Origin of the sequence: Streptomyces sp. NPDC056628, assembly GCF_042792555.1 — a bacterium.
Classification (GTDB): Bacteria; Actinomycetota; Actinomycetes; order Streptomycetales; family Streptomycetaceae; genus Streptomyces.
Map to the genome: position 1 here is coordinate 1 of NZ_JBHTWG010000040.1, position 55797 is coordinate 55797.

Consider the following 55797-nt stretch of genomic DNA (forward strand, 5'->3'; position numbering starts at 1 on the left):
CCATGAGACCGCCCCCGCACGATCGAAGTCCCGCTACACTCCCGCCACCCGGCGGAAAGACCTGGTCAGGCAGCGAAATCCTGCTGGAGTACTAGCCGGTACGTACAGAGGGCCGGCCGGGGACTGATCGGAAGGATCCGCGTCTTCGTCGTAGAGGCCGTCTGCTATGGAGTGCCTCCGGGTGTGTCCGACGTAGGTCGGTCGAGGTCGCATGATGCCCCGGAAGCGGGAAGGCGGTCCGGGGCTTGCAACGGACGCTATGCCCGGTGCTCCCCGGTTCGGATGGCTCATGACGCGACGCTGACGCCGATCGGTCCGATGCCGACGGGATGTTGACACGTCACCCCGCAGCGCGCGGCAAAGCCGTCAAGGGCGCGCCAAGAAGAGCCGTCGAAGCTGGCCGACGGCCGGCTCCAGGTCCTGCACGCGGCGCTGCGGCGCGCGTCCACGACCCGCCCGGCGTCCTCGACCTCTACACCTTCCGTCTCTCCAGCCGCGTCCTGGGCGAACTCCACGACAGTGACCCTTTGCGGCTCCGGCTGCATGGGCCAGACAACCCGTCCCGCACCCCGGTCTTCTACTATGCGACAGTGACCGCACGCAGCCCGTCCCCAAGCCGCCCCACCGGGCGGCTTCGCGTGCTGCTGGTGCTGACGGTGCTCGCTGGGGTGTTGGGCATGCACGCCCTGCCGTCCAGCGCTTCACCCGCACTCCACGCCGACCGCGGCCCCACCATGGTCATGGCCCACGCACAGAGCGCATCCGCTGCCCAGCAGTGCGCGCACCTGTCCGGCGGGGCGGGCCATCTCGATCACGCCGACCAGGCCTGCGCGGCCACCGGCGTCGGCTCCCCCTATACCCCGCCGGCCCTCAGCGGCGCGTTCACCGACGGCCCCGCAGTCCACCTGGGCGCCCGGGCCCCTGAGGCAACCATAGGCAGCCGGGCGCCACCCGACCTTTCCCAGCTGCAGCTCCTGCGGATATAGAGCGGCCCGCACGGCACCCCCTTGTCCCGGCCCTGCCGGTGACCGGTGCCGCGCTTTCGCACGCCCTCACTTCCACCACGACCGCGCCCCAATCCGGGGCAGCGTCAAGGAGTTGCACCACGATGAACATCACGCGTTCCCTCATCCGCCGCGCCACCGTCCTGGCCGCCGTCGGCGCCGCCTCTGTGCTGCTGGCCGCCTGCGGCTCGGGCAGCGACGGCTCGGCCGGCCACGACGGCCACAGCTCCGCGTCGGCATCGGCCTCGCAGAGCCAGCACAATGCGGCCGACGTCGCGTTCGCGCAAGGAATGATCCCTCACCACCGCCAGGCCGTCGAGATGGCCGACCTCGCAGCCAGCCGCGCCAAGTTGAGCCAGGTGAAGAAGCTGGCCTCGGACATCAAGAAGGCTCAGGATCCCGAGATCAAGACGCTCTCAGGCTGGCTGACCTCCTGGGGTGAGAGCGTGCCCTCCCAGGACGCCATGGACCACTCCACGCACGGCATGCACGGCATGGACGGCATGATGACCAGCCAGGAGATGGACGAGCTGGAGAAGGCGTCGGGTGCGGCGTTCGACACAGCTTTCCTCCGAATGATGATCAAGCACCACGAGGGGGCGGTGGAGATGGCCAAGACTGAGAAGGCCAACGGCGCCTACGCTCCGACCACGAAGATGGCCGACCAGATCATCTCCTCGCAGAGCGAAGAGGTCGACACCATGAAGCAGCTCCTAGGCAAGAGCTAATCCTTGCGGCACCACAGGGGTCCGTGCTCGCCGGCCGGTGGGCACGGACCCCTGTCTCCACCCACAGCTGCAGTACCGCCTGGGGGGAGAAGACTCTGTGGCGGGCACGGCAGGGGGTGAACAGACACCGGTGCCGCTGGATGGACATGGGTAAGACGGTCGTGGACCACAGCGCACGCCCGATTGACGACGTGCGGCGGACGCGTCCAATGAACTGGTGCAATCCCGGGCTTCGAGGCGGCCCGAATTTCAATCAGATCCGTTGGTGATCGCTGCAGGCTGCTTCGACGACAGGCAGGGTCCGATCCTTCGTACGGAAGGGGCCCTCGGTGGCGAACCCGGTCTACAAGCGCGTCCCGACCGACCAGCAGTCCACAGCAGGGCAGAACCTCGTCCTTCACGAGGCCGCCATCGAGGACCCGATTGTCTTCGAGCAGAATTCCTAATGGAATGATCTTTCGGGTCAGGAGTCGATCTCCCAGTGGAGGGCGCCGGCCTGGGCAAGTGGTTCCAATGCCTCGACGAAGGGTGCCTCATCCGAGCCGGGCGGGAGGTTCACGGCAAGGTAGGTGCCTTGGAGCCACTCATGGGGCAGGCCGGTGTCGACCGCCTTGCCGTGCAGGAGCTCGTGTACCTGGTCTCGGTCTGCGTGTTCCACCACGAGTGCGACACGAAGAGTCCGGTGACCGGACTTGCTTACGACCCTGGTCACCAGGTGGTTGCTGTCGATTGTCACGACGTCGCGGTAGCAGATTCCGTAGGTGAAGAAGGGCAGGCAGGCCACCTCGAACGTCTCCTCGGTGAGCTGACGGGTCCACAGTTGATCGCGCCAGCCGTCCTGCCGGTCCGACAGATCGGCGTGAATGATGTAGTTCGTGGGACCCCGGCCGATCGGATCCTCGTGCGTGATGATGGTGATGGAGTGCCTCCGGGAGCTGGGTTCTGACGCCCAGATCCTGCAACAGCTGCCTCGTCCTCGCCGCAGCGGGGCGCGTTCAGACGTCGCCAACGGATCAGGATGCATCCGAGAGTGAGGAAAACCCCGTGGATGTCCTCGCGTATCTCCCAGCGGATCCGCAGGCGGCTGAACCCGTGCAGGTGAGCTAACGCGCGCTCGACGACCCAGCGTTGAGTGCCGTATCCGTAACCGTGGCCGACGCCCCGTCGGGCGACCAGCGGTTTCACCCCGAGCCCCCGGACCAGACGGCGGTACTTGTCGTGGTCCTACCCGCGGTCAGCGAGAACGACATCGGGGCACCGCCGTGGACGGCCGCGCTCCCCTCCCACGGGCGGAACGGGTCCCAGGAGCGGGATGACCCCGGGCGGGCTTCCGCTATCGCGGTGCGATGGTTTTGAGCCAGTCCTCGACCGCGAGGACATCTGCCCACTGCGGGAACAGCATTTCAGTGAGCATCCGGTGCACCTCGGGGTCGGTGTCGAGGCAGGCATCCGCCAGGACGGTGAGGCCGAAGTCCAGGTCGATGGCGTGCCACAGCGTGGACAGCACTACAGCGCTGGTGGCGATACCGGTGAGAACAAGGCTGTCGATATCGCGAGCCCTGAGTACCAAGTCGAGGTCGCTGCCCGAGAACGCGCTCCCCCGCCTCTTGGTGACCACGACGTCGCCCTGCTGGGGCGCGACGTCGTCATGAATCTCAGTGCCAGGGGCTCCCTCGGTGAACAAGCCGGCCCGCACGGCGTTTGTCATCACCTTGTTGCGGGGGCTGACTTCTGGATCGCCCGACCGTAACCCGAGCACCACGTAGATCACGGTGATACCTGCAGCCCGAGCACCGTCGATCGCCCTTCGCAAGCGCGGTAGATATCCGGAACCGTCATCGGCGATGGCCACGACGTCCCGTTGGACGTCCATCACCAGAAGTGCGCTGTTTGCCACGCTTGCCGTCCCATCTCCGTTGGGACAAGTCTGGTGGATCAACCGAGCCGCGGTGGAGGTTTCGGAGATCTTCACAGCGTCGCGCCTCAGTGCCCCACGACCGGTGCCAGTTCTCATCGACATTTTCTTGCCCTGCGACCACCAAGTGCTGCCCGAACTCGCTGACAAACGGTTTCGCACGTCAGTTACGAAGCCAGCACCACCACCGACTGGCCCCCACCAGGGTCATTCTCGGCCTCCCGGCCGCCGATGTCGCACCCTTCGCCCCGGACGGAATCGTCGAGGAACTCGGATCCCGTCACCGCCGGCTCATCCCCGGCTCCCGGTCGTGGACCGGACTCGCCGCCACCATCGGCCGCTTCGACACCGAAATCGAAGTCATCGGCCCACCCCAACTGGCCGCCACCTGCGGGGACCTAGGAGCGTGTGCCGGTAATCAACGCTGGCCCGTCATCGGAGGGCCGTTCCACTTGTCCGAAACGCGATGCCGTATTTCCGCCAGCGTCGGTGGGTTCGCTCACGAGAGAGTCAGCGACGGTTCGTGTTCCGGATCGCGAGCCCGTCCGTCTCACACTCCGCGAAAGGCGCAGCGCATGCACGTCGTCCCCGGACTCAAGGTCCTGTACTTCGGAACTCCGGTGGTGCTGATCAGCTCGCTCAACGAGGACGGCACGTCGAACTTGATGCCGATGTCGTCGGCGTGGTGGCTGGGCCAGTCCTGCATGCTCGGTCTCGGCAACAACGCCCAGACCACAGCGAACCTGTTGCGGGAGGGCGAGTGCGTGCTCAACCTGCCCTCATCAGCGATGGTCGATGCCGTCGACCGGATCGCGCTCACCACGGGGAAGCCGGCCGTGCCGGATGACAAGGCGAAGCAGGGCTACCGGCACGAGCCGGACAAGTTCTCGACCGCACAGCTGACCGAACAGGCATCGGACCTGGTCCGGGCCCCCCGGGTTGCGGAGTGCCCGGTCCAGCTGGAATGCAGGGTCGACGCGTTCCATCCCTTCGGCGGCCGCGAACCGCATGCCACTGCCTTCGAGGTCGAGGTCCTTCGCGCCCATGTCGAGGAAGACCTGGTCATCCCGGGGACGCACTATGTGGACCCGCTCGGCTGGGACCCGCTGATCATGAAGTTCTGCGAGTTCTTCGGCGGGGGACGCAACGTTCACCCATCGAGGCTCGCCGAGGGCTGGAACATGCCGCACCAACTCCGGTCGACGACTGTCTGAGCAGGCATCCCGCGTCCACCCGCCCCGCAGCTCGTGACCAGTCGTGCGAGACGATCACGGCATGCGCGACGGGATGAGCCCGTTCGAGGTCGAGCCGGTCGAGAAGAAGCGGTCCCAGACGCGTGCGGCGGCGGTGGACAAGCGATTCAAGGCGTTCGACCCGAATCAGGTTCTACCACTGCCGCCGTCGCTGTATGACTGGCTGCCCGGGGCCCAGGCACCTGGCCCAGTTCGTCGCTGACCTGGTCGACGAAGTACTCGACCTCTCCCCGGTCCTGGCCAACTACACCGAGAAGCGCGGCTATCCGCCCCACGACCCCTGGCTGATGGTGCGCCTGCTGTTCTACGGCTACACCACCGTCTGACCAGCCCGGTCGCCCCGGCCACGTCACGAGCCCTGCCGACCGGACACTCGGTGGGCAGACCCCCACCGCAACCCCACGGGCCGCGACAGGGCCGCCCCGACCAATCACCCGGCCGCAGGAAGCCGAGCTGCTTGCTCGTTACTGACCCACGCTCCTAGCCACCTGCTACGCCCAGGCCACCATCGTGCTGCTGCGTGCGGAAGGGCTGCACAGCTGCACCCACATGGCGTAGGAGAGGTACCCCGGCACCGTCGCCGAGATCCTGAAGCCCCCGGGCAAACGGCTCCACTTCTGCGACATGTCGATCAGATCCGAGGACACCGCGACGCAGTACCCCCGCACCAGCCAGCCCCGCTCGCCGAAACCCCCACCTTCCTCGACGACCGAGACAGCAGACCGCCCCTCAGCGACGGTACGGACTCGGTGCACGACCGGTAGGCCAGCGCTCTGCCACAGGCACGCCCCCGGACTGCGGCACGTCACCGGGACCGGGGCGGGGTGATGTCACACGGTGGGCCGGGGGCCGGCGGCACGACGCAGCCGGTTGGCGATCGCCAGACCCAGCCCCTCCTCCGGCGGCAGTGACACGACGATCAGGTCGCACCCCTTCTGGTCGAGTTCGCGCAGGAACCCGTACAGCCCGCGCGCGTAGGCGGCCGACGAACGGGGCACCGGCACCACCGCATGCGCCTTGACCTCAGCGTCGGCGAAGGAGGCGGGCAGAAAGACGCCCACCCGGTGCCCCAGCTCCTGCGCCGCCTCCGCCTCGTCGACGATCTTCTCGGGCTCGACCAGGACGACCCGCGCACTCGGCGCGTAGTGGGACGGATGCTGGCCCGGCACCCGGACCCGGCTCACAGCAGGCACGGTGAGTGGATATCCCAGCACCGCTTCCAGGTCCTCACGCGTCACCCCGCCGGGCCGCAGGATGGTCGGCATCTCACCCGTGACGTCGACGATGGTCGACTCGACACCGACCTCGCACGAGCCGCCGTCCAGCACGAAATCGACGCCGTCGCCGAGCTCGGCACGGACGTCGCTCGCGGTCGTGGGGCTGACCTGACCGAAACGGTTGGCGGACGGAGCCGTGACACCGCCGCCGAACGCCGACAGCAGCGCGAGGGCGACGGGGTGATCGGGCACCCGCACGGCAACCGTCTCCAGTCCACCTGTCGCTTCAAGAGGCACCCGCGGCCCGCGGTGCAACACCAGTGTGAGGGGCCCCGGCCAGAAGTGCCGGGCCAGGAGACGAGCCGAGGCGGGTACGTCCCGGACCCATTCGTCCAGCTGCTCCGCACTCCCGATGTGGACGATCAGCGGGTGCGAAGAGGGCCGCCCCTTGACCTGGAAAATACGCGAGACGGCCACGGGGTTCTCGGCGTCGGCGCCCAGTCCGTAGACGGTCTCGGTCGGTACACCCACCAAGCCGCCGGCACGAAGCACTTCGGCGGCCTTCTCGATCTCACTGGCACTTGCTGTCACCGTCCCCATCTTAAAGGGACCAAGAAGGTGCGCGTGCGCCGTAGCCGTAGCCGTAGCCGGTCCCACGCTGTCACGGCTCCTGGACCGCAGCGATCACGGAGTCGACCACCTCGGTCACCGGCTTGCACCCGTCGATGATCGTCGCGCCACGGCTCTTGTAGAGCGGCCGCATACGAGGATTCCACTGCAGGGCCGCCGCGAGCTCTTCGGGATGTCGACCGAACGGGTTCGTCGTGCGGGTCGCGAGCCGTTGGCGGAGAGTCTCGTCATCGATCACCAGGCACACGATGACGTCGAAGAGGTCGAGGATGTCCGCCTCGTTCTCGGCCGACCCGCACAGGAAAGCGATGCGGGAACGGGATTCCTCGACGAGGGTTTCCACCCGCTCGCGGACGATCTCCCACCCGAATCGGTCGAGCCAGCCTTCGGGTACCGGATACGGCGGATCCGTCACGACCTCGCCGTCAGCCCGGTCGAACCAGCGACAGAAGCCGTCCTCGTCGGCGTCGACCGCGACGAAGCCACGCGCTCGCAGCACCCCGCACACCGTGGACTTGCCCGTCCCTGAATTGCCCGTCACCCACACCAATGTCACGCCGCCAGCGTAGACATGAGCACACGCGACCATGCGGTGCTGTTCGGTGCGCAGAGCCGTGGCCGTAGCCGGACTGGCCGCCACAGCCGGCCGCAATCAGCGCGCCCAGCACGGCGATGACGGCCCCGCCCAGCCCCAGCAGCAGCGGTTGGTCAGGCTCGTAGGCGTCGAAGGCCCGCGAGGGCACGCCGGGCGCAGCGCGTGCCGCCCCCGTCGGTGACGACCGGTCCCCATGCCCCGGCACACCTCGCGGCCCGCGGCCCGTTCCGGGGCGGCCGTGGGGGGCTGGACGCGTGGCCGGCTCCGTGAACCGTCCAGCGCCGCCCTTCCCGGGCTGATCGGCGCGACCCCGGTGGGTTCCCCTTCACGTATACGGGGCGCCTCCCACCGGGGCACATCACGCCCGGGTCTGTTATGGCCAGGGCGGTCAGGACTCGGCGGGCACCGCGGCGTCGATGCCGCGGGAGGCGACGAGCTGGGCGCTGCCGTCGGCCAGCCGGTAGGACAACCCCACCACGCCGAGGCGGCCGGCTGTCACCCGCTCGGCCAGGACGCGGGAGCGCTCCAGCAGCAGGTCCACGGTGTTCTCGATGTGCCCGGCCAGAATCTCGTCGGCCGTCTCGCGTCCGGAGGCCCGGGCAGCCAGCACGCTCGGGGTCACCCGTTCGACGACGTCACGGACGAAGCCGCCGGGCACATGGCCGCCGTCGGCTGTGGCACGGGCGGCTGCGATGGCCCCGCACGAGTCGTGGCCGAGTACGACGACGAGCGGGGCGTCGAGCACGCTCACGCCGTACTCGATGGAACCGAGGACTTCCGCCCCGGCAACATGCCCCGCGGTGCGCACCACGAACAGGTCGCCCAGGCCCCGGTCGAAGATGATCTCGGCGGCCAGGCGGGAGTCGGAGCATCCGAACAGCACGGCGAAGGGCTGCTGGGAGGGTGCGATTTGGGTGCGGCGGATGGCGTCCTGGTTCGGGTGCTCGGGGATGCCGGAGATGAAGCGCTGGTTACCGGCCATGAGCAGTTCGAAGGCGTCGCGGGGCGTCGGGTTGTGGATCTCGGTCATGGCTGCAGCCTACGAGCGGGCACCAGCCGTCGCACCGCCTGGTCCCGTCAGAGGCCGTGGGCCCGGGCCGCGCCGGCGGCCTTGACGTCACCCCCAGGCGGCGGGCGAGGGCGTCCTCGGTGAGGAACCTCAGCGCGCTACGGTGCTGCCCCTCTTCGTACGGTGACCGGTCCCGGTCCGTGCGTTCGTCGTCCATATCCGCACAACGAGCCAAGTGCCGCCCGCGCTGTCCGCCGAACGAGGGCGGTACGCCCGGAACCACTCACCGCCCTGCCACGCCGTGCCTGCGTCGGGAGCGCCACCACGACACATCGGCCGGTGTGTTGCTCACCGTGCGGTGGGAGACCACCGCACGCGTCGCGGCCTGTCGCTCGGCGGGCAGGGGCGGGGCTTCCACGGGCGTCGGTGCCGTGTCCTTGCCGCCTTCGGCCCGGGGCTGGTCGACGGTGAGGGGGTGTCTGAGGGTCGGACAGGCAAGAGGCCTCCCGGAGGGTGTTCGCTGTCCTCGTCCGGCTTTGTGCCGTTCAGTCGTGCGGGATCACCGCCACAGGAGCGACGGCATGAGGGAGCAGCGCCTGGGTCACCGGACCGATATGAGTGCCGACCGTCGCCCGACGGGTCCGCCTGCCCACCACCACGAGGGCGGCGTCGTAGGAGGCATCGACCAGGTGGCGTGCGGCACCTCCCACTGTGGCTCGGTCAACCGGGCCAGGTCCCGGTGGCGGAGGGACCGAAGACGCCCGGGAAGCCTTCGGTCCACCATGCGCGGTCGCCGGAGGTGACGGCGAAGGCCTCGACACCGGGGAGGGAGTCGATCCATTCACGGGCGCTCGAACCCATGGCGAAGGCAGCGGTCGCCCAGGCGTCGACGTCGGTGAGATGGCGGCCCACCAGGGTGATCGACAGCAGGTCTGATCCCGCCGGACGGCCGGTACGCGGGTCGAGTATGTGGGGGCCGCGTTCGGCCGTGCCGGAGGTCGCCACGGCGAGATCCCGGCCGGACACGACGGTACTGAGCTGACCGGGCAGTGAGGGGTGGGCGACGCCGACGCGCCAGGGCACGCCGGGGGCGCACTCGCCGCGTAGCTGGATGTCGCCGCCGCCGTTGACACAGGTGTTGCGCGCCCCGGCCCGCGCCAGGATCTCGGACGCCCGCTCGATGGCCCAGCCTTTGACCAAGCCGGTCGGGTCGAGACGGCCACCGGGGGTGGGACTGAACCAGCCGTCGGTGAGGCGTTGTGCGCTCTCGCAGAGCCGGAGCACCTCGGTGACGTCCTGCTCGCAGTCGGCGAGGGTGACCTCGCCGCGGGCCAGCCGGCTGATCTGGCTGCCGGGGCGGTAGGTGGAGAACACCTCGTCCACCCGGTGCAGCCATGTCACGGTTCGGTCGAGTGCGTGCCGTATGGCAGGCGTGGGAGTGTCGCGCAGGTCGAAGGAGAAGACCGTGCCCATGACGTGCTCCACGTGGCGCAGCCCTGGGGTGCGTCGGGCGCCCGGGCTGTCAGGCACCGGCCTTGTCCAAGGCGCTCTGGAGGGACAGCATGTAGCCCTCGCTCGTGTAGGAGGCGCCGGAGACGGCCTGGATGTCGGCGCTCTGCGCACCCAGGGCTTCCCTGGTCAATCTGGGCACGGCGTAGTCGGCGATGGCCCGGCTGCGCGCTTCCCCGCCCGGGGTCTGCAGGGCCCGGACCTCGGCCAGCTTGCCGTGGGAGAGGGTGACGGCGACTTGCACCGGGCCGTAGGGGGTCTGCTCGACGGCACCGGTGAAGGTTCCGGTGGCCCCGGCCCCGTCACCGCCGCCGCTCGATGTGGTCGAGTGACCGGCCCGTCCGGAGCCGGGAGTCGGCGAGGACGTCGCCGCACCCGGGCCGGTACCGGCCAGTGCGGGCAGGGTGGTGTGGTGCGGTTTGAGGGACAGCAGCAGGACCAGGCCCGCAACGCTGGACGTGGCCATGAGGGCGGCGCGGCGCATTGCCATGAGGCTGCTCCTTTCAGGGGTGCGGGTGAGGTCAGAGAGCGAAGGACTCGTGGTGGATGCGGCTGCGCGCCACTTTGGCCCGTCGCAGAGCCGGGATCGCTGCGGATGTCATTCCTGGGGGGCCGCACAGGTAGACGTCGCGCTCGGCGATGTCCGGCACGAGGGTGATCAGTGCGTCGGCGGTGAGGGGCGAGGCGTGCACGGCAGGTTCGTCCACCACGTAGTGCACGGTCGCACCGCGACGGACGGCTATGGCGTCGATCTCACGCCGCAGCACCAGGTCCTGCGGCCGGCGTGCCCGGTACAGCAGGGTGACATCGCCGGGCAGCGTCTCGAACAGGGCAAGCAGCGGGGTGATTCCCACACCGCCGGCCAGCAGCAGCGCCTTCGAGGAGGTGCGTCGTGCCGCGGTGAGGGCGCCGTAGGGCCCTTCTGCCCACACCCGGGTACCTGGCCGCAGTCGCGCCAGGGCCTCGCTGTGGCGTCCGACAGCCTTCACGGTGATGCGCAGCAGACCCCGGCCGGACGGTGCGGACAGTGAGTACGGGTTCGCCGTCCACCACATCCCGGGGGCGAGGAAGCGCCAGCGGAAGAACTGACCGGGCTGCGCGCCCAGATCGTCGAGGTGCAGACCGGCCATGAAGACGGACACCACTCCGGGCGCTTCGGGCCGCACCTCGGTCACGATCAGCCGGTGCCGCAGTGCCCGCCGTAGCGGAGTGAGGAACCGATACCACACCAGCAGGGCGGCCACACCGATGTACAGGGCGTACCAGGCGAGCTGGGCGGGGCGGTGCGTGACGAAGTCGGCGCCGCTGGACAGCTGGTGGGAGAAGGCCAGGAAGATGGCGAGGTACGTGGCGAAGTGCAGGTAGTGCCATGTCTCGTAGCTCAGCCGACGGCGTGCGGCGCGGGCCGAGATGACGCCGGTGGCGAGCAGGAGCCCCAGGCCGGCCGTGGCGGAGAGCATGTCGGGATAGCCGAGGACGAGCGTGGTGGCCTGCTCGACGACGCCCGCGTGGGCACTCGCCGCGTAGCCGAGGGTGATCAGCACGGCGTGGGCGAGCGTCAGCGAAACGGTGTACCGGCCGCCCAGTGCGTGCCAACGAGCCAGGCGGTCCGAGCCGACGGCCCGCTCCAGCACGGGCAGGCGGGACATCAACGCGAGCAGCACCGCGCAGGCGTACCCGGCCAGCAGGCCGGTCACCCGGCCGGCGTCGGTCAGCCACCCGGAGAGTCCGACCACGGAAGTGGTGTCGGACCACCACAGGCCGATCACGGCCGCGGCACCGGTGAAGATCAGCAGCTGGGCGACAGCTCCGAGGACGCGGGGTGTGGTCGGGCCGGGCCGAGGGGGCCGCGCCCTGGCATGGCGGCTGCTCGCAGTGGTGGTGGCCATGGGACTCCTAGGTGAACCGGTCTGTGCCGGCCACCTTGCCGGGGCAACTTCTCGAAAGCCTCTGAGAGCACCCCGCTCCCGCCCGCTCACAGGGAACTCAGAGCAGCGCGCCGCACGTGGGCGTCATCCACGTGAGAGCGGCCCGTCCTCGTGGGAAGCCGATGTCCCGGCGGCCGTTGCTGCCAGGGGCAGCCGTAGACGGAACGAGGTGCTGCCGGGACTGCTGTCGACACGGATCGTGCCGTGATGCGCGGCGACGACGGCGTCCACGATCGCCAGCCCCAGACCCGTGCCGCCCGTCCGGCGAGAGCGGCCGGGATCGCTCCGGGTGAAGCGGTGGAAGATCTCTGCCTGGAGAGCTTCGGGAATACCCGGGCCGTCGTCGGCGACGGTGATGCCGACGTGGTCCGGGCCCGAGGTGAGGGACAGGGTCACCCTCGTGCCGGGCGGGGTGTGGATCCGGGCGTTGGAGAGCAGGTTGGTGAGGACTTGGTGGAGGCGGTGTTCGTCGCCCTCGACGACGACGGGTTCCTCGGGCAGTTCCAGCCGCCAGAGGTGGTCCGAGGACAGGGCCCGCGCGTCGTCCGCGGCGTCCAGGGCCAGGCGTGTGAGGTCCACGGGTTCGCGGGCCAGGGGGCGGCCCGCGTCCAGACGTGCGAGAAGGAGCAGGTCGTCGACCAGACCGCTCATCCGCTGCGACGTCGCGGCGATGCGCTCCAGGCCGTGCCGTACCTCGTCGGGCAGCGGGCCCGGGTGGCGCAAGGCCAGGTCGGTGTGCGCCCGGATGGTGGCGATCGGGGTGCGGAGTTCGTGGCTGGCGTCGGCGGCGAAGTGGCGAAGGCGCTCCTCGCTGGCGTGGCGTCGGGCGAGAGCGTCGCCCACATGGCCCAGCATGAGGTTGAGCGCGGTGGCGACCCGGCCGACTTCGGTGTGCGTGTCGCTGTGCGGGACCGGGGCGGGCATGGCGACCTCCCCGCTGGTCAGGGGCAGACGCGTGACCTCGGTGGCGGTGGTGGCCACGCGCTCCAGAGGCCGCAGGGACAGACGCACCCAGACCGCGCCCGCGGCCGCGGTGGCCACGAGGGCGGCACTGAAGACGGCGGTTTCCACGGCCACCAGCCGATGCACGGTGTCCTCCACGGGACGAAGCGGCAGTCCCGTCACGAGGACATCACCGTCGTCGCCTCGCACGGCGGCCAGGCGGTAGCGGCCGTTCAGCGCGGACAAGTGGGTGCTGTGACCTTTGCCGTCCGGTGGCAACCCCGCCAGGACACGGCGATCGGCCCGCGACAGGTGCACAGCTGCGTGGGTGTCGTCCTGAACCACGGCGGCCTGGGTGCTACGAGAGGCCAGCAGACGGGCTCCGAAGGTTCCGTCGGCCTGCCCGCGCGTGTCGGGGGCGTTGTCGTAGTCGGGACGCTCCTCGTGCTCGAGGCTGGCGGCGAACCGGCCACCCGTCATGGCCAGTTGCTGATCGACCCGGCCGATGAGGAAGCTCTCCAGAGCGACGGTGGTCGCCACACCGACGACCGCGCACGCCACGGCCAGCAGCACGACGAGACCGGTGGTCAGACGCAGACGCAGCGAAGCCGGCCGGGCGCGCCCGGCTCTGCGACGCATCGCGGCGGGTACGCGCGGCCTGCGCATGGTCATGTCCGGCTCTGCTTGAGGACGTACCCCACACCGCGCACCGTGTGGATCAGTGGAGCGTGCCCCGCGTCGATCTTCTTGCGCAGGTAGCTGATGTAGAGCTCGACCACGTGGGCTCGACCGCCGAAGTCGTAGGACCACACGCGGTCGAGGATCTGTTCCTTGGACAGCACGCGGCGCGGATTGCGCATCAGGAATCGCAGCAGCTCGAATTCGGTACGGGACAGCTCGACGACCCGGCCGGACCGGGTGACCTCCCGGGCCTCCTCGTCCATCACCAGGTCCGCGACGACGAGACGCGGTGCGTCGTCCTCGCGCGACATGCCTGCCCGGCGCGTGAGCCCGCGCAATCGCGCCAGCACCTCCTCCAAGGCGAAGGGCTTGGTGACGTAGTCGTCGCCCCCGGCGGTGATGCCCGCTATCCGGTCTTCGACGGCGTCCCGCGCGGTCAGGAAGAGCACGCAGACCTGCGGGAGCCTCTGGCGCAGGCCGTGCAGGACGGACAGTCCGTCGGTGTCGGGCAGCATCCAGTCCAGGACGACGACGTCGGGCTGGAATCCGGTGGCTGCCTCCAGCGCGCTCGCCCCGTCGTCGGCGATGCGCACTTCCCAGCCGTCGGAGCGCAGCGCGGCACCCAGGACGTCTGTCAGGTCGGGTTCGTCGTCCACCACGAGGACTCGGACGGCACCGCCGTCGTGCCTGCGCAGCGGAGGAGGACTGGTGTGGTTCGGCGTGGTGCTCATGTTGCTCCAAGCATCGCGCCTCCTGGGCGGGCCCCTACGGCCGGAAGCTTCTGAGTTTCTTCTGAACTTCGCAAGAGAAAGCCGCCCCGCAGCCGCCGGTCGAGGGATCCGATCGGCGCGGAGGCCGGGCGTGCCTGCTTGGCCTCCAGGGTGATCACCTCCGTATCGGAGCCGCTCCTTTTGCTCCCACCTTGCGCGCCGGCGTACGGCCGAGCCGGTGCCGAACGGCCCATCCGCTGCACTCAGGGCGCCAAGGAGAAGTAGCTCTCCTCCTCCTGCGTGAAGTGCAGGCGCAGCACGGTGTTCAGGCCGTAGAGGCAGGAGCGGAGGTCGTCGAGCTGCTCGGGGGCCAGGCCACCGGCGACGTGGGCGAGGTGCAGATGGGTGGCGACACGACGGGAGAGACGCTCGATCTCCGTGTGGGCACGGCTCATGGTGGCAGTGGCCTCGGGGCCGCCGAGCGCGGGAGCCAGGGCGGGGTAGAGCCGGTGTTCCTCGGCGTCCTCGTGCGGCAGCAGCCGCTCTGTGAGCAGCCGGTGTGCTTCCTCGACCGTCGCGAGGGCCTGAGGGCCCGGAGCGTCGGACAGCCGGTCGGCGGCGGCGCGGACGGCTTCGAGGACGTCCTGCAGATCGTCGTGTTCGGCGGCGAAGCGGTGGATCAGCGCCTCCGTGTCCGGGGTGAGGGCGGGACGCATGGCCCGGTCCACGCGCAGGGCGCGCAGCGCGTTGAGGATGACGGCGGCGTCGATGCCCTCCTGGAGCAGCGCACCGGCGGCCGGTGGGAGCAGCCCGGCCGCCGCCGCGGCCATCGCGGCGAGGGACAGCAGCATGCCGCCGAGGGCGCTCTGCACAGCGATGCGCCGGGCGCGTACGGCGATGGAGACGGCGTCGGCCAGGCGGTCGACGCGGTCGGTGGTGAGGACGATGTCGGCCGCTTCGGAGGTGGCGGTGGAACCACGGGCGCCCATGGCCACGCCGACATCGGCGGCGGCGAGGGCCGGGGCGTCGTTCACGCCGTCGCCGACCATCACGGTCACCGCACGGTCCCGCTCGGCACGCACAGCAGCGACCTTCTCCGCCGGGCCGAGCTCGGCGCGTACGTCGTCCAGGCCCAGGACGGCGGCGACCTCGCGAGCGGGTTCGGCGCGGTCCCCGGTGAGCATCAGGACCCGGTCGATGCCCGCCGAACGCAGGTGGCGCAGGGTACGGGGGGCGTCATGGCGCAGCAGGTCGCGAAGCAGGACGGCGCCGGCCGGGTTCCCGTCGACGGTGAGCCAGGCGACGGCCGCACCGTCGAGAAGGGCACGGTTGTCGACCGCCCCGGCCCAGGGCGGCCGGGCCTCGTCGAAGTCGGTGCGGCCGATGGCGACGCGGTGCCCGTCCACCGTTCCGGTGGCGCCCCGGCCGGGTTCCTCGGTGACGTCGGCGGGGACCGATGGATCCAGCCCGCGTTCCCGTGCGGTGGCCGCGATCGCCCGGGCGAGCACGTGGGGCGAGTACTGGTCGACCGATGCGGCCAGGCGGAGCACTTCCGATGGTGTCCAGCCGGGTGCTGCGACGACGTCGACGACTCGGGGACGGCCGCGGGTGAGGCTGCCGGTCTTGTCCAGCAGCAGCGTGCGGGCCCGGCCGAGACTCTCCAGCGCGCCACCGTCCCTGATGACCACGCCCAGGCGTGAGGCACGAGAGAGGCCGGAGACGATGGCGACCGGTGCGGCGAGCAGCAGCGGACAAGGAGTGGCGACGACCAGGACCGCCACCGCACGGACCGCGGAACCACTGATCAGCCAGGCCAGTCCCGCGACGGCGAGGGACAGCGGCAGGAACCAGGCCGCGTAGCGGTCGGCCAACCGCACCACGGGCGCATTCTCCGCGCCCGCCTGCTGGGCCAGCCGCACGATCCCGGCGTAGGTGCTGTCCTGTTCGGTGGCGGTCGCCCGCAGTTCGAAGGCGCCCCCCGCATTCACCACGCCGCTGCGCACCCCGGCGCCTCGGGGCCGCTCCACTTGCAGGGGCTCACCGGTGAGCACGGACTCGTCCAGGACGGCGGACGAGCTCTCCACGGTGCCGTCGACGGGGACGACCTCGCCGGGGCCGACCACGAGCAGGTCGCCGACGGCGATCTCACCAAGTGGCACGGAGCTCACGCCGTCCGCCGTGCGGCGGCGTGCCGTGCGCGGGGCATGTTCCAGCAGGGCACGCAGGTCGTGGGAGGCGCGCCTCCGGGCGGCTGTCTCCAGGGTGCGGCCGGTGGCGAGCATCAGCCCGATCAGGGCACCGGCCAGGTACTCGCCGACGGCCAGGGTGCCCCCGAGAGCCAGCACGGCGATCACGTCCACGCCGGCATGCCCGCGGCGCAGCGCCGACAACACCCATCCCACCGCGGGCACGATCGCGGACACGGTGCCCAGGCCCCACAGGAGGTCGGCGAGACCGCCGGCACCGACGAGCCATGCGATGCCCCCGGCGGTCACCGCCGCCGTCGTGACGACGAGGAGTGCCGGTTCCAGCGAGGCCGCCGACGCCGGGCGGCCCCGCCGAGTTCTGCGGATGGAGGGATTCATGGCTCACCTCGGTCCGTCCGAAGCGGCGACCGTCGCGTAGATCCCCCACCATGACATCGCGGTTCGTGGTGCCGGCGGCAGGGGACGAACGGCCCTACTCGAGAGCCGCCCGGCCGTTGGCCATCCGTCGATCGTCCGGATCGACTTGCTCCTGACCCTGGCCGACACCGGCTTCGACTTGCTCCTGACCCTGGCCGACACCGGCTTCGCGGTCGCCGGCAGCCTCGGCCGGATCCCGGCCGGCCGGACGCGTCCCCGCCCACGTCCTCTCCCGGCTCTGCGCTTGATTCGTGCTGGCCATGGGCACATCCGCCCTGCTCCAGCCCCCCCGGCCGGGGCAGTGGCATGCAGTGCCATCGGGGAATGCCCCGCCCCGTTCCGGCGTTCGGTACCCCAGGGGGTATCAAGCCCCACCATTCCGATGAAACGGAAGGAACCGTTCCATGAGTACCGTCGCCCTCACCGCCGCAGATTTCGAGTCCGCCGTCACCGACAACGACATCGTCCTGATCGACTTCTGGGCTGCCTGGTGCGGACCCTGCCGGATGTTCGCCCCCGTCTACGAGAAGGCATCCGAGACCCACTCCGACATCCTTTTCGGCAAGGTGGACACCGAGGCCGAACAGGCCCTCGCCGCCGCTGCTGACATCACCTCGATCCCGACCCTGATGGCCTTCCGCGAAGGCATCATGGTCTTCTCCCAGGCCGGCGCCCTGCCGCCGCAGGCCCTGGAGCAGCTGATCACGGCCGTCCGCGGGCTCGACATGGACGACGTCCGCGCCTCCCTCGCGACCCAGAGTCCCGGCCAGTGACGGCGGCCGGTCTCCGGACCGGCCCGGCGAAAGGAAGAACCCATGGTCCAGCTCCCCGCCGATCAAGTGCGTTCGGCGACGAACCGGCTCAAGCGCGCCCAGGGCCAGCTCGCCGGCGTCGTGCGCATGCTGGAGGAGGGACGTGACTGCGAAGAGGTCATCACCCAGCTCGCCGCGGTCAATCGCGCGCTGGACCGGGCCGGCTTCGCCATCGTCGCCAGCGGCCTCAAGGAGTGCCTGAGCCAGGAGGGCGGCGTCGACAGCCTCGACACCCAGAAGATGGAGAAGCTCTTCCTCTCCCTCTCCTGATGCTCCCGCCGGGCGGGTCGGCCGGCGGCGGCCCTCACCGCGCTCAGGATGCTCCGGCCACTCCGCCCCGGCCGACCAGGTCCGGACCGGTGCAGCGTGACAGGGCCGCCACAGCGGGGGTGGGACTGAGTGCGCCTGCCTGACTACGATCTCTACGGTGAAGGCGGCCGGACAGGCGTGCCCCGAGCGTGACCAACCGCACCGCTCCTCGGCGAGAACGGAGTAAGTCTCCAGGCCCAGCAGAACGGCGTTGGCGAGACTCACGGCGAAAACCGTGAGGGCGAACCAGCGGGCCTCGGTGACACCCCAGCAGTACAGCGCTACTCGTCGACGCTCGGACAGGGGCGCGTGTAGCGGTGACTCTGCGGAAGTCGAGTCGTTCCGCGGAGGGCGGTCCCGGCGGGCGCGTTATAGGCGACGATCCCGGGGTCCGATCCGGGGACGGTGAGAATGTCGCAGTCGAGGGAGATATCCAGGAAGTCGTTTGGTCTCGTAAGCGAGAGCCAGCAACGTTTGTGAACGGCTTCGGGCAGTAGCAAAGCCGGCGTGCTGGCGTCATTGGGTGCTCAGTCGTCCCAGGTCCCAGGCACCGTGATCACCGGGCACTCGGCCCGGTGCAGCAGGCCATGAGGCACCGAACCCAACCGCATGCCGGCATACCCGCCGCGCCCGTGCCTGCCGACGATGACCGCCGCGGCGTCGACGGACGCGAGGGCCAGCACCTCCACGGGGTGGCCGCGCACCACGTCCTTGGACACCTGAACGTCCGGTTGCCGCTCGGCCAGTCCCGCGAGGGTCTCGGACAGCAGTCGGCGCCGCTCCTCGAGCCCGGCCTCCTCGTCGGTGAACGACACGACCGGCCGACGCCACACCCACAGGACGCGCAGTATGGCGCCGCGCAGCGCGGCCTCCTCCACGGCGTACGCGGCAGCGGCCCGGGAGGCCACGCTGCCGTCGACGCCCACGACGAGTCGTGGAGGCCGCACATCTGTGGCTTCCGGCTCCCTCACCACGACAACCGGGCAGTCCGCGCGGGCGCTGACCGGAACGGACACCGAGCCTGCCCTGAAGGCCTCCTCCGCCCGGCTCAGGCGGCGCGAACCGAGCACGACCATCCGGGCCCGCGTCGCCTGCCCGCACAGCGCCGCCGACGGGACGCCGTCGAGCAGCTCCGTCGTCACCGGCACGTCCGCGCGCAGTGCCCGCACCGCTGCCACCGCCTCGTCGAGTACGCTCTCGCCCCGGGCCCGGAACATCGTGCGCCGGTAGGGTGCGTCGACGTGCTGCCCGCCTGGCATCGGCGGCACCCCCATGACCAGCCGCAGCGACAGGCCCCGGCGCACGGCCTCGTCGACGGCCCAGGCGAGCGCCGGAACCGACTGCTCACCGGGGTCGATCCCGACGACGATCTCATTGCGTACGGCGGTGTCCGTCATGGTTCCTCCTGCCGTCCGGCCGTCATCACGGAACGTTCCTGTCGCGTGAGGAACGTTCCGCGAGGCGCGGGGCGGACTCGTCCATGCCGGGTCCCGCGCTGCCCTCCCATTCTGTCGTCGGGGGCGCGAGTTCGCCCGAGCTCGCTCCGGCGCGGACCGGCGGCGCCGTGCCCCGAGTGGCAGTCGTCTCGTCAGTGACCCGACGACGGGACAGCGGGGCCACCGCCGGTCGATCCGCCCTCCAGCACGAACTCGCTGCCCGTCGAGCAGGTGGCGTCGGTGGCGATGAGAACAGGACCCTGCGAGCGACTTCCTCCGGTTCCCCGAATCGGCGGATCGGCTGACCGGAGACAAAGGAGTCGTCGATGTGCCGGCGGCTGTCCCGAGGGCCGTCCGTGCTACGTGGGTGGGCCGTGCGGCCCTGGCACGGGGCGACCGGGGCTCACATGCTGGAAGCGACGGCTCCGTACCGAGCGCGGGAGGCACATCATGAGCGCACCCACGACCGGCATGCCGGGTGCCCTGCTGTGGCGGCCCTCCCGGATGGCTCGACCGCTCTCACAGGACCTCACCCGTCCCCGCACCCGAGGTGCACCATGACCGGACCTGTCGTCGTCGGACTGGACGCTTCACCCGCGAGCATGACGGCGGCGTGGTGGGCCGCACGCGAGGCGGCGGAACGACAGCTGCCCGTCCTGCTGCTCCACTCCTGGACCACGCAGCCGTTGAACGTCCCCGTCCCGCAGGAAGCCCTCAGCAAACCGCGGTACGGCGGCCAGGTGCTGCAACGTGCTCAGGCGGAGCTGCTCCACCGGCACGCCGGTCTGACAGTGACCACGGATCTCACATCGGAGCACGCCAGGCAGGCGCTGCTGGACCTGAGCGAGACCGCCTCCATGCTCGTGCTGGGCTCGCGGGGCCACGGCGCGCCGGCGCGATTCATGCTGGGTTCGGTCAGCATGCACGTGCTGGGGCTCACCCGGTGCCCGGCTGTGACCGTCCGCGCCGGTGGCCCTGCCGTCGAGGAGGGCTGGGGCCGTCCGGTGGCGCACGGCCGGGACGAGGTCCTGGTCGGTGTGCGGGGGGACGGACCGGTCGCCGCCCCGCTGCTGGAGTTCGCCTTCGCCGCGGCGCAGGTGCGGGGAAAGCGCGTGCGGGTCGTACGGGCCTTGTCGCCGGCCTCCGTGGCCGCTCATCCGCACACCGCGTTCGAGCGCTCGGTGACCGAGGAACGTGCCCGGCTCGCCGAGCAACTGGCGCCGTGGCGGGAGAAGTTCCCCGACGTCGCGGTGGTGGAGCGGGTCGAGAAGGGTTCCCCGGCCCACGCGCTGCTGTCCGAGGCCGAGCACAGCCGGCTCACCGTCGTGGGACGTCGACGTCACGCGTCCGCCCTCACGTGGAAGCTTGGGCCTGTCGCACACGCGGCCCTGCACCACATGCCGTGCCCGGTCGCCGTCGTCCCCCACCACTGACCCGGCACCACCGCCTGGTATGCCGGGGCCGAGCACGAGCACAGCACGCGTGCGCGGGCGGTGGGGGGTGTGGCCTTCCCTTGCGTCAAGGCTCGGATGCGGACCGCGGTGGGCGTCGGGCTCGGGGACGAGCTCGTCGCCGGGGTACTCACCGGCGACCTCCTCGCGGGTCGCGCCCCAGGTCAGCAGACGCGGACGAATCCACCGCGCGTAGCGCACTCGCGCGGCGGACGTCGCCGCGAACAGAAGTAGCCGACTCCCCGGCGGCGGGCGGTACAGGTGCTGCTTGTGCATCGCTTCCTCCACGGCACCGGGCCCGGCGCCGTGGAGCCTCGTACCTGTCCGCAGAGTGTCGCCCCCCGGGGGGGGCGATCCGAGGGCCGGGACATCTCCACGCGGGCCGACCGGATCGTGGGCGCCCGCCCTGACGGTCCACGACCGCGGGAAGCACGCCCCGTCGGACGAGCTCGTGCGCTTCTCGGCTCGGCGGGAAGCGGGGACACGCGGTGGGTGTCACACCCGGTGGGGGACGACTGCGACCGGGCACGCGGAGTGGTGCAGCAGGGTGTGGGCGGCCCTGCCGAGTTGCAGGCCGAAGTGGCCGTGCCGGCGTTCGGCTCCGACGATCACCAGGTCCGCGTCCACCGCCGCGTCGAGCAGGACGCGGTGAGCCGGGCCCTCCACGATGCGGCTTTCCACGGACAGGCCGGGATGTTCGCGTCCGATGACGCGCAGCGCCTCCTCCAACTCGGCGGAGGTCCGCGCGTCGGCGGCCTGAGGAGTGTCCTCCGCGACGAGGGGCTGGTCGCCGTGCTCACGGGCGGGGCGGCGCCACGCCCGTACGGCTGTCAGGACAGAGCCTCGGGCCTGTGCCTCCCGGGCGGCGAACCGGAGAGCGGCGGTGCGCTCGGCCGTTTCGCCGACGCCGACCACGCACCTCCCGAAGGACCCGCGGATGTTGGGCTCGGCGCCTCGGACCACGATCACGGGGCACACCGCGCGCGCGGCCACGGCCAGGCTGACCGATCCGAGCAGCAGCCCTGCCACCTCCCCTCGCCCGCGTTCCCCGACGACCAGGGCGTACGCGTCCGGTGCCGCGCGCAGCAGTGCGGAGACAGCGTCGTCGGGCACGACCTCCTCGGACACCTTCACCTGCGGTTGCCGGACGTGGACGCGTTGCGCGCAGGAGGCGACGATGTTCTGCGCCATCACCTCTCCGGCGGGCCGGCCGGTGGTGAACGGCGGCAGCGTCCGTTCGTAGCGCTCCCAACGGAAGGCGTGGACCAGCCGCAGCGGCAGTCCGTGGCGGGCCGCCTCATCCGCGGCCCAGTCGACCGCCACCTGGCTGGAGTCCGATCCGTCGACGCCCACGACCAGCGGGAGTTCCATCGCCGCCACCGCCTTCCCGTCCAGCTGCCGAAAGGCCCCCTGAATACCGTCGCACCGCCCGCGAGCCACCGCGACATCGGCTCGGGTCCGCCCGGGTGGGGCTCCCGGGCAGGCCCTCATGGCCGGTGCGCGAACCGCCGCTCGTCCGGGCCGCCGTACGCCGGGTCCGCGGCGCGGCGGGCGAGGACGCGACGAGGCCGGGCCGACCCCACTCGCACCGGGAGAGGGGATCGGTGCCGCAGGTCACCACGTCATGGCTCGATGTCGAGAATCTGCGGGACCGGGCGGCGCGGAGCGCCGGGGCCTGTGGGGCCGTACCCCACACGCAGCACGATCTGGGTGAAACCGGTCCCGGTCGACGGATCACGCAGGGGCCAGCGCAGGTCCGTCCACTCCAGCGGCTGGGTGGCGAAGGAGGCGGACAGCCCACGAAGAGTCGCCAGCAGCAGGACGCGCTCCATGGCCTGACCGGCGCGGAGCCAGTCCTCAGGACGGTCATGGACCGTACCGACGAGGGCCAGCTGCGGGTTCCGTTCGAAATCGGCGGCGTCTCGTTCCGTCACCCGGCCCCCGTGCCCGAAGTCCCGCATGGGGGCCTTTCCCCCGCGTTTCCGTGGACCGTAGGCGTAGGCCGGGACTCCCTCGCCGGTGGCCTCCACGGACGCGCTGTCACCGGTCCACCGGGCCAGGTCCTGGCCACTGCCCGGGTCCGTGAGGTTGCGTGCCTCCGCCTCCTGGAAGAGTTCCAGGATCTCCTGCAGATGCCAGGAGTCGGGGAACGTGAGGGTCGCCCCCTCGGCGTGTGCGGCCGCGCCCAGTTCCTCTCGCAGGGGCTCGGGAATCCGCCTGTCCTCGAACGGATCTCGGCTGCTGTGCCGCTGATGGATCGCCGGGTACAGCTGGGCGAGTTCGTGCTCGCCTTGGGCGAGGCCGGCCAGCCGTACGCTCGCGAGGTGGGTTCGGTCGGCAGGGTCCGGCAGCAGGGTGGTCTCCGGGTACCAGCCCTCGTGGACGGTCGCCACCCTCAGGTTCAGCACGGCGGCGCCGCAGCCGAGATGGAGGGCGCGGGCGTGGGGGTCGGAATGCGGCATGGCGCGCTCGAAGTCGGCAAGCACGTCGAACGTACGGGCACGCCGCAGATAGCGGAAGTGCCAGGGCTGTGCGTTGTGCATCGACGGAGCGGCGACGGCGTCGTGGACCAACGCCGCCGCCTCCTCGTCGGACGGTGCTGTGGGATTCACTGGGGCTCCCTCTTCACTGGGGCTCCCTCGCGAGTCGCCGGGGTCGGCTCGCGTGCCAGCTGTTCGTCGTGCGGATGGTGCTGCGCCTCGCGGGGAACGGGGGCCCAGCCCGTGATCTGGATGCCCTGGTCCGTCCCTTCTCGGTCCGGGGACTCCGACCGTGAAGACGCCGTGGCGTTCGGCGGCAGCGTCGCGCGGTAGTGGACTGGCCGACGCCGGTGTCCGGCACCCGGTGTGCCTTCGTCGTTCCGTCGCCGCCCTCGAAGAGGTGGAGACGCAGCTTTTCTTCCACCGTATGCGGCTTCCGTGTCCTCCTCATGCCGACGCCGGCCGCCGTGACGGGGACCGCTCCTCTATGCGGTGCCGGACGCGGGCGGTGAGCGCGTCCAGCCGCTCCGAGGCCGTGGCACGGGGGGCGACCGGGGCCCGTATCCGGCGGGCCGCGGCGGGCAGGCGGCTCAGGTCCGCCGTGCACCGCGCCCGGCACTCGTCGAGCGTGGGCCGTTCGGCGGTGCGCCGGCCGTTCTCCATCACCGTCTCCAGCAGCGGGGCCCCGCTGTCCGGCGGCCGCTCGTCGGCGAGAGCGATCACGTCCGCACAGCCGGGGCGACGGAACACCTGTTTGGGACCGGGTGCGGTGACCTTCGCCGACGACAGCTTCATCACCGGACGGCCGCCGTATTCCACCATCTTGTACGCGGAGTCCAGATACGGTGCGTCGGCGGAGACCCCCACCCGTGTGCCGACGGCGTACGTGTCCACGGGTGTCCCGGAGCGCACCATGTCGTCCACGGCGTATTCGTCGAGACCACCGCTGGCCACGATCCGCACCCCCGGCAGGCCGGCCGCGTCGAGGATCGACCGTGCGCGGACGGCGAGGGCTGCGAGGTCTCCGCTGTCCAGGCGTACGGCACTCCCTGGGACGCGGTCCAAGTCCCGCAGAACGCGTGCCGCGACAAGGACGCCCTCCTCGGTGTCGTAGGTGTCCACCAGCAGGGTCACCGGGCCGGGGTGGCAGCGGGCGAAGGCCCGGAACGCGTCCTCCTCGGACGCGAACGCCTCCACGTAGGAGTGGGCCATGGTGCCGACGGCTGGTATGCCCAAGGCGGTGGCCGCGCCCACATGGCTGGTGCCGGCGAAACCTGTCAGTGCGCCGAGACGAGCGGACTGGAATCCGGCCTGCGGGCCGTGCGTGCGCCGCAGCGAGAAGCCCACGACGGGGTGCCCGGCCGCGGCGAGCACACAGCGCGCGGCCTTCGAGGCGATCGCGGTCTGGTGGCTGATCACGTTGAGCACGTACGTCTCCACCAGCTGTGCCTCTGGGAGAGGGGCCGTCACCTCCAGCAGCGGCTCACCCGCGAGGACGACCCGGCCTTCCGGCACGGCGCGCGCCCCTCCGGTGAACTCCAGGCCGAGGAGTGGTTCCAGGTCGCGCGAGGGACGGTGCAGCGCGGAGGCGAAGGCGTCGACGTCGTCGGGGCCGACGCGGAAGCCGGACAGGTGGTCCAGGGCGGACTCGAGCCCGGCCGCGACCAGGAAGCCGCGCCCGGGCGGAAGGTCCCGTACGAACAGGCTGAAGGTCGCCGGGGCGGTCATCCCCTCCCGCAGGTAGGACATCGCCATCGTGACTTCGTACAGATCGGTGGTCGTGGCGTCCGACACGGCAGGTACCTTCCTCGGCCTGTGTGGTCTGCGGCCGGTCGCCGGACGTCACCGTCGGAAGCGGGCGGACCACAGCGGCTCGGCCCGGTCCCACTCGGCGTCCCACTGCGCGTACCGGCGGCGGTCCAGCAGCAGACGCGTGCCCCTCCACAGCAGGTGGGTCGCGAGGACCGTGCCGAGGGCCACCATCGCGGCCGCGAACCACCCCGTGGTCCTCGCGTTGAGCATGCTCGAGGGCGGGTCGGTGACATGTCCGCTCTGATCCACCCACACCCGTACGGCGTCGTCCTTGGACGTTCCCGGCTTCACCAAGGTGGCTCCGGTCCGCTCCACTCCGCCTGGTTCGGTCCAGCGGACCCGCACCGGCTGCTGGGCTCCCTGGTCGTCCCCCGGGACGTCACGGGTCGGCCGGGCGGTGACCTCGTGCCGTTGCGCCACCTGAGCACGGACGGTGTGTATCGACGCGTCGTAGGCCGTCGTCCCGGCGCTGTAGGTGGCCACGGGCAGCCCCAGGACGAGCAAGGCCATCAGGAAGCGGCGGAACCACCACTCGAACCGGTCGGACGGACGCCTCAGCGGGTTCGCACGCGCGGGCACGTGCCCACCGCGTGGCCAGGGTGAACCCGGTGGGTTCGGTGATCCCTGCGCGTTCATGGACCGGCCTCCAGCAGGTCGCTGGTCGTTCCCCCGTTCACCGTCCAGGTTCGGACATCGGTGGGGGTCGGGTCATGGGTCGAAGGTCCCTGAGGGGCGGCCCTCCGGCCCCGGTCGCCGTATGTCAGATCCGAGGCACGACCGCCACGGGGCACGGGGCGTGGCGCAGCAAGGCGTGGTTGACGAGCCCCAGTTGCAGGCCCGTATGTCCTTGCCGCCTGCGCGCGCCTACGACCAGCAGATCCTTCCGCCGCCGCGTGCAGCAGCGCCCGGCGGGCCGGACCCTCGATCACCTGGCGGGTCACGACGACCTCCCTGGACGATCCCACCGCCTCGCCGAGCGCATCGTCGAGCACCGCGGCCGGAGATCGCCAAGTGGCCTGCGGGGCGTACCGGTTCCGAGGCGGGTCCGCGGAGAGCGGGCCGGGTCGACGACTCCAGGTCGGTACGGCGAGGAGTGGCCGTGCCGGACGGCTTCGTCGATCGCCCGGTCCAGAGCCTCCAGGCCGGTCCGGGATCCGTCGACGCCGACGACCAGCAAAATGGTCACCGCAGTGGGCAGTGGGTGGCCTCCTCTTCCGTCCGACGGGCCTCCCCCGACCGTCCTCGTCGGTCCACATGCGCACCCGAACGAATTGGGTGATCCTCGAAGGGGGATGGCGCGTCACGCTCGACATGTCGGCGACGTCGGGATCCTTCAGTCACCGGACCGGTCACCGTCATCCACCGTCATCTCCCGCTTCGTACGAGACGGAGGCCGCCCCCATGCCGCCAGTCGTCACCGTGGGCCTCGACGGCTCACCCGGGCACCTCGCCGCCGCCCGTCGGGCCGGCGACGAGGCCGAGCAGCGCGACCTCACGCTGCGGCTGCCGCACGCCCGGCCGCCGCTCGCGCCGGAACCGCCCCGTGCGGTCGCCGATACCGTCCACGAGTACCGGGCGAGGCGTCTCGTGCACATCGCGTGGGCGAAGCTGCGGACAGGCCGTCCCGGCCCGACCGTCGACGCGTCCCTCGTCCAGGAGGACGCACACGAGGCCCTGCGTCGAGCGCCCTCGGACTCCGAGACACCCGTGCTCGCACATCGTGGGCTGAAGGCAGTCGAGAGCCACTTCGCGGGCGACGTCGGACTGCCGGTCGTGGCACGTGCCGAGCGGCCGGACATCCAGGTCCGCACCGAACCGAGTCCTGCCCAAGACGTACTCGGGGCCGCTGAAGGAGAAGCGTCGCCGGTCGTCGGCCGGCGCGCGCACCGGCGAGGTGTGCGGCCGCGACTGGGGCCCAACGCCCACGCCGCCCCGCACCACGGACGCCGCCCCGTCGCCGTCGTTCCCCATGGCTGACTCCGGCCGCCACGAGTCCGTACCTCAGCCGCCGCGGGCCGAGGTGGACGAGACCCACACCGCGGTCCTGTTCTTCATGGGTGACCGCGTCTTCAAGGTCAAGAAGCCGGTGGACCTGGGTTTCCTCGACTACACCACCCGGGAGGCACGCAAGGTGGCCTGCGAACGCGAGGTAGCCGTCAACCGGCGCTTCGCGCCGGACGTCTACCTGGGCCTGGGCGAGATCCGCAGCCCGGACTGCGAGACGCCGGAACCACTGGTCGTGATGCGCCGGATGCCCGCGGACCGGCGCCTGTCGCGTCTCGTGCGCACGGGCGCCCCGCTCGACGACGCGTTGCGGGCCGTGGCACGACGGCTCGCCACCTGGCACGCCGAGGCGCCCCACGGCCGGGACACGGACGAACAGGGCACCCGGGACGCCCTGTCCGCACGCTGGGAGGCGAGCTTCGGGCAGATCCGCGCGACGACCGGTGACGGGTCCGTGCCGGACGGCGTGCCGGAGGTGGAGCGGCTGGCGCGCCGCTATCTCGCCGGCCGGGAACCGCTGTTCGCTTCCAGAATCGCGCAGGGGCGCGTGGTCGACGGCCACGGTGACCTGCTCGCCGAGGACATCTTCTGCCTCGACGACGGACCACGTGTCCTGGACTGCCTGGAGTTCGACGACCGCCTCCGGTACGTCGACGGTCTCGACGACGCCGCGTTTCTCGCCATGGACCTCGAACACCTCGGCGCGCCGGACGCCGCCGCGTACTTCCTCGCCCGCTACAGCGAGTACTCCGGCGACCCCGCTCCCCCGTCCCTGTGGCACCACTACGTCGCCTACCGCGCCTTCGTCCGCGCCAAGGTCTCCCTCATCCAGGCGCGGCAGGGTGCGCCTGGAGCGGAGTCGGCGTCCCGGCGGCTCACCTCCGTGGCTCTGCGCCACCTGCGCACCGCCGCCGTCGTCCTCACCCTCGTCGGCGGCATGCCCGGCAGCGGGAAATCGACGCTCTCGGGCGCCCTCGCCGACCGCCTGGAGGCCACCCTCCTCAGCAGCGACAGGCTCCGCAAGGAACTCGCGGGCATCGCACCCGAACAGCCGGCCGCGGCCGGCTACGAAGAAGGGCTCTACACGCGCGAGTGGACGACGCGGACCTACGACGCCCTGCTCGAGCGCGCGGCCGCCCTGCTGGCGTCCGGCGAGTCCGTCGTCCTGGACGCCACCTGGTCCACGGCACAGCAGCGTGAAGCCGCGCAGCGCGTCGCCGAGGCCACCAGCGCCGACCTGGTGGCCCTGCACTGCCAGGTACCGGAGGAGGTCGTCGCGTCGCGGCTGAGCAGCCGCGCCCCCGGTCCGTCCGACGCCGGCCCCGAGATCGCCGCCGCCATGGCGGCCCGTGAGCCCGCGTGGCCCGAGGCCGTGACCATCGACACCAGCGGCCGTCTGGAGAACGCCGTGTCCCGGGCGCTGGCCGCCGTCAGACCATGGGGCTCCGGTCAGGCGCCGGTCTTCCGCCGCCCCTACATGGAACCGGACTAGGGAGTGTCTCGCCGACCATGCCGGGCTCCCGGCCTCCGGCCCCGCGCGTCGCCGCGTTGTCGTCGGTCGCCGATTCCCCCACTCTCGGCTGCTTCGATCGAGCGGGGGGACCCCCATCGCATCGGCTCCCTCCTCCGCCCTGCGACGCACGGCACCGGACACGGCTCGCCGATCCGGCCCGATCGACAAGACACCCCCTGGGCACGAACAGCCCCGGCCACGGCCGGCCGGGCGCCCACCCAGCCGGCCACGTCGGCTTCCGATCCGCGGTCTCCGACCGGGCCGCACCGGACGGCCGGGGCTCCCTGGCCGCCGTGCCGAGGAGCGACTGAACGTCCGACGGCCCGAGCCCGGTTGCCCGGAAGCACCGCCGAAGTGACCGCTGAGTGGGGGGAGCGAGGAGTGAGCACCGTGCGAGCGCTTGTCTACCACGGACCGGGACACGCTTCCTGGGACACCGTCCCCGACCCGGAGATCGCACAAGCGACCGACGCGATCGTCCGTGTCGACGCCACCACCATCTGTGGCAGTGACCTGCGCATTCTGCGCGGCAACCTCCCGGATGTGAAACCGGGCACCGTCCTCGGCCACGAGGCGGTGGGCGACGTCGTGGCGATCGGGGACGACGTGCAGCATCTGCGCACCGGTGACCAGGTGACCGTGTCGGCGGTCTCGGCGTGTGGCCGCTGCCGGGAATGCCGAAACAACGCGTTCGGGCAGTGCAGCGGCGGAGGTGGATGGGTCCTCGGCAACGAGATCCACGGCACGCAGGCCGAGCTGGTGCGCGTGCCCTTCGCCGACCACTCCACCCACCCCCGGGATCAGGACGTCCCGATCGACGAATCGGTCCTGCTCTGCGATGTCCTGCCGACCGCCTACGAGGTCGGCGTGCGCGACGGGCACGTCGGTCCCGGCGACACCGTCGTCGTCGTGGGTGCGGGGCCGGTCGGGCTCGCTTCGATGATCGTCGCGCGGCTCTACTCGCCTCGGCGGGTCGTGGTGGTGGACCTCTCCACCGCGCGGCTGGAGACGGCGGCACGTCTGGGCGCCGACGCCGCGGAGCTGCCGGGCAAGGTGATCGCCGACCTGTCCGAAGGTCCGGGAGCGGACGTCGTCATCGAGGCGTCCGGCGAACCGGACGGATTCGTGCTGAGCACCCGCCTGGTCCGTAACGGAGGGCACATCGCCACCATCGGTGTGCACGGCAAGCCGGTCACGCTGCATCTCGAATCCCTCTGGCGCAAGAACGTGACCATCGCCACCGGCCAGGTCGACACGTTCTCCACGCCCTGGCTCCTCGGGCTCGTGAGGTACGGAGATCTGCGCGTGTCCGGGCTGATCACGGACACCCTCCCCCTGGAGCGGGTGGAGGACGCCTACGAGGCGTTCGCCCAGGGCACCGCCACGGGAGCCTTGAAGATCATGCTGCATCGCTGACGGCGGGCCGATCGGCACACGGGAAGGGGCCGGTCGACCGGCCGGTCGGGGCCCTTCGGCCCTCGCTGCCGCCGGGGGACAGCGGTGTCATGGAGGTGAGCCGAGGGCCACAGGACGACACGGAGAAGCGGAGCGGCATCGCGCACCGTGTGATTCGGGCCCGCAAGAAGCGGGCGGCCCCGGCTCCTCACGCCGTGAGCCGGAGCCACCGGTGCTCCGATCATGCCCGGAGCCGAGGTGCAGTCACGGCCCTGCTCGGGGAGTCTGGAGACCGGGGGCAGTGCCGGGAGGAGCACACCGATGCACTGGGACACCATCCCCAAGGACGCCGGCCCCGTGATCCCGCCGCGTCTCGCCGACTACGACCGGGCCCGCGCGGCCTTCACGTGGTCGCAAGCGCGCGACGAGCTGACCGGCCTTCCCGGCGGCGGCCTCAACATGGCCTACGAGGCGGTCGACCGGCACGCGGCCTCCGCCCGGGCCGAGCGGGTCGCGCTGCGCTGCGTGTCCCGCGACGACTCCGTCTCCAGCGTCACCTACGCCGAACTGGCGCGCGACACCGCCCGCTTCGCGAACGTGCTGAGGTCACTCGGTGTCGGCCGCGGCGACCGTGTGTTCACTTTGCTCGGCCGTTGCCCGGAGCTGTACGTCACGGTCCTGGGCACTCTGAAGAACGTCAGCGTCCTGTGCCCGTTGTTCTCCGCTTTCGGCCCCGATCCGGTCGAGCAGCGGCTGCGGCTCGGCGACGCACGGATCCTGGTCACCACGGCGGACCTCTACCGGCGGAAGGTCGCCGGGCGCCGCGCGGCGCTGCCCGGCCTGAAGCAGGTCCTGATCGTCGGTCCGGGCGCCGCGGACCTGCCCGGCACCGCCTCCTACGACGACCTGATGTCCACCGCTTCCGACGTCTTCGTCATCCCTTCGACGTCCCCCGACGACATGGCGCTGCTGCACTTCACCAGCGGAACCACCGGCACCCCCAAGGGAGCGGTCCACGTCCACGAGGCGGTCGTCGCCCACTCCGCCACGGCGGCCTACGCACTCGACCTGCATCCCGAGGACGTGTACTGGTGCACGGCGGACCCCGGCTGGGTCACCGGCATGTCGTACGGCGTCATCGCCCCGCTCGTCCACGGTGTGACGGTCGTCGTCGACGAGGGCGACTACGACGCACGCCGCTGGTACCGGATCCTCGGGGGGCAACGCGTCACCGTCTGGTACACGGCGCCGACGGCGCTGCGCATGCTGATGCGCGCCACGCCTCGCCAGGGCCCTTACGACCTGCCGCGCTCGCACGATCTCTCCGCCCTGCGCTTCATCGCCTCCGTCGGCGAGCCCCTCAACCCGGAGGCCGTCGTGTGGGGTCAGGACGTGCTGGGTCTGCCGGTGCACGACAACTGGTGGCAGACGGAGACCGGCAGCATCATGATCGCGAACTTCGCGGCCTGCGAGATCCGGCCCGGCTCGATGGGGCGGCCCCTGCCGGGCGTCGAGGCGACCGTGCTGGAGCAGGGCGAGGACGGCCGGGCCCTGGTCGTCGACGGCCGGGTGACGGAGGTCCACGACCCGGGCACCGAGGGCGAGTTGGCGCTGCGGCCGGGCTGGCCGTCGATGTTCCGCGGCTATCTGCACGACGAGGAGCGCTACCAGGCGGCGTTCGCCGACGGCTGGTACCTGACCGGTGATCTGGTGCGCCGGGACGCCGACGGCTGGTACTGGTTCGTGGGACGCGCGGACGACGTGATCAAGTCGGCCGGGCACCTCATCGGCCCCTTCGAGGTGGAGAGCGCGCTGATGGAGCACCCCATGGTGGCCGAGGCCGGCGTGATCGGGCGGCCGGACCCGGTCGCCGGGAACGTGGTCAAGGCGTTCGTGTCCCTGCGCCCGGGGGTGAAACCGACCCCGGACCTGGAACGGGAGTTGCTCGGCTTCGGCCGCCGCAAGCTGGGCCCCGCGGTCGCCCCCCGGGAGATCGCCTTCGACCAGAACCTGCCCAAGACCCGCAGCGGCAAGGTGATGCGGCGGCTGCTGCGCGCACGGGAACTCGGCCTGCCCACCGGCGACCTGTCCACATTGGAGGGATCCGCATGAGCCTGGCCCGATCCAGTCGTGTCCGGACGTCTCCCCCGGCCCGAAAGGGCGCCGGGAAAGCCACGAAAGCCAGGTCGAACGGGTCCGACGCCGCGCTGCGGCACCGCAGCGACCTGCTGGAGACGATGCTGCGGATCCGGCGCTTCGAGGAGCGGTGCGTCGAGCTGTACAGCGCCACGAAGATCCGCGGCTTCGTCCACCTCTACATCGGTGAGGAGGCGGTGGCCGTCGGTGTCAACGAGGCCCTGACCCCCGAGGACGCGGTCGTCGCCACCTACCGCGAGCACGGCCACGCCCTGGCCCGCGGCATCACCGCCGAGGCGGTCATGGCCGAGATGTACGGCAGAACGACCGGGTGCAGCGGCGGCCGGGGCGGGTCCATGCACCTGTTCGACGCGGGCCGGCGCTTCTACGGCGGCAATGCCATCGTCGCCGGCGGACTCCCCCTTGCCGCCGGGCTGGCGCTCGCCGACCGGATGCGCGGACGGAACCGCGTCACCTGCTGCTTCTTCGGCGACGGGGCGTTCGCCGAAGGCGAGTTCCACGAGACGGCGAACCTAGCCGCCCTGTGGAACCTCCCCGTGCTGCTCGTCTGCGAGAACAACCTCTACGCCATGGGCACGGCGTTGGAACGCCACCAGGCGCAGACCGACCTGGCCCTGCGCGCGACTTCGTACGGCATGGTCGCCTGGTCCGTGGACGGCATGGACGTGGAGGCCGTGGAGCAGGCCGCCCGGCGGGCCGTCGAGGGCATCCGGGCCGGGACCGGCCCGCACTTCCTGGAACTGCGCACCTACCGCTTCCGCGCCCACTCGATGTACGACCCCGACCGTTACCGTGACAAGGCGGAGGTCGAGCGGTGGAAGTCCCGCGACCCGATCACCCTGCTCATGGACCGCATGCGCGAGAGCGGTGCGCCGGTCGACAGGGCCTTCACTCGGATCGAGCACCGGATCACCGCCGAGATCGACCACGCGGTCGAAGCGGCCGAACAGGCGCCCGAGGAGCCGGTCGAGACCCTGCTTCGCCATGTCACCAGCGCCCCCTGAGGCGGTGACCGACCATGGGCACGAAGACCTCGGCTGCTCCGACGACGTACCGGGAGGCCATGCGCGAGGCGCTGAGGGAGGCACTGAGCACCGACGAGCGGGTCTTCCTCATGGGCGAGGACGTGGGCCGGTACGGCGGCTGCTTCGGCGTCAGCCTCGGCCTGTTCGAGGAGTTCGGCCCCGAACGGGTTCGTGACGCGCCGTTGTCCGAGTCCGCGTTCGTGGGGGCGGGCGTCGGCGCCGCCCTGGCGGGCATGCGGCCCATCGTCGAGATCATGACGGTCAACTTCAGCCTGCTCGCCCTCGACCAGATCCTCAACAACGCGGCCACCCTGCGGCACATGTCGGGCGGGCAACTGGCCGTACCGCTGGTCATCCGCATGACCACGGGTGCCGGACGGCAGCTCGCCGCGCAGCACTCGCACAGCCTGGAGGTCTGGTACGCGCACATCCCCGGTCTCCGCGTCCTCGCACCCGCCACCATCGAGGACGCCCGCCACATGCTGGCACCGGCGCTCGCCGACCCCGATCCGGTACTGATCTTCGAACACGGCAGCCTCTACAACGCCTCCGGTGAGCTTTCCCCGTCCGCCGGACCGGTTGATCTGGACCATGCGGCCATCCGCCGCCCCGGCACCGACATCACCCTGATCACCTACGGTGGTTCGCTCGCCAAGACGCTCACGGCGGCGGACGAGCTGGCTGGCGAGGGCGTCGACGCGGAGGTCATCGATCTGCGTACGCTCCGTCCGCTCGACGTCGCGGCCGTCACCGCCTCGGTGGCCCGTACCCACCGCGCCGTGGTCGTCGACGAGGCGTGGCGGACGGGAAGCCTGGCGGCCGAGGTGTCCTCCCGTATCGCGGAGGAAGCGTTCTACGACCTGGATGCCCCGGTCGAGCGGGTGTGCAGCGCCGAGGTCCCGATGCCGTACGCCCGGCAACTGGAGGAGGCCGCGCTGCCGCAGTCCGCGGACGTCGTCGCGGCGGCCCACAGGGCGGTGGACTGACCATGGCCGAGTTCACCATGCCGTCCCTGGGCGCCGACATGGACGAGGGCACGCTGGTCGAATGGCTGGCGCAGCCGGGTGACACGGTCCACAAGGGTGATCCGGTCGCGGTCGTCGAGACCGCCAAGTCGACGATCGAGGTGGAGTGCTTCGAGTCCGGGACCGTGGCGGAGCAGCTGGTCGAGCCGGGGGCCACGGTGCCGGTGGGCACCCCGCTCGCGGTGATCAGCGCGTCGGGAAGGGAGGGGACCGAAGCGGTGAGGAAGATCAAGCCGGCAACTCGTCACCCACGGAAGCGGAGCGAACCCGTCGAGTCGGCGCCGGCCTCATCGCCGCCCTCACCTCCCCCGTCCGTCCCACCCCCGTCCCCCCGAGCCGCACCGGGGGCATCGCCCCCACCCCCGTCTCCGGCCGCCGTGCCGGCGACGGGCTCGGCGAGTGGCCACTTCGAAGCGGGCCCCCTCGTACGGCATCTCGCGGAGCACAGCGGCGTCGACCTCGGGGCCCTGCACGGCACCGGACCGGGAGGGCGTGTCACCCGGACCGACGTCGAGAAGGCGACGGGCGCCCGGCTCCCGCGTGTACGCGTCACGCCCTTGGCGCGGCGGCTCGCGGCGGAACTGGGCATCGACCCGGCGACCTTGACCGGCACGGGCAAGGACTCGGCCGTCCGGGCCTCGGACGTACGCCGGGCGGCGTCCGGTGCGGCGGCACCCGCCCGCACGATTCCCGCGGGCACGAGCCCTCCCGCCGCCCGCCCGACGGCCGCGGCACCGTCCGACGGCAAGGCGACGGCCATGCGCCGGGCGATCGCCGGCCTGATGAGCCGTGCCAACCGGGACATCCCCCACTACTACCTGTCCACCACCGTGGACATGGCCGCCGCGACGCAGTGGCTGCGCGATCACAACCGGCGCGTACCGGTCGGTGAGAGAGTGCTGCCCGCGGCTCTGCTGCTCAAAGCGGCCGCGCTGGCCGCCCGGGAGGTCCCCGAGCTCAACGGCCACTGGACCGACGACCGCTTCACGGCCGCCCGGGAGGTGAACCTCGGTGTGGCCGTGTCGCTGCGCGGCGGAGGGCTCGTCGCCCCCACACTGCGCGACGCCGACGCCCTCGAACTCCCCCGCCTCATGGCCTTGCTGAAGGACGTGGTCACCCGGGCCCGGACCGGCAGGCTGCGCGCCTCCGAGGTGTCCGATGCCACGATCACGGTCACCAACCTCGGAGATCAGGGGGTCGAGAGCGTCCTCGGAGTGATCTACCCGCCGCAGGTCGCCCTGGTCGGCTTCGGCCGAGTCACCGAGCGGCCTTGGGCCGTAGAAGGCATGCTCGGCGTACGTCCCGTCGTCACGGCGACGCTCTCCGCCGACCACCGGGCGACGGACGGCGCCGTGGGCGCCCGCTATCTCACGGCCGTCGCCCGACTCCTGCAGCATCCGGAGCAGCTTTGAAAATGAACCGAGCCCAAGCACTCGACATGGTCAAGGAGTCGATCTCCGATGTCGTACCCGGCGCGGACGTCGCCGCCCTGGCGGAGGACGACGCGTTCCGTGACGTGCTGGAGATGGACTCCCTCGACTTCCTGAGGTTCGTCGAGGTGCTCGGCGAACGGTCCGGTGTCCGTGTCGACGACGAGGACGCGACCCGCCTGACCACGCTCGCAGGCAGCGCCGACTTCCTCCTCGCCCGTACCTCGCCTTCCTCGTGAGCGGGACGACGCATGAGCAGCGGTGGGCGGATCGTCCTCATCGGTGTGGGCAACGAGTACAGGCGCGACGACGGTGTCGGCTGGGCCGTGATCGGCAGACTTCGCGAGCGGGCCGGCAGCCGGCCGCTGCCGCCGCAGGTCGAGCTGGCGGTCTGCGACGGCGATCCGGGCCGGCTGATCGGGCTGTGGGAGGACGCCCGTCTGGCGGTCGTCGTCGACGCGGCCCACGCCCATCCGGGTTCCCCAGGTCGTGTGCACCGCTTCGCGCTCGACACCCGGTTCCCCCCACGGTCCGCGAACACGAGCTCTCACGGATTCGGGCTGGGTGAGGCGATCGAGCTGGCCCGGGTGCTGGACCGACTCCCCGAAGGGCTGATCGTGTACGCCGTCGAGGGGGCCGAGAGCGAGCTGGGCACGGGGCTCTCTCCCGCTGTCGCGGAAGCGGTGGAACCCCTCGCGCGAACCATCGAGAACGACGTCGCGCGGGTCGGCGCCCACCCGGCGGGCGGGGGATCATGAGCGCGCCTCACCACGAATGGCTCAATGACCATGCGGGCCCGGGCAGCGCCTCGCGAGGTCCCGCCCGCAAGCCGCGATCCGCGACGCCCGGCGGTCCTTGCGCCGACCGCCCGGAGGGACCGGTCGGCCCGGCAGGAGGGACGGTCAGCCCTTGCCCCAGGCGGACCCGCGGTCGAAAGCTGACGATGGAGAGGAGCACGGAGCCGTAGGACGGAGGAGATCCTCATGACTGCCCCCGCAGCCCCGGCGACCCTCGACCGGGACGGCCTGAACGCGCTGGTCACGGCTCTGGTGGTGCAGGGACGCACCGTCATCGGGCCGACGGTCCGCGACGGCGCGATCGTGCTCGCCGAGCTCACGTCGGCCGACGCTCTGCCTTACGGCTGGGGTGTCGAACTGGACGCCGGACGTTACCGGCTGGTCGCCCGCGAGGACGGAGCCGCCTTCGCGCACAGCGCCGGCCCGCAGTCCTGGAAGTCCTATCTGCACCCGCCGCGGGAACGGCTGTGGAGTGCCGACCGGACGGCCGAGGGAGACATCGCCTTCACACCGCAGGAGCCGGAGGTGCCCGCGTACGCCTTCCTCGGCGTCCGCCCCTGTGACCTGCGCGCCATCGCGATCCAGGACCGCGTCCTGACCGGTGGGCCGCACGCGGACGACGGCTACGGGCGGCGCCGCCGCAAGGCGCTGCTCATCGTCGCCGAGTGCACCGAGCCCGGTGCGACCTGCTTCTGTGTGTCCACCGGCGGCGGTCCCGCGGCCGACCCCGGCTACGACCTCGCTCTGACCGAGATCGTGGACGACGACGGGCACCGCTTCCTGGTGCGCGTCGGCAGTGCCGAGGGGGCCGAGCTGCTCGACGGTGTGCCGCACGGGATCGCCGACCCTGTCACCCAGGAGGCCGCGGTGACGGCCGTGGACGCGGCACGCGACCGCATGGGCCGTGCGCTGCCCCCCGTCGACCTGCGCGAGCTCATGGGCGCCTCCCTGGACGCCGAGCGCTGGGACGACGTCGCCGCGCGCTGCCTGACCTGCGGCAACTGCACGATGGTCTGCCCCACCTGCTTCTGCACGACGACCGAGGAGGTCACCGACCTCACCGGTGACCACACCGAGCGCTGGCAGCGCTGGGACTCCTGCTTCGACCTGGACTTCTCGTATCTGCACGGCGGCCCGGTCCGGTCCTCGGGGCGCGGCCGTTACCGGCAGTGGCTCACCCACAAGCTGTCGACGTGGCACGACCAGTTCGGGACGACCGGATGCGTCGGCTGCGGGCGCTGCATCACATGGTGTCCGGCCGGCATCGACATCACGGAGGAGGTCGCCGCTCTGGACGCCGAACGCACCGTCCACGCGGCGCCCGGAGGGAAGACGGAGTGATGGCGCCCTCGGCGGCCCTGCGCATGGACCACGCTCTGCCGGACGAGCACCGCGAACGGCTGCAGCCCCTCGGTCACCCGGTGTGCTTCCCTCAGGGCGCCCGTCTGTTCGAGGAGGGCGGCCATGCCGACCGTTTCTGGATCATCCGAGTCGGCACGGCGGTGCTCGACATGCATGTACCCGGCCGCCGGCCACCGGTCATCGAGACGCTCGGCGTCGGTGACCTCGTCGGCTGGTCCTGGCTCTACGAGCCGTACGTCTGGCAGTTGGGCGCCGAGGCCCGGACACCGCTCATGACCCATGAATTCGACGCCCTCGCGGTGCGGCGGATGTGCCTGGACGATCCCGGGTTCGGGCGTGCCGTCGAGCACTGGGTCGGCAGAGTGCTGGCGCACAGGCTCAGCGCGGCCCGGGCCCGGCTCGTCGACCTGTACGGGCCCCCCGCGGCCCAGGAGGCACGATGAGCGGCGTACCCGTCCCCCATCGCGTGGTCGCCCGTCGGCCGGAGACAGCGGACACGGTCACGCTGCGTCTGGAACCGGTCGGCGCGGCGCTGCCCGACTTCGCGCCCGGGCAGTTCGCGATGGTGCACTGCTTCGGCCGCGGCGAGGTCCCCCTGTCGGCGAGTTCGGTCCAGGCCACGGGCGGTCTCGCGCACACGATCCGCTCTGTGGGCGCCGTCACCGGCGGGTTGTGCGCGACCCGGGTCGGCGACGTCGTCGGGGTCCGCGGCCCCTACGGCAACACCTGGGGACTGGAGCGGGCGCGCGGCTGTGACGTGCTGGTGGTGGCCGGGGGCATCGGGCTCGCCCCGCTGAGGCCGCTCGTCCTGAGGGCACTGGCGGAGCCCGAGGCGTACGGCCGTGTCAACGTCCTGGCCGGGGCTCGCACCCCGAGCGACGTGATCGGCCGGCAGGAGCTCGAGAACTGGCCGACGGCGTTCACCGGAGTGACGGTGGACCGGCCGGACGGCCGGTGGCGCGGGGATGTCGGCATGGTCACCCAACTGCTGGGGCGTGCGCACTTCGAGCCTGCGCACACCCACGCGTTCGTCTGCGGGCCCGAGCCGATGATCCGGGCCACGGCACGCGAACTCGCCCACCGCGGTGTCCCGAGCGCACACGTCCGTGTCTCGCTGGAGCGGAACATGCGCTGCGCCACGGGGCACTGCGGCCACTGTCAGCTCGGGCCTCTGCTGCTGTGCCGGTCCGGTCCTGTCGTGAGCTGGGCGCAGGCCGAACCGCTTCTGTCGGTACGGGAGTTGTGAGATGAAGCCCGAACTCGCCGTGTTCAAGCTGGCATCCTGTGACGGCTGTCAGCTCACCCTGCTGGACTGCGAGGACGATCTTCTGGCCCTGGCGGGCGAGGTGACGATCTCCCACTTCCTTGAGGCGTCCAGCGCGGTCGGGCCCGGCCCCTACGACCTGTCCCTCGTGGAGGGCTCCGTCACCACGGCGGAGGACGCCGAGCGGATCCGGACGATCAGGGCGGCCTCACGTCATCTGGTGACCATCGGTGCGTGTGCGACCGCCGGAGGCATTCAGGCGCTGCGCAACTTCGCGGACGTCGAGGAGTACCGGCGGGTGGTGTACGCGCACCCCGAGTACGTGGAGACACTGGCCACCTCCACACCGGTGTCCGCGCACGTGGACGTGGACTTCGAGCTGCGCGGCTGCCCGATCGACAAGCGCCAGCTCATGGAGGTGATCACCGCGTTCCTCGCCGGGCGCCAGCCGGACATCCCGGACCACAGCGTGTGCTTCGAGTGCAAGCGACGCGGCACGGTCTGCGTCACCGTGGCCCACGGCACGCCCTGCCTCGGGCCGGTCACCCATGCCGGCTGCGGGGCGCTGTGCCCCGCGTACGGCCGTGGATGCTACGGCTGCTTCGGCCCGTCCGGGTCCGTGAACCTGCCCGCCCTGATCCCGCTGCTGCGCCGCGACGGCCTCGACGACGACGCCGTGCTGCGGTTCCTGCACACCTTCAACGCCACCGCGTTCGAGGAGTTCGAGAAGGAGCCGGAGACATGACGCACCGTGGTTCCCGTCTGCTGCACGTCGGCTCGCTGTCCCGGGTCGAGGGCGAGGGCGGGCTGCGCCTGCACATCCACGCGGGCAGGGTCACCGAGGCACAGTTGAACATCTACGAGCCGCCGCGGTTCTTCGAGGCGTTCCTGCGGGGCCGCTCGTACACCGAGCCGCCGGACATCACGTCCCGGGTGTGCGGCATCTGCCCGGTGGCGTATCAGATGAGCGCGTGCGCGGCGATCGAGGACGCGTGCGGCGTGAGCGTCGATCCCTCGATCCGGGATCTTCGCCGGCTGCTGTACTGCGGCGAGTGGATCGAGAGCCAGGTCCTGCACATCCACATGCTGCACGCCCCGGACTTCCTGGGCCGCGCGAGCGCGGTCGAACTGGCCCGCACGCACCGGGCCGAGGTCGAGCGAGGACTGCGCCTGAAGAAGGCGGGCAACTCGTTGATGGAACTGCTCGGCGGGCGTGCGGTGCATCCCGTGAACGTCCGCCTGGGCGGCTTCCACCGGACGCCCACCCCGGCGGAACTGCGTCCGGTCACCGAGGAGTTGAAACAGGCCCTCGACGACGCCTGGGGCACCGTGCGCTGGGTCGCCGGCTTCGACTTCCCGGACGCCCGGGTCGAGGCGGATCTGCTGGCGCTGGCCGAGCCCGACCGGTACGCCATCGAGAGCGGCACGCCGACGGTCCTGCGGACCGACGGGACCACGGGCACCTTCGCCGTGCGGGAGTTCACCGAGCACGTCGAGGAGACACAGGTGCCGCGTTCCACCGCGCTGCGCTCCAGGCTCGACGGGCGGCTGCACCTCACCGGTTCGCTCGCCCGGTTCGCGATCAGCGGGGCACGGCTGTCGCCGGTGGCGATCCAGGCGGCCCTGGAGGCAGGCCTCGGCGATCCGCGGGACGGAGCCGTGTGCCGCAATCCCTTCCGGTCGATCCTCGTGCGCTCCGTGGAGACGGTGTACGCCGTCGGCGAGGCGCTGCGGATCATCGAGGCGTACGAGCCGCCTCCGCGCCCGTACACCGAGGTGCCACCGGTCGCGGGCATCGGGCACGGCGCCACCGAGGCTCCTCGTGGTCTGCTCTACCACCGCTACGGCCTCGGCGCCGACGGCCTCGTCACCAGCGCCCTGCTGATCCCCCCGACCGCGCAGAACCAGGCCGCGATCGAGGACGACCTCCGACGGCAGGCCCAGCGGGCGATCGGCGAAGGCGACCCGGACGACGGCGAGCTGACGTCCCTGTGCGAGCGGGCCATCCGCAATCACGACCCCTGCATCTCCTGTTCCACGCATTTCCTCGACCTGACGGTCCTCCGTACCTGAGCAGAGGGAGGCTGCGATGCCCGAGTCCCCGTACACGGTGAGCGATGTGATGACCCACACCGTGATCGCTGTCGGCAGTGAGGCACCTTTCAAGGAGATCGTCGAACTGCTCGACCAGTGGAAGGTCAGTGCCCTGCCGGTGCTGGCCGGCGAAGGGCGGGTCGTCGGCGTGGTCTCCGAGGCCGACCTGCTGCCCAAGGAGGAGGTGCGTGACGGCGGCCAGGCCGTGAACGACGTGCGGACACGGATCAAGGCGAGCGCACTGACCGCCGGCGAGGTGATGAGCACGCCGGCGGTGACCGTGCACGCGGACGCCTCCCTGGCGGAGGCCGCGCGCGTCATGGCCCGCAGGCACCTCAAACGGCTTCCCGTCGTCGACGGCGTCGGCATACTCCAGGGCGTGGTCAGCCGCAGTGACCTGCTGAAGGTCTTCCTGCGATCCGACGCCGAGATCGGCGCCGAGATCCGCGACCATGTACTGCCCCATCTCCCGGTCACCAACGCCTTGGAGGTCTCCGTCACCGATGGCGTGGTCACGTTGAGCGGTGCGATGCCCGAGCGCGGCCTGGTGCCCGTGGTGGCCCGGGCCGTGACAGCCGTCGAGGGGGTCGTCGACGTCCAACTGGACCTCACCCACCGATGAGGGCCGCGCACGGCCGGTGAAGCACCCGTGCTTCCGGCCGGGAGGGGCACGACCCACGGTCCTCGCTGCCTGGTGACACGCCGATCGTCGCCCGGGAGTCCGTCCGCGGCCGCTCAGGGGACGGTCGCCGAGGGTCTCCGGGGCGCCGGGGCCGCCGAAAGCCCGCCGGCGGCCGCCGTGCGGCCCGGTCCTGGGGGCCGGGTGGCCCATGGCCCGGGCAGTTGCACGCGCTCACGCTGGAGGTGGTAGCTCCGTACGTACCACCTGGAGGCACCCCATGAACGCTCCCGTATCGACGAGCCTGCCGCGGGCGCTGCCTGCCGAGCACCGGAACCGGTTGATGCGGGCCGCGCGGGAGGTGTCGTTCCCGCTGGGCGCCCGGATCTTCGAGGAAGGAGAGGACGCCGACCGGTTCTGGATCATCCGGACCGGCACGGTCGACCTCGACATGCGTGTGGCCGGCCGTCGGGCCGTCGTCATCGCGATTCGCTCGGCCACAACGAACTCCTCGGCTGGTCCTGGCTGTATCCGCCGCACGTCTGGCATCTGGGAGCGGAGACGTCGTCACCGCTGCGGGCCTACCAGTTCGACGCCACCGCGGTACGGGCGACGTGCGAGAACGACCCTGCGTTCGGCCGGAGCATCGCCCTGTGGGTGGGCGAGGTCGTCGCCCACCGCTTGCAGGCGGCCCGCGTCCGGCTGCTCGACCTCTATGCGCCGCGTCACAGCGGAATCACGCTCTGACCGCGCCCACCACCCGTGGACCGCGACGGTCGAGGAGGGAAGGGCCACCATGCACGGCTTTCCCCATATCGTGCGGGACGTGATGACGTGTGACGTCGCCGTCGTGAACCGCGACGCCCCGTTCAAGGCCATCGTGCGGACCCTGCGGGACCGCAAGGTCAGCGCCCTTCCCGTGGTGGACGGCGCGGGCCGCGTGCTCGGGATCGTCTCCGAGGCCGATCTGCTGCCCAAAGAGGAGTTCCGCGCCGGCGATCCCGACAGGGACATGCAGGTGCGCCGGCTGTCCGACCTCGTGAAGGCGGGTTCGGTGACCTGGGGCGAGCCGATGACCCGTCCTGCCCTCACGGTGACGGCGGACTAGACACTCGCACAAGCCGCCCGCATCATGGCGCGGGGCAGGGTCAAGCGCCTGCCTGTCGTGGACGGCGACGGACGTCTGGAGGGTGTCGTCAGCCGGGTCGACCTGCTGAAGGTCTTCCTGCGGGACGACGACGAGATCGCGGAGGAGGTGCGACGGGAGATCGTCGCCTACCTCTTCCCGATGCCGGGATCGGCGGTACGGGTCCAGGTCCGCGACGGCGTCGTGCGGTTGCGCGGCCGGATCAAGGACGCGTCGCTGGTGCCGGCGGCGGCACGGCTCGTGCGAGCGGTGGAGGGCGTCGTGGACGTGGACTTCGAGCTGAACGCGCGGGACGCGCCTACGGCCTGAGCGCACTCGCCGACTCACTGGACGTGGCAAGCACCTGTCCGGGGCCCTGGTGCCGGCGAGGACGTGGTCGCCCGGGATCCCCGGTCGACCTGGTCATCGGTCCCGACCGGTGGACCCTGCGTGTGGCCGCCGCCCCTGCGCGGCCGTACGGCGACCGGCGAGTTGGCCGACGGTGCGCGCGTCGCACATCCTGGAAGAGGAGTCCCACGGCTCGTGGGGTTCACGTCCGTGCGCGGATGAGGGGTGAAGCCATGAAAGTCGGAGTGCTGACCGGCGGCGGCGACTGCCCCGGCCTCAACGCGGTGATCCGCAGCGTCGTCCGCAAAGGGGTCCAGGAGTACGGATTCGACTTCGTCGGCCTGCGGGACGGCTGGCTCGGTGCGCTCCGAGGGGACGTCGTACCGCTGGACATCGCCGCCGTGCGCGGAATCCTGCCACGCGGCGGGACCATCCTCGGCTCCTCTCGCACCAACCCGTTCAAGCACGAGGACGGGGCACGGCGCATCAAGGACAACCTGGCCGCGCACCAGGTGGACGCCCTCGTCGTGATCGGTGGGGAGGACACGCTGGGTGTGGCCACGGAGCTGAGCCGCCAGGGCGTCGATCTGGTGGGCGTGCCGAAGACCATCGACAACGACGTGTCCGGCACGGACTACACCTTCGGCTTCGACACGGCCGTGGGTATCGCCACGGAGGCCATCGACCGCCTGCACACCACCGCCGAGTCGCACATGCGCACCCTGGTGGTGGAGGTGATGGGCCGGCACTCCGGGTGGATCGCCCTGCACGCGGGTGTCGCGGGCGGCGCCAACGTGATCCTCATCCCCGAGCGGCCGTTCGACATCGATCAGGTCTGTGAGTGGGTGAAGAACCGCTTCAAGATCCACTACGCGCCGATCGTCGTCGCCGCCGAGGGAGCGGTGCCCAAAGAGGGGCAGATGTTCCTGAAGGACCGCACGATGGACGAGTTCGGCCACGTGCGGCTGTCGGGTATCGGCGAGTGGCTCGCTCAGGAGATCGAGGCGCGCACGGGCAAGGACGCGCGCACCACGGTCCTCGGCCACGTCCAGCGGGGAGGCACTCCGAGCGCCTTCGACCGGTGGCTGGCCACCCGCTTCGGGCTGCACGCCGTGGAGGCGGTCCACGACGGCGCTTACGGCACACTGGTGGCGCTACGGGGGACGCAGATCGTCCGCGTGCCCCTCGACGGCACCAGGCCGCGGACCAAGACGGTGGAACCGTCGTTGTACGACGAGTTCGAGGTGTTCTTCGGCTGACACATGTGCCTCAGCCGGGATGCGGCACGATCGCCACCGGACACCGGGTGTGGTGCAGGACGGCGTGGGTCACCGGTCCCAGCCGGCCCTCGGGCGCGCGCCCGTCGGTGCGGCGGCCCACGAAGAGCAGGTCCGCTTCCCGGGAGGCGTTGAGGAGTGCCTGGGCGGGGTGCAGCAGGGCGACATCAGTGCGAGCCGTCACCTGCGGATACTTGGCGCGCAAGGCGCGCAGGGCGTCGGACAGTCCGAGAACCTCCTGGTCCTCCCAGATGGCCCGGTCCTCCTCGGTCACGAACAGCGTCTGCGGTGACACGGCCTCGGCGGGAAGCGCCCACGCCTGGACCACCCGCAGACGCGCCCCGCGCGCCTCGGCGACGGCGAACGCGAGGTCCGCGACCTCTGTGACCGGACGGTGCGCGTCGAACCCCACCACCAGTTCGGCCGCACGGGCGGCCGCGCGTGTCCCGCCGCCGAAGCCCTCGACCTGCCGTTGGGGCACCACGACCACCGGACAAGGAGCCGCCGCGGCCACACGCCGGGCCACGGATCCGACCGCGAGACCGTCGAAGCCGCCCGAGCCCCGTGCCCCGACCACGAGGAGTCCGGCGTCCTGTGCCGCGGCGAGCAGCGCCGTGGCGGGTGCCTCCGCGGTCTGCTCGCAGTACGCCCGCAGATCCGGGTAGCGGGCGCCGAGATCGGTGACCACGCGCTGGAGCGTCATCTCGCCCAGTCGGTGCAGCGTGTCCCTGGCCCGGGCGGGAACCACGTCGCCCGGAAGCTGCGGGGAGGCGTGCACCAGACGCAGCGGAACAGCGCGCCGCAGAGCTTCCCGGGCGGCCCACTCGGCCGCGGCGAAGCTGCGCTCCGATCCGTCGACACCCGCCACCACAGAGCGACTCATCACGGCCTCCTCAGCCCGCCGTGCGCGTCCGCGGACGCCTTCGGCCCTTTCCCACTGTTCCACGAGCGGCACCGGAGGTCCCCGCCCTGTACGGCCAGGTCACCACGGGCCGTCCGCTCACCCGGGCCGGCGGAGAGCGTCATCATCACCCGACAGGGCGGCCGGTACGACGGGGCACCACGGCGCTCGCGCACGTCAGTCGTGTGGAACCACGGCCACCGGGCACCGACCGTGGTGGATGGCGGCCTGGGCCACCGGACCCAGATGGGGTGCCAGACCATGCCGGTGCGCACGCCGGCCGACGACCAGGAGTGCGGCATCCTCGGCGGCCTGTACGAGGACTTTGGAGGGGTTCGCCAGGCGGATGCTCTCGGCCACGTCCACCTGCGGGTACTTCTCGCGCCAGGGCCGGAGTGCCATGCGCAGTGCGTCGCGCGCGTCCCGTGTCATCTCTTCGGTGATCTCGTGATCCACGCCCCAGGGCAGGCGTGCGTGCAGCGGCACGCTCCTGCCATGGACGGCCAACAGAGGAAGTCCTCTCGCCTCAGCGCTGTGGAACGCGAAGTCCAACAGTTCCTCGGAGGATCCGCTCAGTTTCAGGGCCACGACCACGCGCCGCACGGGTGCGGGGGACGCCTCCGCCACCTCCGGTGCCCCGGCACGCACCAGCACGACCGGCCGCTCGGCCCGCGCAACGACGGGCATGCTGACATCGCCCAGGAAATAGCTCTCGACAGCCTCCAGCCCCCGGGACCCGAGCACGATCATCTCGGACTCCGACGCGGCCTGCAGCAGGGCTTGCTGGGCATCGTCGGCGACGAGGTTCCCCACGATGGACAGCGCCGGGTGGTGTGCCTGGAGCTCCGCGCGAGCCGTGTGCACGAGACGCTTCGCCCAGTAGTTCTGGTCGACCTCCGACGGGACGCGGGCCGGTTCCGGCGCCAGCATGGGCCATGCGTGCAGCAGGCGCAAGGTCAGCTTGCGCTTCTCGGCCTCGTCGGCGGCCCATCGGGCGGCGGCAAGGCTCTCGGGTGAGCCGTCGAGGCCCACGGTGATGGCCTGTTGCATGGCGGCGGCCTCCGTCTCGTACGAAGCTGGAGATGTCGTGAAGGCGATGAACGTCTCGACGGGCGCGGACGTTCCGGACGTCGCCCACGCGACGAGTACGGGCTGTCCCCTTCCTGAGGACTACCTCAATCTCCGCCGCGGCGCATGTGGACCGAGGGAGGAGAGCGCGGGCGACAGGGCGGCTGCGTCCCGAACACCAGGAGGTAGCGATGCCGCACACTGCGGAATGGAAGATCGGTCTCCACCTCTTCGAGGACGACGGGGGGACGACGAAGGCACACGCGGTACTGGACACCGGGACGACGACGCTCACCGGCCACGGGACGGCACACTGCAATCCGACGGACGCGAACGTGCCCGAGATCGGCGACGAACTGGCTGCCGGCAGGGCCATGGACGACCTGGCCCAGCAACTGCTGAGTCTCGCCGTGGGCGACATCGAGGACGTGGACCGGTCCCGGCCAGGCATCCGCCAGGTCACTGAACATCCCGTATGAGCCTCGCATCCGAAGGCGAGGAGGTATCGGTCACGACCCGCCGGTACGACGCGGCAGGGGCGTCGACCCCTGGGAACCCGTTCCGAGAGACGGCGGACCTCCGTACCCACATCGATCAGCTCACGCGCGCGACGGTGAGGGGGCCCGGCAGGCCGGCTCCCGTCCGGTCGGGGGACGGTGATGACATGGTCACCGGCCCGCACGCGAGGCCGGTCCGGCGGCACACGGTGCCCGCACCGTCACCCGGTGGCGGGTGAGCCCTCGGCGTCGTCCGTCCGGTAGGCGATGTCCTCGTCGACCGACACCACGCCGTCGACGCTCCTGCACAGCCGTTCGATGACAGGGATCTGGCTTCTGTACTCGACCGAGCCGCGAAGGCTGACCTGACCCTCGCGCACGTCGACGCTCACCTCGGAGAAAGTGAGCCCCATCGTCGCGCGCAGGACGTCCCCCGTGATCTCGTCGCGGATGGCGTCGTCCCGGCGGAGGAAGATCCGCAACAGATCGCCGCGGCTCAGAATGCCCAGCAGCCGGTCCGTCTCGTCCACCACGGGCAGCCGCTTGACGTGGTGGACCTCCATGGCACGAGCCGCCTCGACCGCGTTCCACTCGGGGCGTGCGCACACGGCGGGAGCCGACATGAGCTGCTCCGCGCGAGCGCCCTCCGCTTTGGCCCGCTCCCATGCCTCCAGGTGCGGAACCGGTGTCCGTCCGGAGGGGTCGGCCTGGTCCGCGGTCTTGCGCAGGAGATCGGCCTCGGACACCACGCCGACCGGACGGTCCTGATCGTCCACCACGGGTACGGCGGTGACGTCGTGCTCCGCCAGCAGCCGGACGATCTCCTTGAACGGCAAGTCACGCCGCGCCTTCACGACGCCCCGCGTCATGAGTTCCGCGACCGTTCGGTGATGCATGCTGCCTCCCGGACTGGGGCCGCCCGTCCCGCGGACAAGGGACCGGATGCGGCGATCTGTCGCACCTGCCACGTCGGACACACCACCATTCTGCGGAGAGGGCGGCGATCATGCGAGCTCACCGGCCCAGCTCGTCATCCGGAGCCCGGCGACCGGCCACAGCAGCCGCGACGGCTAGATCGTCGAACCGCACACGGCCCGACCTCGCGTCGGCAGCGGGCCATCCCCCGAGGACCCTCGCACCAAGACCCGTCCGGCGAGGAGGCCCACGAAGGAGGACGCGAGCGCTTCCGGGGCCTCCTCGGCCACGTGATGCCCGGAGTCGAGGGCCACCATGAAATGCCGGACACTCCTGCCGTCCTCGACTGCGAACAGCCTTGCTGGCGGTGGCGGACGTAGTTGAACGCCGGGCGAACACTGGTGTTCCGGCCGTGCCCGGCGGTTCGGGCAGGCATACGGTGACGTCACCATCTGAGCTCTGGGAGTGGCGGGGGACCACCAGTGCAGTGGCTGAGCCTCGAGAACGTCATCGCCATCGGCACGTCCGTCCTGGGTCTCCTCGTGCCCGTCCCCATGTTCCTCCACGACCGGCGGGTGCCGCGCCGCAAACGGATCGGCTACCGCGTGCAGATGGACAGCCCGATCGGCGACGGCGCGTTCAACCCCCGCCTCGGCGACTTCGACGTACCGAACATGGCCGACGCGTCGCTGGTGCTGCTGCGCATCGAGAACGACGGCTCGCAGAGCGTCGCCGACAACGACTACACCTCGTCCGAAGTGCACGGCCTGACCGCCGAGTTCACCGGCCGCACCGTCCAGGCCGTCTCGGTCACCCAGCCGTCCGGCATCGAGCACCTGAACAGTCACTTCACCAACGCCTTGCTGGTGCTGCTCTCCGGCGGGCCGGCCGAAGGGGAGGTCAAGCTGATCGGCGGCCTTCGCGACGACCGGGTCCACCGCAACAGCGCTCCCAAGCCGGACGACAAGCAGCGTAGTTCAGCCTGCCCGCCCGACTGCTCAGCGGGGCACTGGCCCTCGCGGTACTCACCCTCGCCGGCATCATCGTGCTGCGCTCGGGCGACCCGATCGACTGCGAGCAGGGCGAGTTGACCCTGACGGGTTCGACCGCCTTCGAACCGGTCGTCCGTACGATCGCCGAGCAGTACGAGAGCAAATGTCAGGGCGCCGACATCGTCATCGAGGCGCGTGGCAGCGAGGACGGCGTGTCCCAGCTCGCGGAGCTGGAGGAACGGTCGCCGGACGACGCCCGGACCGTGATCGCCTTCTCCGACGGGCCGATGGGCGAGCGCTGGGACCTGACGGAGGCCGAGGTCGCGCTGTCCTTCTTCACCCTCGTCGTCCACCAGGACATCGATCTCGGCCCGCGAGGGCTGTCGCCGCGGCAGGTACGGGACATCTACGCGGGCGAGTACCGGCGTTGGGGCGATGTCGTCCCCGGCCGCAAGGAGATCGCCGACCTGCCGATCGTCCTGGTCAGCCGTGGCGACGAGTCCGGAACACGGCAGATCTTCCGGGACCGGGTCCTCAAGGGGTGGGAACGGGCGCCGAGCACCTCACTGGACTGCCGGCCGTCCACACGGACCGTCGACAGCGTGACGCGCTGCGAACTCGGCTCGACGCGGGCGGTGCTGAACAAAGTCGAGGAGCAGCCCGGCGCCATCGGCTACAGCGAAGTCGGCCTCGCGAAAGAGCGCGGCGCCCGGGTGAACACGGTGCCGCTGGAGGGTGACTGGCCGAACGAGGCGCAGATCGACCTGAGGCCGGCCGCTACTCCTACAAGGACATCGAGTACGCCTACACCTTCGGCCGCGCCCCGGCCGGCTCTCTCGCCGCCGGTTTCCTGGCCTATCTCGACGAGACCATCACCCAGAGGACCATCCGGGACATGGGCCACCTGCCATGTCTGAGGGTGCCGGAGCAGTGCCGGTGACCGTGCGCGGCCTGTCGCAGGAGGGCGCGCACCGGGGCCGGGCGGATCGCTCCGGCGCGGCGCGGTCAGCCTCGGAGCCGTCAGTCTCGAAAGCTCAGCCTCGGAGCGGTCAGTCTCGGAGCCGTCAGTCTCAGAGCGGACCCGTCCTCCCTGGGTACGCGTCCGGACCCGGCCGTGCGGCGGTCGGGGACTGGTCGTCGGTCATGGCGTCCCCGCGCCGAGCACGGTACGCACCCCTTTCGGGCGCCGCGGCGGAGGAACATCGGGTGACCCGCGGGTCAGAAGGACATGGCCACCGTCTGACCTGCACGGGTGCGCATCGCAACGCTCACGGGGCGTTCCTCGGCCGGAAAGATCGACGTTGACGCGTCCACGTTCAGCACGGCGACAACACCGGTATGCGTGTCGTCATCTTGACATCCTCCCCTCCCTGAAGGGAGGGGATTGCTGGCTCAGGCTGCCTCCGGGAGCGGCGCTCCTGGAGGTCTTACGCCCTCGGCACCAGCCGGGTTGAGACCAGCCCGGACGAGCATCACGCGGGCGGAGTTCTTGTCCCTGGGGGATACGACTCCGCACGCGGTGCAGGTGTAGGTACGTTCCGAAAGAGGAAGTGCGTGCTTGGTTCTCGCCGCTCCGCACGACGCGCAGTCCATGGTGGTATGTGCGGGATTGACGAGGCGGATGTCCCGCCCGTGCTTGCGACCCATCTCGATCAGGGCGGTCTTGGTGGCGCCGATCGCGGCGTCCGCCGCCTTGCGCGCCATCGTGGACTTGGCGAGGAACTTCGGCCGGAAGTCCTCGACGGCGATCGCATCGTGGTCGCGGACCACGGACTTGGCCCATGTGCGGGCGGTGTCCTGCCGCTGCCGGGCGACCTTCTTGTGCAGCTTCGCGGCCTGCACCTGCGCCTGCCGGTAGCCCCTGGACGCGGCCTGTCCGCGTGCGGGCTTACGGCGGGCCATCATCCGCTGGTAGCGGGCGAGTTTGTGTGCGGCGTTCTTCCCATGCTGGGCGTGGGGGAGGTCGTGGGCGTCGGACGTGGTGGTCGCGGTCTCCTTGACGCCCCAGTCCACGCCGAGGACACGGCCCGTGGCCGGGAGCGGCTGGGCTTCGGTGGCGACGACGACGAACGACGCGTACCAGTGCCCGACGCTGTCGCGGTACACGCGCACCGAGGACGGCGCGCAGGGCAGGTCCCGCGACCACACCACCGTGAGCACGATCGCGCCCGCGAGGTGCAGACGTCCGTCCTTCAGCCGCAATCCCCGCCTGGTGTAGTTCAGCGTCGGCAGCGCCTCACGCTTCTTCTTCACCCTGGGCATGCCCGCGCGCTGCCGGATTGGCAACCGCTTCTCGATGTCCTTCAGCGCCTGGGACCTCGCCTTGGCGAAGTCCCGGATGGCCTGCTGCTGCGGCACCGAAGCACCGTCGCGGAGCCACGACAATGTGGCGCGGGCTTCGGTCAGCATCTTGTCGAGCTGGGCCGGGCCGCACGTCAGCTTGTCGTCCGGGTGTGCGCGGTTGTGGGCGTGTATCTGCCGGGACTTGGCGACGCATTCGTTCCAGGTCCACCGGCAGCGGTCCCACTCGGCGAGCAGGGCGGTGCGGGCGGTCGACGACACGCGCAGTCGGTAGGTGTACCGAGCGTACCCGGCATCCTCCTGCTGCTTCCGCGGTGTCGTTATGGCATGCCTTTAGCATGGACGATGAGAAGCGGATCTCTCTCCGCCTGCCAACGGAACTGCACGCATGCCTCGTTGAAGCGGCCCGCGCCGACCGGCGCTCCCTCAACTCCGAGATCCTGCAACTGCTTGAGGTCGCCCTCACCACCGTGGACGGCGACGACCAATCGCCCTGACGGCGATTGCTCTTTCCTTGCCCTGCTCCGCAGGGGTCCGATGCCTCCCCGGCCTGAAGACCGGGGCGTCCTCGGAGGTATCAGCGACGAGCATCCCGGCGTGACGCCTCCGAGGGAAAGCCAAAGGCAGCGTCGTCCAGAACGCCGAGGCCAGGACCAGCCAAGAGGCGACGAAGGGCAGAGCGAACACTACAGACCTCGGTATCGCCAGGGACCGACTGGAACTCTCGCGCACATCCTGGTCCAGAGCCTGATCAACCTGCCCGAGACCCGCGAGCGGCTGAGCTACCTGGCCGGCCGAGGCCTCCACAAACTCGGTGAACTCCAAACCCACCTCGGCAGAGTCCTGACGGAGTTCCGCCGCTGACCCAGAGCGCAGACGAGCACGTCCGGATCATTCGGGAACCGATCGCGTCGGCCGAACAGATTCACCGTCCCGACTCACGGTGTCAACGTTGGACCAGTTCGCCCGCGCGGACGGCGTGCAGGGCCCGCTCGACGGTCTCGCGGTTCTCACCGACCGGCGCCACGTAGTCCAGGACGCCGCGCGCCGCGTCCTCTCCGAGTGTCCGGGTGATCACCCAGGTGGCGAGATACTGCGACGCCAGGCAACCACCCGCCGTGGCGATGTTCCCCTCGGAGTGGAAGGGCACGTCCAGCACGGTCACACCGCGGGCCTCGACGAACGGCCGCGTCTTCACGTCGGTGCTGACCGGCATGCCGCCCAGCAGCCCGAGACCGGCCAGCACCAGGGCGCCGGAGCACTGAGCTCCGACCAGCTGCCGCGAGGGATCGAGCCGCAGCCGGGACAGCAGCCGGTCGTCGGCGACCACTTCGCGCGCCTTGACCCCGCTGCCGATCAGCACGACATCGGCGTCCTCGATGAACTCCATGGGACGTTGCCCGGTCACCTGGACGCCGTTCATCGACGTCACCACCGGCGTCGGTGTCGTGATGTAAGCCTCCAGGCCCTCACCGCGGCACCGGTTGATCAACGCGGCGGCGATGAAGCTGTCCAGTTCGTTGAAACCGTCGAAGGTGACCACCGCTACCTGCATCACAACCCCTTGTATGGGACTTCGCCGTCCGCTCACGGCGGCATCGCTAACCAAATGAGCCAATCACGGCCGGCAGTATTCTGCCAGGAGGCCCTTGGTCGACGGCGTCGCACTCACTCGTCGGTCGCTGCTCGGCCAGGAGCGGGGCGCACCCTCCGTTCGACGAGGGCAGGAACGAAGTCACGGACCGGCCGCTCCTCGAACACTGAGCATTTCAGAGTGGCCACCGGTCGGGTGACAGTGTGACTTCCCGCAACGCACGAGGCGGGCACACCCCGTCCCGGTACGGAACTTCCACACGATCCCGTTGAGGACCGTGCGGTCATCCAACGTGGATCTCGACGCCGCCGAGGTGCCAGGCGACAGCATGGACAGCTGGCTGGAAGCACTCGCCCGTCGCTGCTGGATGCCGTTGCCCGCGCTGTTGTCCGCCCTCCAGCTGCCGCCGCCCGAACGCATCCACCAGCTCGTCACGGGCCCGCCCGAACAGCATCTGTGGACCCTGGAGGAATGCCTCCGGCTCCCCACGGGCCGACTCGGCCTCTCCGGGCGGTCCAATGTCCGGGCTCGCCTTCGTACCCCACGATCGAGATTGAGCCTCAGCCGAAATCTTCCGTTCAATGGCGCACCGCGCGCTCGGACGGGATCCCCGGCCGGTCCTTCGGCAGCAGCACGCGCAGGGCACCCGGCCGGATTCCGCAGAGGACGGGGAGAGGCAGCCGCGCCGTTTCGCCGTCGATGCCGGCGTCCAGATACTGCACATCACCCCGTGCAGTGTGATGCCGGGAGCGGACCAGGTGACGGCCTCTTCATTTGCCGGGCCGGCGCTGCGCTTGTGCTGTCGCAGTTCGCCGCGCAGGTGCCGCAGGAGATCCGGGGGCGCCTGAGACGGGCGCTTGAGGACGATGGCGCCCAGCTGTCCCGTGGTGAGTGAGAAGCGACGGCCCAGCCAACGCGGTGTGGCCAGGTGGTAGGGGTTGTTGGAGATCAGCACCACTTGCGGGAACTCGGCGGTCCCCCATGGTGTGTCCACGCGGGCCTCGACCCACTGCTTGCCCTTGACGTAGTCGGGCGCCACTGCGGCGAAGCCGCGTGGCTTGTCCTCCCGGTACCCCGGCTCCAGCAGGGCGTCGGCGTACATACCGAAAGAGACGTTGTTGACGAAGACACGCGAGCCGAGCACCCCCAGGTCCACCTGCGTGGGCTCACCGTCGACCAGAGCGCCCAGCGCCCGGCCCGGATCGCGCAGATCGAGGCCCAGGTCCCGGGCGAAGTGGTTGCGGGTGCCCGCCGGGACCACGACCAGCGACCGGTCCGTGTCACCGGCCACCGCTGCGACCGCCGACACGGTGCCGTCGCCGCCCGCAACCCCCAGCACCTGCGCACCCTCCTCGACGGCCGTCCTCGCGAGCGACGCCGCGTCGCCTTCCGCACTGGTCGTCCAGACCTGGGCTCCCATGTCCTCGGCCCGCTGTACCAGGCCGTAACGAGCGGTTTTGCCGCCGCCCGAGCGTGGATTCGTCACGATCAACACCCGGGCACGGGTCCGGGCATCGGCCATCACCGCACCCCCTCTCGCTGCTCAGGCCAGCCTTCGGCCGCCCGGTCGACGTAGAAAACAACGGTGTGGCGGCGTGCCCGCGTAGGCGGGTACGCCCCATCCGTGCGCTGGGGCAGCCGGGCAGACGCTGCGCGCCGCACCCGCCCAGGTCCAGGGGCGCCGCCCAAGCGGGGGCTCGGGGTCTCCGCCGTGATCAGTGCTGGGGGTGCGGGCGGTGGAACAGGGGCCGCCGCGCGGCGGCAGTGCCGCCCGGAGCGAGGCGGCCGACTTCGACGCGCATCCTGATGGCCTGGAACACCTCGACCACCCCCAGGACCACGGCCATGACGCCCACCGCCAGGGTGAGTGCGGCGATCGAGGTGAACGGCGAGACGATCAGCACGATGCCCGCCAGGGTGCTGATGATCCCGTAGAACAGCTGCCAGCCGCGTGCCGGCGTGTCCTCGGCGGAGGCCGCCGCTGCCGTCACCATGATGCCGCGCAGCAGCCAGCTGAAGCCGATCCACAGGGCGAGCAGAAAGACCGACTGCAGGGTGCCCCGGAAGCAGACCAGCCCCAGCAGGACAGAGAGCGCACCCGTGAGGAAGTGCAGCACCCGAAGATGCCGGGGGACGTGCGTGCCGAAGGCGGAGGCCAGCTGGAAGACGCCGGTAGCCAGCAGGTAGATGCCGAAGAGCACGCCGACGACCCGCAGCGTCTCCTCCGGCCAGGCGAAGACGACGACGCCCAGGGCGATCGTGGCCAGGCCCGTGGTGAGCAGGATCTGCCATCCCATGTTCGCCAACGCGCCCAGGCCATCGGTCAAGGGGTCGTCTTGTGGCTCGGTGCTGCGTGGAGGGCCGGTGCCCGAGGAATCGGAGGGATAAGTCATGCCGCTGCCTCCTCTTGGGAAAGCACGGTCGGGCCTACACCTCCATCGTCACCCAACCGGCTCTGATTCACCTGGCGGCGGCCTTCCGCAAGCCCGGTCAGGACCGACCGCGGCGGCGCAGCAGTCCACGCAGCCGCGCCCGCAACGACGGACCGTCGCCGGGCGGGTAACGCCGGCCGTCCTGTGTCTCCAGATCATCCGCCACGTCGTACCGCTACACATACGCACCGAAAAACGTCTGTAACGTGGCCACCACCGGAATGGCGATCAGCGTGCCGGCCACACCGAGCAGCGCGGTGCCCACGATCACGGAGCCGAACGCCACCGCCGGGACGATGCCGCTGATCTGGCCCGCCAGGAACGAGCCGAACAGCACGAAGAACCCCGCCACCCCGAGGACCACGGCGAGACACACCAGAAAGGCGGCCAGGCCCCGGCACATCCCCCGGGCCACCATCCGCCCGATCGGCGGCTCGACTCCCGGCGCCAGGAAAGATGCGATCAGAATGCCGACCAGCAGACCAGCAGACCAGCAGACCAGCAGACCAGCAAGCCTGTGGAACGCCCAACTGCCAAGTTGGAAGGAAGCCACCAATGCAAGGGCTAGCACCATCGCGCCCGGAAGCCACCGGGGCATCCGGGGGGAGCCCCCCGA

At 71.0% G+C, this 55797-nt stretch carries 54 protein-coding genes and 3 pseudogenes; 29 read left to right on the forward strand and 28 right to left on the reverse strand.

The features are described from left to right. Positions 1–287 precede the first annotated feature (287 nt). Positions 288–515 carry a hypothetical protein gene (locus tag ACFRAC_RS31465; RefSeq protein ID WP_382935899.1) on the reverse strand — a complete coding sequence of 76 codons (228 nt, stop codon included), beginning with the start codon at positions 513–515 and terminating at the stop codon, positions 288–290. Between the two features lie 75 nt (positions 516–590). On the opposite strand from ACFRAC_RS31465, the gene ACFRAC_RS31470 reads away from it, so the two are divergent. Both ACFRAC_RS31470 and ACFRAC_RS31475 read left to right on the forward strand, forming a co-directional pair. Continuing rightward, the gene (locus ACFRAC_RS31470) at positions 591–986 is read left to right on the forward strand and encodes a DUF6153 family protein (protein ID WP_382935908.1); all 396 of its coding nucleotides are present in this window, start codon (positions 591–593) and stop codon (positions 984–986) included. Positions 987–1108: 122 nt separating this feature from the next. Then, on the forward strand, positions 1109–1732 hold the full coding sequence (locus ACFRAC_RS31475) for a DUF305 domain-containing protein (protein ID WP_382935912.1): 624 nt from the start codon (positions 1109–1111) through the stop codon (positions 1730–1732). 463 nt (positions 1733–2195) lie between these two features. Here ACFRAC_RS31475 and ACFRAC_RS31480 read toward each other — a convergent pair whose 3' ends face one another. Both ACFRAC_RS31480 and ACFRAC_RS31485 read right to left on the reverse strand, forming a co-directional pair. Further along, positions 2196–2741: a DUF4265 domain-containing protein gene (locus ACFRAC_RS31480; RefSeq protein WP_382935917.1), complete on the reverse strand. Its 546-nt coding sequence runs from the start codon at positions 2739–2741 to the stop codon at positions 2196–2198. 324 nt (positions 2742–3065) lie between these two features. Further along, positions 3066–3629: a cysteine hydrolase family protein gene (locus ACFRAC_RS31485; protein ID WP_382935922.1), complete on the reverse strand. Its 564-nt coding sequence runs from the start codon at positions 3627–3629 to the stop codon at positions 3066–3068. Between the two features lie 593 nt (positions 3630–4222). On the opposite strand from ACFRAC_RS31485, the gene ACFRAC_RS31490 reads away from it, so the two are divergent. Together ACFRAC_RS31490 and ACFRAC_RS31495 are read left to right on the forward strand one after the other, a co-directional pair. Further along, on the forward strand, positions 4223–4861 hold the full coding sequence (locus tag ACFRAC_RS31490) for a flavin reductase family protein (RefSeq protein WP_382935928.1): 639 nt from the start codon (positions 4223–4225) through the stop codon (positions 4859–4861). 73 nt (positions 4862–4934) lie between these two features. After that, positions 4935–5220, forward strand: a pseudogene (locus ACFRAC_RS31495) (IS1182 family transposase); the annotation flags it as partial. 171 nt (positions 5221–5391) lie between these two features. On the opposite strand, the gene ACFRAC_RS31500 reads toward ACFRAC_RS31495, so the two are convergent. The 10 genes from ACFRAC_RS31500 to ACFRAC_RS31545 form a co-directional block, all read right to left on the reverse strand. Next, positions 5392–5655: a hypothetical protein gene (locus tag ACFRAC_RS31500; protein WP_382935932.1), complete on the reverse strand. Its 264-nt coding sequence runs from the start codon at positions 5653–5655 to the stop codon at positions 5392–5394. A gap of 75 nt (positions 5656–5730) precedes the next feature. Further along, positions 5731–6717 carry an L-threonylcarbamoyladenylate synthase gene (locus tag ACFRAC_RS31505; RefSeq protein WP_382935938.1) on the reverse strand — a complete coding sequence of 329 codons (987 nt, stop codon included), beginning with the start codon at positions 6715–6717 and terminating at the stop codon, positions 5731–5733. A gap of 61 nt (positions 6718–6778) precedes the next feature. After that, entirely contained in the window at positions 6779–7303 is a 525-nt protein-coding gene (locus ACFRAC_RS31510; RefSeq protein WP_382935945.1) for a dephospho-CoA kinase, read from the reverse strand. Between the two features lie 427 nt (positions 7304–7730). Then, positions 7731–8372: a carbonic anhydrase gene (locus tag ACFRAC_RS31515; RefSeq protein WP_382935950.1), complete on the reverse strand. Its 642-nt coding sequence runs from the start codon at positions 8370–8372 to the stop codon at positions 7731–7733. A gap of 699 nt (positions 8373–9071) precedes the next feature. Beyond that, positions 9072–9824 carry an FAD:protein FMN transferase gene (locus tag ACFRAC_RS31520; protein ID WP_382936153.1) on the reverse strand — a complete coding sequence of 251 codons (753 nt, stop codon included), beginning with the start codon at positions 9822–9824 and terminating at the stop codon, positions 9072–9074. 49 nt (positions 9825–9873) lie between these two features. After that, positions 9874–10344: an FMN-binding protein gene (locus ACFRAC_RS31525; RefSeq protein WP_382936160.1), complete on the reverse strand. Its 471-nt coding sequence runs from the start codon at positions 10342–10344 to the stop codon at positions 9874–9876. 37 nt (positions 10345–10381) lie between these two features. Continuing rightward, positions 10382–11749 carry a ferric reductase-like transmembrane domain-containing protein gene (locus ACFRAC_RS31530; RefSeq protein ID WP_382935953.1) on the reverse strand — a complete coding sequence of 456 codons (1368 nt, stop codon included), beginning with the start codon at positions 11747–11749 and terminating at the stop codon, positions 10382–10384. Positions 11750–11872: 123 nt separating this feature from the next. Beyond that, the gene (locus ACFRAC_RS31535; RefSeq protein ID WP_382936167.1) at positions 11873–13396 is read right to left on the reverse strand and encodes a sensor histidine kinase; all 1524 of its coding nucleotides are present in this window, start codon (positions 13394–13396) and stop codon (positions 11873–11875) included. 2 nt (positions 13397–13398) lie between these two features. Next, a complete protein-coding gene (locus ACFRAC_RS31540; RefSeq protein ID WP_382935959.1) occupies positions 13399–14142 on the reverse strand; it encodes a response regulator transcription factor in 744 nt (247 codons plus the stop codon). A gap of 242 nt (positions 14143–14384) precedes the next feature. After that, positions 14385–16706: a heavy metal translocating P-type ATPase gene (locus ACFRAC_RS31545; protein ID WP_382935965.1), complete on the reverse strand. Its 2322-nt coding sequence runs from the start codon at positions 16704–16706 to the stop codon at positions 14385–14387. A 443-nt stretch (positions 16707–17149) separates the two neighbouring features. On the opposite strand from ACFRAC_RS31545, the gene trxA reads away from it, so the two are divergent. Beyond that, positions 17150–17518 carry a thioredoxin gene (gene trxA, locus ACFRAC_RS31550; protein WP_382935973.1) on the forward strand — a complete coding sequence of 123 codons (369 nt, stop codon included), beginning with the start codon at positions 17150–17152 and terminating at the stop codon, positions 17516–17518. 42 nt (positions 17519–17560) lie between these two features. Next, the gene (locus ACFRAC_RS31555; protein ID WP_382935978.1) at positions 17561–17827 is read left to right on the forward strand and encodes a metal-sensitive transcriptional regulator; all 267 of its coding nucleotides are present in this window, start codon (positions 17561–17563) and stop codon (positions 17825–17827) included. Positions 17828–18393: 566 nt separating this feature from the next. Here the strand turns inward: ACFRAC_RS31555 and ACFRAC_RS31560 are convergent. Next, the gene (locus ACFRAC_RS31560) at positions 18394–19263 is read right to left on the reverse strand and encodes a universal stress protein (RefSeq protein WP_382935982.1); all 870 of its coding nucleotides are present in this window, start codon (positions 19261–19263) and stop codon (positions 18394–18396) included. A gap of 596 nt (positions 19264–19859) precedes the next feature. Here ACFRAC_RS31560 and ACFRAC_RS31565 point away from each other — a divergent pair. Next, on the forward strand, positions 19860–20735 hold the full coding sequence (locus ACFRAC_RS31565) for a universal stress protein (RefSeq protein ID WP_382935987.1): 876 nt from the start codon (positions 19860–19862) through the stop codon (positions 20733–20735). Positions 20736–21248: 513 nt separating this feature from the next. Here ACFRAC_RS31565 and ACFRAC_RS31570 read toward each other — a convergent pair. The 5 genes from ACFRAC_RS31570 to ACFRAC_RS31590 all read right to left on the reverse strand — a co-directional run bounded on the left by ACFRAC_RS31570 (position 21249) and on the right by ACFRAC_RS31590 (position 25922). Beyond that, the gene (locus ACFRAC_RS31570) at positions 21249–22124 is read right to left on the reverse strand and encodes a universal stress protein (protein ID WP_382935991.1); all 876 of its coding nucleotides are present in this window, start codon (positions 22122–22124) and stop codon (positions 21249–21251) included. A gap of 251 nt (positions 22125–22375) precedes the next feature. Beyond that, complete coding sequence (locus ACFRAC_RS31575; RefSeq protein WP_382935995.1) at positions 22376–23365, reverse strand: Acg family FMN-binding oxidoreductase; 990 nt, start codon at positions 23363–23365, stop codon at positions 22376–22378. Between the two features lie 315 nt (positions 23366–23680). Next, a complete protein-coding gene (locus ACFRAC_RS31580) occupies positions 23681–25027 on the reverse strand; it encodes a nicotinate phosphoribosyltransferase (protein ID WP_382935999.1) in 1347 nt (448 codons plus the stop codon). A 48-nt stretch (positions 25028–25075) separates the two neighbouring features. Beyond that, positions 25076–25624, reverse strand: a complete 549-nt coding sequence (locus ACFRAC_RS31585; protein WP_382936002.1) for a hypothetical protein — start codon at positions 25622–25624, stop codon at positions 25076–25078. A gap of 181 nt (positions 25625–25805) precedes the next feature. Further along, positions 25806–25922 carry a universal stress protein gene (locus ACFRAC_RS31590; RefSeq protein WP_382936171.1) on the reverse strand — a complete coding sequence of 39 codons (117 nt, stop codon included), beginning with the start codon at positions 25920–25922 and terminating at the stop codon, positions 25806–25808. Between the two features lie 524 nt (positions 25923–26446). Between ACFRAC_RS31590 and ACFRAC_RS31595 the strand changes: the two genes are divergently transcribed. From ACFRAC_RS31595 to ACFRAC_RS31680, 18 genes and pseudogenes are all read left to right on the forward strand, one after another. Then, positions 26447–27022, forward strand: a complete 576-nt coding sequence (locus ACFRAC_RS31595; protein ID WP_382936006.1) for a universal stress protein — start codon at positions 26447–26449, stop codon at positions 27020–27022. Beyond that, positions 27015–28541 carry an AAA family ATPase gene (locus tag ACFRAC_RS31600; protein ID WP_382936011.1) on the forward strand — a complete coding sequence of 509 codons (1527 nt, stop codon included), beginning with the start codon at positions 27015–27017 and terminating at the stop codon, positions 28539–28541. The genes ACFRAC_RS31595 and ACFRAC_RS31600 overlap by 8 nt, the downstream gene beginning before the upstream one ends. A 411-nt stretch (positions 28542–28952) precedes the next feature. Further along, positions 28953–29978: an alcohol dehydrogenase catalytic domain-containing protein gene (locus tag ACFRAC_RS31605; RefSeq protein ID WP_382936015.1), complete on the forward strand. Its 1026-nt coding sequence runs from the start codon at positions 28953–28955 to the stop codon at positions 29976–29978. A gap of 300 nt (positions 29979–30278) precedes the next feature. Beyond that, complete coding sequence (gene acsA, locus ACFRAC_RS31610) at positions 30279–32069, forward strand: acetate--CoA ligase (RefSeq protein WP_382936021.1); 1791 nt, start codon at positions 30279–30281, stop codon at positions 32067–32069. Continuing rightward, a complete protein-coding gene (gene pdhA / locus ACFRAC_RS31615) occupies positions 32066–33118 on the forward strand; it encodes a pyruvate dehydrogenase (acetyl-transferring) E1 component subunit alpha (RefSeq protein WP_382936026.1) in 1053 nt (350 codons plus the stop codon). Before acsA ends, pdhA begins: the two co-directional genes overlap by 4 nt. Positions 33119–33132: 14 nt before the next feature. Then, positions 33133–34125 carry an alpha-ketoacid dehydrogenase subunit beta gene (locus tag ACFRAC_RS31620; RefSeq protein WP_382936034.1) on the forward strand — a complete coding sequence of 331 codons (993 nt, stop codon included), beginning with the start codon at positions 33133–33135 and terminating at the stop codon, positions 34123–34125. 2 nt (positions 34126–34127) lie between these two features. Then, positions 34128–35576, forward strand: coding sequence for a dihydrolipoamide acetyltransferase family protein (locus ACFRAC_RS31625; RefSeq protein WP_382936039.1), 1449 nt, complete (start codon positions 34128–34130; stop codon positions 35574–35576). 2 nt (positions 35577–35578) lie between these two features. After that, positions 35579–35833 carry an acyl carrier protein gene (locus ACFRAC_RS31630; RefSeq protein WP_382936042.1) on the forward strand — a complete coding sequence of 85 codons (255 nt, stop codon included), beginning with the start codon at positions 35579–35581 and terminating at the stop codon, positions 35831–35833. Positions 35834–35845: 12 nt separating this feature from the next. Then, complete coding sequence (locus tag ACFRAC_RS31635) at positions 35846–36352, forward strand: hydrogenase maturation protease (RefSeq protein WP_382936046.1); 507 nt, start codon at positions 35846–35848, stop codon at positions 36350–36352. 225 nt (positions 36353–36577) lie between these two features. After that, the gene (locus tag ACFRAC_RS31640; protein WP_382936049.1) at positions 36578–37732 is read left to right on the forward strand and encodes a 4Fe-4S dicluster domain-containing protein; all 1155 of its coding nucleotides are present in this window, start codon (positions 36578–36580) and stop codon (positions 37730–37732) included. Then, on the forward strand, positions 37732–38196 hold the full coding sequence (locus ACFRAC_RS31645; protein WP_382936053.1) for a Crp/Fnr family transcriptional regulator: 465 nt from the start codon (positions 37732–37734) through the stop codon (positions 38194–38196). The genes ACFRAC_RS31640 and ACFRAC_RS31645 overlap by 1 nt, the downstream gene beginning before the upstream one ends. Continuing rightward, on the forward strand, positions 38193–38999 hold the full coding sequence (locus ACFRAC_RS31650) for an FAD/NAD(P)-binding protein (protein WP_382936056.1): 807 nt from the start codon (positions 38193–38195) through the stop codon (positions 38997–38999). Before ACFRAC_RS31645 ends, ACFRAC_RS31650 begins: the two co-directional genes overlap by 4 nt. A 1-nt stretch (position 39000) precedes the next feature. After that, positions 39001–39762 (forward strand): oxidoreductase, encoded by a 762-nt coding sequence (locus ACFRAC_RS31655; RefSeq protein ID WP_382936061.1) that lies wholly within the window; start codon positions 39001–39003, stop codon positions 39760–39762. After that, positions 39759–41090 (forward strand): Ni/Fe hydrogenase subunit alpha, encoded by a 1332-nt coding sequence (locus ACFRAC_RS31660; RefSeq protein WP_382936065.1) that lies wholly within the window; start codon positions 39759–39761, stop codon positions 41088–41090. Before ACFRAC_RS31655 ends, ACFRAC_RS31660 begins: the two co-directional genes overlap by 4 nt. Positions 41091–41106: 16 nt before the next feature. Then, the gene (locus ACFRAC_RS31665; RefSeq protein ID WP_382936073.1) at positions 41107–41733 is read left to right on the forward strand and encodes a CBS domain-containing protein; all 627 of its coding nucleotides are present in this window, start codon (positions 41107–41109) and stop codon (positions 41731–41733) included. Positions 41734–42010: 277 nt separating this feature from the next. Then, positions 42011–42477, forward strand: a pseudogene (locus tag ACFRAC_RS31670) (cyclic nucleotide-binding domain-containing protein). A gap of 49 nt (positions 42478–42526) precedes the next feature. Further along, positions 42527–43186 (forward strand): annotated as a pseudogene (locus ACFRAC_RS31675) (CBS domain-containing protein). A gap of 251 nt (positions 43187–43437) precedes the next feature. Further along, a complete protein-coding gene (locus ACFRAC_RS31680) occupies positions 43438–44463 on the forward strand; it encodes a 6-phosphofructokinase (protein WP_382936078.1) in 1026 nt (341 codons plus the stop codon). A 10-nt stretch (positions 44464–44473) separates the two neighbouring features. Here the strand turns inward: ACFRAC_RS31680 and ACFRAC_RS31685 are convergent, their stop codons facing one another. Next, positions 44474–45364, reverse strand: coding sequence for a universal stress protein (locus ACFRAC_RS31685; RefSeq protein WP_382936084.1), 891 nt, complete (start codon positions 45362–45364; stop codon positions 44474–44476). 195 nt (positions 45365–45559) lie between these two features. Then, entirely contained in the window at positions 45560–46432 is an 873-nt protein-coding gene (locus tag ACFRAC_RS31690) for a universal stress protein (protein WP_382936089.1), read from the reverse strand. A gap of 209 nt (positions 46433–46641) precedes the next feature. On the opposite strand from ACFRAC_RS31690, the gene ACFRAC_RS31695 reads away from it, so the two are divergent. Further along, positions 46642–46929 (forward strand): dsRBD fold-containing protein, encoded by a 288-nt coding sequence (locus tag ACFRAC_RS31695; RefSeq protein WP_382936093.1) that lies wholly within the window; start codon positions 46642–46644, stop codon positions 46927–46929. Positions 46930–47168: 239 nt separating this feature from the next. Here the strand turns inward: ACFRAC_RS31695 and ACFRAC_RS31700 are convergent, their stop codons facing one another. Further along, on the reverse strand, positions 47169–47843 hold the full coding sequence (locus ACFRAC_RS31700) for a CBS domain-containing protein (RefSeq protein ID WP_382936096.1): 675 nt from the start codon (positions 47841–47843) through the stop codon (positions 47169–47171). A gap of 501 nt (positions 47844–48344) precedes the next feature. Here ACFRAC_RS31700 and ACFRAC_RS31705 point away from each other — a divergent pair. Together ACFRAC_RS31705 and ACFRAC_RS31710 are read left to right on the forward strand one after the other, a co-directional pair. Then, on the forward strand, positions 48345–48953 hold the full coding sequence (locus ACFRAC_RS31705; RefSeq protein WP_382936099.1) for a hypothetical protein: 609 nt from the start codon (positions 48345–48347) through the stop codon (positions 48951–48953). Then, positions 48908–49771: a substrate-binding domain-containing protein gene (locus tag ACFRAC_RS31710; protein ID WP_382936102.1), complete on the forward strand. Its 864-nt coding sequence runs from the start codon at positions 48908–48910 to the stop codon at positions 49769–49771. The genes ACFRAC_RS31705 and ACFRAC_RS31710 overlap by 46 nt, the downstream gene beginning before the upstream one ends. A gap of 475 nt (positions 49772–50246) precedes the next feature. Here ACFRAC_RS31710 and ACFRAC_RS31715 read toward each other — a convergent pair whose 3' ends face one another. Beyond that, positions 50247–51416, reverse strand: a complete 1170-nt coding sequence (locus ACFRAC_RS31715) for an RNA-guided endonuclease InsQ/TnpB family protein (protein WP_382936106.1) — start codon at positions 51414–51416, stop codon at positions 50247–50249. Between the two features lie 77 nt (positions 51417–51493). Here ACFRAC_RS31715 and ACFRAC_RS31720 point away from each other — a divergent pair, with 77 nt between their 5' ends. After that, the gene (locus ACFRAC_RS31720; RefSeq protein ID WP_382936112.1) at positions 51494–51652 is read left to right on the forward strand and encodes an Arc family DNA-binding protein; all 159 of its coding nucleotides are present in this window, start codon (positions 51494–51496) and stop codon (positions 51650–51652) included. Between the two features lie 449 nt (positions 51653–52101). On the opposite strand, the gene ACFRAC_RS31725 is transcribed toward ACFRAC_RS31720, so the two are convergent. The 5 genes from ACFRAC_RS31725 to ACFRAC_RS31745 all read right to left on the reverse strand — a co-directional run bounded on the left by ACFRAC_RS31725 (position 52102) and on the right by ACFRAC_RS31745 (position 55734). Beyond that, entirely contained in the window at positions 52102–52710 is a 609-nt protein-coding gene (locus ACFRAC_RS31725; RefSeq protein WP_382936116.1) for a DJ-1/PfpI family protein, read from the reverse strand. A 113-nt stretch (positions 52711–52823) separates the two neighbouring features. Continuing rightward, a complete protein-coding gene (locus ACFRAC_RS31730; RefSeq protein ID WP_382936121.1) occupies positions 52824–53036 on the reverse strand; it encodes a three-helix bundle dimerization domain-containing protein in 213 nt (70 codons plus the stop codon). Beyond that, positions 53033–54271 (reverse strand): diacylglycerol/lipid kinase family protein, encoded by a 1239-nt coding sequence (locus ACFRAC_RS31735; RefSeq protein ID WP_382936127.1) that lies wholly within the window; start codon positions 54269–54271, stop codon positions 53033–53035. Before ACFRAC_RS31735 ends, ACFRAC_RS31730 begins: the two co-directional genes overlap by 4 nt. 193 nt (positions 54272–54464) lie before the next feature. Further along, positions 54465–55142, reverse strand: a complete 678-nt coding sequence (locus ACFRAC_RS31740; RefSeq protein ID WP_382936130.1) for an HdeD family acid-resistance protein — start codon at positions 55140–55142, stop codon at positions 54465–54467. Between the two features lie 214 nt (positions 55143–55356). Beyond that, a complete protein-coding gene (locus ACFRAC_RS31745) occupies positions 55357–55734 on the reverse strand; it encodes a hypothetical protein (RefSeq protein WP_382936135.1) in 378 nt (125 codons plus the stop codon). Positions 55735–55797: the final 63 nt, after the last annotated feature.

Bases quoted from the DNA above. Each gene is read 5' to 3' on its own strand.
- ACFRAC_RS31475 (WP_382935912.1), top strand. From the start codon at position 1,109: ATGAACATCACGCGTTCCCTCATCCGCCGCGCCACCGTCCTGGCCGCC.
- ACFRAC_RS31490 (WP_382935928.1), top strand. From the start codon at position 4,223: ATGCACGTCGTCCCCGGACTCAAGGTCCTGTACTTCGGAACTCCGGTG.
- ACFRAC_RS31505 (WP_382935938.1), bottom strand. From the start codon at position 6,717: ATGGGGACGGTGACAGCAAGTGCCAGTGAGATCGAGAAGGCCGCCGAA.
- ACFRAC_RS31515 (WP_382935950.1), bottom strand. From the start codon at position 8,372: ATGACCGAGATCCACAACCCGACGCCCCGCGACGCCTTCGAACTGCTC.
- ACFRAC_RS31520 (WP_382936153.1), bottom strand. From the start codon at position 9,824: ATGGGCACGGTCTTCTCCTTCGACCTGCGCGACACTCCCACGCCTGCC.
- ACFRAC_RS31525 (WP_382936160.1), bottom strand. From the start codon at position 10,344: ATGCGCCGCGCCGCCCTCATGGCCACGTCCAGCGTTGCGGGCCTGGTC.
- ACFRAC_RS31530 (WP_382935953.1), bottom strand. From the start codon at position 11,749: ATGGCCACCACCACTGCGAGCAGCCGCCATGCCAGGGCGCGGCCCCCT.
- ACFRAC_RS31535 (WP_382936167.1), bottom strand. From the start codon at position 13,396: ATGCGCAGGCCGCGCGTACCCGCCGCGATGCGTCGCAGAGCCGGGCGC.
- ACFRAC_RS31540 (WP_382935959.1), bottom strand. From the start codon at position 14,142: ATGAGCACCACGCCGAACCACACCAGTCCTCCTCCGCTGCGCAGGCAC.
- ACFRAC_RS31545 (WP_382935965.1), bottom strand. From the start codon at position 16,706: ATGAATCCCTCCATCCGCAGAACTCGGCGGGGCCGCCCGGCGTCGGCG.
- trxA (WP_382935973.1), top strand. From the start codon at position 17,150: ATGAGTACCGTCGCCCTCACCGCCGCAGATTTCGAGTCCGCCGTCACC.
- ACFRAC_RS31555 (WP_382935978.1), top strand. From the start codon at position 17,561: ATGGTCCAGCTCCCCGCCGATCAAGTGCGTTCGGCGACGAACCGGCTC.
- ACFRAC_RS31560 (WP_382935982.1), bottom strand. From the start codon at position 19,263: ATGACGGACACCGCCGTACGCAATGAGATCGTCGTCGGGATCGACCCC.
- ACFRAC_RS31565 (WP_382935987.1), top strand. From the start codon at position 19,860: ATGACCGGACCTGTCGTCGTCGGACTGGACGCTTCACCCGCGAGCATG.
- ACFRAC_RS31570 (WP_382935991.1), bottom strand. From the start codon at position 22,124: ATGGAACTCCCGCTGGTCGTGGGCGTCGACGGATCGGACTCCAGCCAG.
- ACFRAC_RS31595 (WP_382936006.1), top strand. From the start codon at position 26,447: ATGCCGCCAGTCGTCACCGTGGGCCTCGACGGCTCACCCGGGCACCTC.
- ACFRAC_RS31600 (WP_382936011.1), top strand. From the start codon at position 27,015: ATGGCTGACTCCGGCCGCCACGAGTCCGTACCTCAGCCGCCGCGGGCC.
- acsA (WP_382936021.1), top strand. From the start codon at position 30,279: ATGCACTGGGACACCATCCCCAAGGACGCCGGCCCCGTGATCCCGCCG.
- pdhA (WP_382936026.1), top strand. From the start codon at position 32,066: ATGAGCCTGGCCCGATCCAGTCGTGTCCGGACGTCTCCCCCGGCCCGA.
- ACFRAC_RS31620 (WP_382936034.1), top strand. From the start codon at position 33,133: ATGGGCACGAAGACCTCGGCTGCTCCGACGACGTACCGGGAGGCCATG.
- ACFRAC_RS31625 (WP_382936039.1), top strand. From the start codon at position 34,128: ATGGCCGAGTTCACCATGCCGTCCCTGGGCGCCGACATGGACGAGGGC.
- ACFRAC_RS31630 (WP_382936042.1), top strand. From the start codon at position 35,579: ATGAACCGAGCCCAAGCACTCGACATGGTCAAGGAGTCGATCTCCGAT.
- ACFRAC_RS31635 (WP_382936046.1), top strand. From the start codon at position 35,846: ATGAGCAGCGGTGGGCGGATCGTCCTCATCGGTGTGGGCAACGAGTAC.
- ACFRAC_RS31640 (WP_382936049.1), top strand. From the start codon at position 36,578: ATGACTGCCCCCGCAGCCCCGGCGACCCTCGACCGGGACGGCCTGAAC.
- ACFRAC_RS31645 (WP_382936053.1), top strand. From the start codon at position 37,732: ATGGCGCCCTCGGCGGCCCTGCGCATGGACCACGCTCTGCCGGACGAG.
- ACFRAC_RS31650 (WP_382936056.1), top strand. From the start codon at position 38,193: ATGAGCGGCGTACCCGTCCCCCATCGCGTGGTCGCCCGTCGGCCGGAG.
- ACFRAC_RS31655 (WP_382936061.1), top strand. From the start codon at position 39,001: ATGAAGCCCGAACTCGCCGTGTTCAAGCTGGCATCCTGTGACGGCTGT.
- ACFRAC_RS31660 (WP_382936065.1), top strand. From the start codon at position 39,759: ATGACGCACCGTGGTTCCCGTCTGCTGCACGTCGGCTCGCTGTCCCGG.
- ACFRAC_RS31665 (WP_382936073.1), top strand. From the start codon at position 41,107: ATGCCCGAGTCCCCGTACACGGTGAGCGATGTGATGACCCACACCGTG.
- ACFRAC_RS31680 (WP_382936078.1), top strand. From the start codon at position 43,438: ATGAAAGTCGGAGTGCTGACCGGCGGCGGCGACTGCCCCGGCCTCAAC.
- ACFRAC_RS31685 (WP_382936084.1), bottom strand. From the start codon at position 45,364: ATGAGTCGCTCTGTGGTGGCGGGTGTCGACGGATCGGAGCGCAGCTTC.
- ACFRAC_RS31690 (WP_382936089.1), bottom strand. From the start codon at position 46,432: ATGCAACAGGCCATCACCGTGGGCCTCGACGGCTCACCCGAGAGCCTT.
- ACFRAC_RS31695 (WP_382936093.1), top strand. From the start codon at position 46,642: ATGCCGCACACTGCGGAATGGAAGATCGGTCTCCACCTCTTCGAGGAC.
- ACFRAC_RS31700 (WP_382936096.1), bottom strand. From the start codon at position 47,843: ATGCATCACCGAACGGTCGCGGAACTCATGACGCGGGGCGTCGTGAAG.
- ACFRAC_RS31720 (WP_382936112.1), top strand. From the start codon at position 51,494: ATGGACGATGAGAAGCGGATCTCTCTCCGCCTGCCAACGGAACTGCAC.
- ACFRAC_RS31725 (WP_382936116.1), bottom strand. From the start codon at position 52,710: ATGCAGGTAGCGGTGGTCACCTTCGACGGTTTCAACGAACTGGACAGC.
- ACFRAC_RS31730 (WP_382936121.1), bottom strand. From the start codon at position 53,036: ATGACCGCACGGTCCTCAACGGGATCGTGTGGAAGTTCCGTACCGGGA.
- ACFRAC_RS31735 (WP_382936127.1), bottom strand. From the start codon at position 54,271: ATGGCCGATGCCCGGACCCGTGCCCGGGTGTTGATCGTGACGAATCCA.
- ACFRAC_RS31740 (WP_382936130.1), bottom strand. From the start codon at position 55,142: ATGACTTATCCCTCCGATTCCTCGGGCACCGGCCCTCCACGCAGCACC.